The organism is Phycicoccus flavus, from assembly GCF_004025965.2.
GTDB lineage: Bacteria > Actinomycetota > Actinomycetes > Actinomycetales > Dermatophilaceae > Phycicoccus > Phycicoccus flavus.
In genome coordinates this window covers 1-54861 of record NZ_SAYU02000024.1, presented here as the reverse complement: position 1 = coordinate 54861, position 54861 = coordinate 1, and the positions used below count along the sequence as shown (strand labels likewise).

At 74.6% G+C, this 54861-nt stretch carries 54 protein-coding genes, 2 tRNA genes and 2 pseudogenes; 43 read left to right on the top strand and 15 right to left on the bottom strand.

Annotated features, from left to right (window positions below):
- From EPD83_RS09120 to EPD83_RS09100, 5 genes are all read left to right on the top strand, one after another.
- On the top strand, positions 1-275 hold a 275-nt coding region (locus EPD83_RS09120; RefSeq protein ID WP_268951198.1), incomplete at its 5' end, for an amidase family protein.
- Positions 272-1801 (top strand): Asp-tRNA(Asn)/Glu-tRNA(Gln) amidotransferase subunit GatB, encoded by a 1530-nt coding sequence (gene gatB / locus EPD83_RS09115; RefSeq protein ID WP_165566497.1) that lies wholly within the window; start codon positions 272-274, stop codon positions 1799-1801. The genes EPD83_RS09120 and gatB, both read left to right, overlap by 4 nt.
- Before the next feature lie 89 nt (positions 1802-1890).
- A complete protein-coding gene (locus EPD83_RS09110) occupies positions 1891-2415 on the top strand; it encodes a SixA phosphatase family protein (RefSeq protein WP_165566496.1) in 525 nt (174 codons plus the stop codon).
- A 52-nt stretch (positions 2416-2467) separates the two neighbouring features.
- Entirely contained in the window at positions 2468-3334 is an 867-nt protein-coding gene (locus EPD83_RS09105; protein WP_165566495.1) for a methyltransferase domain-containing protein, read from the top strand.
- Positions 3331-3885: an oxidoreductase gene (locus EPD83_RS09100; protein ID WP_164896805.1), complete on the top strand. Its 555-nt coding sequence runs from the start codon at positions 3331-3333 to the stop codon at positions 3883-3885. The genes EPD83_RS09105 and EPD83_RS09100 overlap by 4 nt, the downstream gene beginning before the upstream one ends.
- Here EPD83_RS09100 and EPD83_RS09095 read toward each other — a convergent pair.
- Positions 3843-4853: an SDR family NAD(P)-dependent oxidoreductase gene (locus tag EPD83_RS09095; RefSeq protein WP_165566494.1), complete on the bottom strand. Its 1011-nt coding sequence runs from the start codon at positions 4851-4853 to the stop codon at positions 3843-3845. The two genes, EPD83_RS09100 and EPD83_RS09095, sit on opposite strands and share 43 nt — an antisense overlap.
- A 195-nt stretch (positions 4854-5048) precedes the next feature.
- On the opposite strand from EPD83_RS09095, the pseudogene EPD83_RS20855 reads away from it, so the two are divergent.
- The 19 genes and pseudogenes from EPD83_RS20855 to EPD83_RS09000 all read left to right on the top strand — a co-directional run.
- Positions 5049-5153 (top strand): annotated as a pseudogene (locus tag EPD83_RS20855) (DUF2510 domain-containing protein); the annotation flags it as partial.
- Between the two features lie 128 nt (positions 5154-5281).
- Positions 5282-6361 carry a PASTA domain-containing protein gene (locus EPD83_RS09085; RefSeq protein WP_128368498.1) on the top strand — a complete coding sequence of 360 codons (1080 nt, stop codon included), beginning with the start codon at positions 5282-5284 and terminating at the stop codon, positions 6359-6361.
- A gap of 85 nt (positions 6362-6446) precedes the next feature.
- Complete coding sequence (ilvD, locus tag EPD83_RS09080) at positions 6447-8147, top strand: dihydroxy-acid dehydratase (RefSeq protein WP_128367828.1); 1701 nt, start codon at positions 6447-6449, stop codon at positions 8145-8147.
- Complete coding sequence (locus EPD83_RS09075) at positions 8140-8925, top strand: ABC transporter ATP-binding protein (RefSeq protein ID WP_235950434.1); 786 nt, start codon at positions 8140-8142, stop codon at positions 8923-8925. The genes ilvD and EPD83_RS09075 overlap by 8 nt, the downstream gene beginning before the upstream one ends.
- Positions 8922-10493 (top strand): hypothetical protein, encoded by a 1572-nt coding sequence (locus EPD83_RS09070; protein WP_165566493.1) that lies wholly within the window; start codon positions 8922-8924, stop codon positions 10491-10493. Before EPD83_RS09075 ends, EPD83_RS09070 begins: the two co-directional genes overlap by 4 nt.
- 307 nt (positions 10494-10800) lie before the next feature.
- Positions 10801-12639 carry an acetolactate synthase large subunit gene (locus EPD83_RS09065; RefSeq protein ID WP_128366097.1) on the top strand — a complete coding sequence of 613 codons (1839 nt, stop codon included), beginning with the start codon at positions 10801-10803 and terminating at the stop codon, positions 12637-12639.
- A gap of 2 nt (positions 12640-12641) precedes the next feature.
- Entirely contained in the window at positions 12642-13154 is a 513-nt protein-coding gene (ilvN, locus tag EPD83_RS09060; RefSeq protein WP_128366089.1) for an acetolactate synthase small subunit, read from the top strand.
- Between the two features lie 57 nt (positions 13155-13211).
- Complete coding sequence (gene ilvC / locus EPD83_RS09055) at positions 13212-14243, top strand: ketol-acid reductoisomerase (protein WP_128366090.1); 1032 nt, start codon at positions 13212-13214, stop codon at positions 14241-14243.
- A 105-nt stretch (positions 14244-14348) separates the two neighbouring features.
- A complete protein-coding gene (locus EPD83_RS09050; RefSeq protein ID WP_128366091.1) occupies positions 14349-14843 on the top strand; it encodes a DedA family protein in 495 nt (164 codons plus the stop codon).
- A gap of 151 nt (positions 14844-14994) precedes the next feature.
- The gene (serA, locus tag EPD83_RS09045; RefSeq protein ID WP_128366092.1) at positions 14995-16581 is read left to right on the top strand and encodes a phosphoglycerate dehydrogenase; all 1587 of its coding nucleotides are present in this window, start codon (positions 14995-14997) and stop codon (positions 16579-16581) included.
- Between the two features lie 423 nt (positions 16582-17004).
- Entirely contained in the window at positions 17005-17100 is a 96-nt protein-coding gene (locus EPD83_RS09040; protein ID WP_128366093.1) for a 3-isopropylmalate dehydrogenase, read from the top strand.
- Positions 17101-17184: 84 nt separating this feature from the next.
- A complete protein-coding gene (locus EPD83_RS09035; RefSeq protein ID WP_128366094.1) occupies positions 17185-18258 on the top strand; it encodes a 3-isopropylmalate dehydrogenase in 1074 nt (357 codons plus the stop codon).
- A gap of 298 nt (positions 18259-18556) precedes the next feature.
- A complete protein-coding gene (locus EPD83_RS09030) occupies positions 18557-19651 on the top strand; it encodes a branched-chain amino acid aminotransferase (RefSeq protein ID WP_128366095.1) in 1095 nt (364 codons plus the stop codon).
- 119 nt (positions 19652-19770) lie between these two features.
- Positions 19771-20568, top strand: coding sequence for a hypothetical protein (locus EPD83_RS09025; RefSeq protein ID WP_165566492.1), 798 nt, complete (start codon positions 19771-19773; stop codon positions 20566-20568).
- A gap of 74 nt (positions 20569-20642) precedes the next feature.
- On the top strand, positions 20643-21497 hold the full coding sequence (locus EPD83_RS09020; protein WP_128368459.1) for an HAD family hydrolase: 855 nt from the start codon (positions 20643-20645) through the stop codon (positions 21495-21497).
- 13 nt (positions 21498-21510) lie between these two features.
- On the top strand, positions 21511-22896 hold the full coding sequence (locus EPD83_RS09015; protein WP_165566491.1) for a glutamine synthetase family protein: 1386 nt from the start codon (positions 21511-21513) through the stop codon (positions 22894-22896).
- Positions 22897-22906: 10 nt separating this feature from the next.
- Complete coding sequence (locus EPD83_RS09010; protein ID WP_128368359.1) at positions 22907-24292, top strand: aldehyde dehydrogenase family protein; 1386 nt, start codon at positions 22907-22909, stop codon at positions 24290-24292.
- Positions 24293-24329: 37 nt separating this feature from the next.
- Positions 24330-25097 carry a 3-oxoacyl-ACP reductase gene (locus tag EPD83_RS09005; protein WP_128368110.1) on the top strand — a complete coding sequence of 256 codons (768 nt, stop codon included), beginning with the start codon at positions 24330-24332 and terminating at the stop codon, positions 25095-25097.
- Positions 25094-25846: a gamma-glutamyl-gamma-aminobutyrate hydrolase family protein gene (locus EPD83_RS09000; RefSeq protein WP_128368111.1), complete on the top strand. Its 753-nt coding sequence runs from the start codon at positions 25094-25096 to the stop codon at positions 25844-25846. Before EPD83_RS09005 ends, EPD83_RS09000 begins: the two co-directional genes overlap by 4 nt.
- Here EPD83_RS09000 and EPD83_RS08995 read toward each other — a convergent pair.
- Positions 25797-26693: a hypothetical protein gene (locus EPD83_RS08995; RefSeq protein WP_128368112.1), complete on the bottom strand. Its 897-nt coding sequence runs from the start codon at positions 26691-26693 to the stop codon at positions 25797-25799. The two genes, EPD83_RS09000 and EPD83_RS08995, sit on opposite strands and share 50 nt — an antisense overlap.
- Before the next feature lie 10 nt (positions 26694-26703).
- Positions 26704-27147, bottom strand: coding sequence for a MarR family winged helix-turn-helix transcriptional regulator (locus EPD83_RS08990; protein WP_128368113.1), 444 nt, complete (start codon positions 27145-27147; stop codon positions 26704-26706).
- A gap of 54 nt (positions 27148-27201) precedes the next feature.
- Between EPD83_RS08990 and EPD83_RS08985 the strand changes: the two genes are divergently transcribed.
- The 4 genes from EPD83_RS08985 to EPD83_RS08970 all read left to right on the top strand — a co-directional run bounded on the left by EPD83_RS08985 (position 27202) and on the right by EPD83_RS08970 (position 32280).
- Positions 27202-28371: a phosphotransferase gene (locus EPD83_RS08985; RefSeq protein ID WP_165566490.1), complete on the top strand. Its 1170-nt coding sequence runs from the start codon at positions 27202-27204 to the stop codon at positions 28369-28371.
- Positions 28368-29492 carry an MBL fold metallo-hydrolase gene (locus EPD83_RS08980; RefSeq protein ID WP_235950431.1) on the top strand — a complete coding sequence of 375 codons (1125 nt, stop codon included), beginning with the start codon at positions 28368-28370 and terminating at the stop codon, positions 29490-29492. The genes EPD83_RS08985 and EPD83_RS08980 overlap by 4 nt, the downstream gene beginning before the upstream one ends.
- Positions 29493-29852: 360 nt before the next feature.
- Positions 29853-31445, top strand: coding sequence for a citramalate synthase (cimA, locus tag EPD83_RS08975; protein ID WP_128368043.1), 1593 nt, complete (start codon positions 29853-29855; stop codon positions 31443-31445).
- A gap of 46 nt (positions 31446-31491) precedes the next feature.
- Positions 31492-32280 (top strand): DUF4253 domain-containing protein, encoded by a 789-nt coding sequence (locus EPD83_RS08970; protein WP_165566489.1) that lies wholly within the window; start codon positions 31492-31494, stop codon positions 32278-32280.
- A gap of 23 nt (positions 32281-32303) precedes the next feature.
- Here EPD83_RS08970 and EPD83_RS08965 read toward each other — a convergent pair whose 3' ends face one another.
- The 3 genes from EPD83_RS08965 to EPD83_RS08955 all read right to left on the bottom strand — a co-directional run bounded on the left by EPD83_RS08965 (position 32304) and on the right by EPD83_RS08955 (position 34972).
- The gene (locus tag EPD83_RS08965; protein ID WP_165566488.1) at positions 32304-33602 is read right to left on the bottom strand and encodes an MFS transporter; all 1299 of its coding nucleotides are present in this window, start codon (positions 33600-33602) and stop codon (positions 32304-32306) included.
- Between the two features lie 64 nt (positions 33603-33666).
- Complete coding sequence (locus tag EPD83_RS08960; protein ID WP_128366933.1) at positions 33667-34569, bottom strand: 3-methyladenine DNA glycosylase; 903 nt, start codon at positions 34567-34569, stop codon at positions 33667-33669.
- A gap of 22 nt (positions 34570-34591) precedes the next feature.
- Positions 34592-34972, bottom strand: a complete 381-nt coding sequence (locus tag EPD83_RS08955) for a DUF805 domain-containing protein (protein WP_128366932.1) — start codon at positions 34970-34972, stop codon at positions 34592-34594.
- Between the two features lie 154 nt (positions 34973-35126).
- Between EPD83_RS08955 and EPD83_RS08950 the strand changes: the two genes are divergently transcribed.
- From EPD83_RS08950 to EPD83_RS08940, 3 genes are all read left to right on the top strand, one after another.
- Positions 35127-36083, top strand: a complete 957-nt coding sequence (locus tag EPD83_RS08950; RefSeq protein ID WP_128366931.1) for an SGNH/GDSL hydrolase family protein — start codon at positions 35127-35129, stop codon at positions 36081-36083.
- A 193-nt stretch (positions 36084-36276) separates the two neighbouring features.
- On the top strand, positions 36277-37047 hold the full coding sequence (locus tag EPD83_RS08945; protein WP_128366930.1) for a fumarylacetoacetate hydrolase family protein: 771 nt from the start codon (positions 36277-36279) through the stop codon (positions 37045-37047).
- Positions 37048-37184: 137 nt separating this feature from the next.
- On the top strand, positions 37185-37469 hold the full coding sequence (locus EPD83_RS08940) for a hypothetical protein (protein ID WP_128366929.1): 285 nt from the start codon (positions 37185-37187) through the stop codon (positions 37467-37469).
- Positions 37470-37546: 77 nt separating this feature from the next.
- Here EPD83_RS08940 and EPD83_RS08935 read toward each other — a convergent pair whose 3' ends face one another.
- On the bottom strand, positions 37547-39142 hold the full coding sequence (locus EPD83_RS08935) for an HNH endonuclease signature motif containing protein (protein WP_165566487.1): 1596 nt from the start codon (positions 39140-39142) through the stop codon (positions 37547-37549).
- 220 nt (positions 39143-39362) lie between these two features.
- Between EPD83_RS08935 and gltX the strand changes: the two genes are divergently transcribed.
- From gltX to EPD83_RS08915, 4 genes are all read left to right on the top strand, one after another.
- Positions 39363-40919, top strand: coding sequence for a glutamate--tRNA ligase (gene gltX / locus EPD83_RS08930; RefSeq protein ID WP_165566486.1), 1557 nt, complete (start codon positions 39363-39365; stop codon positions 40917-40919).
- On the top strand, positions 40916-41695 hold the full coding sequence (locus EPD83_RS08925) for an HAD family hydrolase (protein ID WP_165566485.1): 780 nt from the start codon (positions 40916-40918) through the stop codon (positions 41693-41695). The genes gltX and EPD83_RS08925 overlap by 4 nt, the downstream gene beginning before the upstream one ends.
- Positions 41696-41754: 59 nt before the next feature.
- A tRNA-Gln gene (locus tag EPD83_RS08920) sits at positions 41755-41826 on the top strand.
- Between the two features lie 101 nt (positions 41827-41927).
- Positions 41928-42003, top strand: a tRNA-Glu gene (locus tag EPD83_RS08915).
- 54 nt (positions 42004-42057) lie between these two features.
- Here the strand turns inward: EPD83_RS08915 and EPD83_RS08910 are convergent.
- Positions 42058-42552 (bottom strand): MerR family transcriptional regulator, encoded by a 495-nt coding sequence (locus tag EPD83_RS08910; RefSeq protein WP_407676020.1) that lies wholly within the window; start codon positions 42550-42552, stop codon positions 42058-42060.
- Between the two features lie 13 nt (positions 42553-42565).
- Between EPD83_RS08910 and EPD83_RS08905 the strand changes: the two are divergent.
- A pseudogene (locus EPD83_RS08905) lies at positions 42566-42733 on the top strand (DUF4188 domain-containing protein); the annotation flags it as partial.
- Positions 42734-42757: 24 nt separating this feature from the next.
- Here EPD83_RS08905 and EPD83_RS08900 read toward each other — a convergent pair.
- From EPD83_RS08900 to EPD83_RS08890, 3 genes are all read right to left on the bottom strand, one after another.
- The gene (locus EPD83_RS08900) at positions 42758-43099 is read right to left on the bottom strand and encodes a precorrin-2 dehydrogenase/sirohydrochlorin ferrochelatase family protein (RefSeq protein ID WP_164896247.1); all 342 of its coding nucleotides are present in this window, start codon (positions 43097-43099) and stop codon (positions 42758-42760) included.
- Positions 43100-43362: 263 nt separating this feature from the next.
- The gene (locus tag EPD83_RS08895; protein ID WP_128366219.1) at positions 43363-44799 is read right to left on the bottom strand and encodes an alkaline phosphatase PhoX; all 1437 of its coding nucleotides are present in this window, start codon (positions 44797-44799) and stop codon (positions 43363-43365) included.
- Positions 44800-45017: 218 nt separating this feature from the next.
- Positions 45018-45761, bottom strand: coding sequence for an IclR family transcriptional regulator (locus EPD83_RS08890; protein ID WP_128366218.1), 744 nt, complete (start codon positions 45759-45761; stop codon positions 45018-45020).
- Between the two features lie 153 nt (positions 45762-45914).
- Here EPD83_RS08890 and leuC point away from each other — a divergent pair, with 153 nt between their 5' ends.
- The 3 genes from leuC to EPD83_RS08875 all read left to right on the top strand — a co-directional run bounded on the left by leuC (position 45915) and on the right by EPD83_RS08875 (position 48622).
- On the top strand, positions 45915-47327 hold the full coding sequence (gene leuC, locus EPD83_RS08885) for a 3-isopropylmalate dehydratase large subunit (protein ID WP_128366217.1): 1413 nt from the start codon (positions 45915-45917) through the stop codon (positions 47325-47327).
- Positions 47327-47917 carry a 3-isopropylmalate dehydratase small subunit gene (gene leuD, locus EPD83_RS08880; RefSeq protein ID WP_128366216.1) on the top strand — a complete coding sequence of 197 codons (591 nt, stop codon included), beginning with the start codon at positions 47327-47329 and terminating at the stop codon, positions 47915-47917. Before leuC ends, leuD begins: the two co-directional genes overlap by 1 nt.
- 195 nt (positions 47918-48112) lie before the next feature.
- A complete protein-coding gene (locus tag EPD83_RS08875) occupies positions 48113-48622 on the top strand; it encodes an HU family DNA-binding protein (RefSeq protein ID WP_128366215.1) in 510 nt (169 codons plus the stop codon).
- Positions 48623-48646: 24 nt separating this feature from the next.
- Here EPD83_RS08875 and cofC read toward each other — a convergent pair whose 3' ends face one another.
- Positions 48647-49510 carry a 2-phospho-L-lactate guanylyltransferase gene (gene cofC, locus EPD83_RS08870; protein ID WP_205859476.1) on the bottom strand — a complete coding sequence of 288 codons (864 nt, stop codon included), beginning with the start codon at positions 49508-49510 and terminating at the stop codon, positions 48647-48649.
- A 90-nt stretch (positions 49511-49600) separates the two neighbouring features.
- Here cofC and EPD83_RS08865 point away from each other — a divergent pair, with 90 nt between their 5' ends.
- Both EPD83_RS08865 and EPD83_RS08860 read left to right on the top strand, forming a co-directional pair.
- Entirely contained in the window at positions 49601-50377 is a 777-nt protein-coding gene (locus EPD83_RS08865) for a lysophospholipid acyltransferase family protein (RefSeq protein ID WP_235950429.1), read from the top strand.
- Positions 50374-51372, top strand: a complete 999-nt coding sequence (locus EPD83_RS08860) for an NAD(P)H-dependent glycerol-3-phosphate dehydrogenase (RefSeq protein WP_128367716.1) — start codon at positions 50374-50376, stop codon at positions 51370-51372. The genes EPD83_RS08865 and EPD83_RS08860 overlap by 4 nt, the downstream gene beginning before the upstream one ends.
- A gap of 25 nt (positions 51373-51397) precedes the next feature.
- On the opposite strand, the gene EPD83_RS08855 is transcribed toward EPD83_RS08860, so the two are convergent.
- Complete coding sequence (locus EPD83_RS08855) at positions 51398-52510, bottom strand: trans-sulfuration enzyme family protein (protein WP_128367715.1); 1113 nt, start codon at positions 52508-52510, stop codon at positions 51398-51400.
- Between the two features lie 36 nt (positions 52511-52546).
- On the opposite strand from EPD83_RS08855, the gene EPD83_RS08850 reads away from it, so the two are divergent.
- The gene (locus tag EPD83_RS08850) at positions 52547-53671 is read left to right on the top strand and encodes a D-alanine--D-alanine ligase family protein (protein WP_128367714.1); all 1125 of its coding nucleotides are present in this window, start codon (positions 52547-52549) and stop codon (positions 53669-53671) included.
- 30 nt (positions 53672-53701) lie between these two features.
- Here the strand turns inward: EPD83_RS08850 and EPD83_RS08845 are convergent, their stop codons facing one another.
- Both EPD83_RS08845 and EPD83_RS08840 read right to left on the bottom strand, forming a co-directional pair.
- Positions 53702-54151, bottom strand: coding sequence for a DUF3515 family protein (locus EPD83_RS08845; RefSeq protein ID WP_128368630.1), 450 nt, complete (start codon positions 54149-54151; stop codon positions 53702-53704).
- Between the two features lie 37 nt (positions 54152-54188).
- Positions 54189-54422, bottom strand: coding sequence for an Lrp/AsnC family transcriptional regulator (locus EPD83_RS08840; protein ID WP_128368629.1), 234 nt, complete (start codon positions 54420-54422; stop codon positions 54189-54191).
- Positions 54423-54547: 125 nt separating this feature from the next.
- Between EPD83_RS08840 and EPD83_RS08835 the strand changes: the two genes are divergently transcribed.
- Positions 54548-54861 (top strand): AIR synthase related protein (locus EPD83_RS08835; RefSeq protein ID WP_235950428.1); only part of this gene is annotated, 314 nt, incomplete at its 3' end.

The following is a 54861-nucleotide window of genomic DNA, read 5'->3' as shown; positions in this document are numbered from 1 at the left end:
CCTTCCGGCTCGGCGACAAGCTCGACGACCCGATGGCGATGTACCTCAACGACATCGCGACCATCCCGGCCAACCTCGCCGGCATCCCGGGCCTGTCGGTCCCGAGCGGTCTGGCCGACGAGGACGGACTGCCCACCGGGTTCCAGGTGCTCGCGCCGGCGATGGCCGACGACCGGATGTACGCCGTCGGCGCCGCGCTCGAGGCGCGGCTCACGGCGGCCTGGGGCGGCCCCCTCCTGGACCGCGCCCCCGACCTCGCGGAGGTGACGGCATGAGCAGCACGACCGGGACCGAGCCGGTCCTGTCCTTCGACGACGCCCTGGCCGCGTTCGACCCCGCCCTCGGCCTCGAGGTGCACGTCGAGCTCGGCACGAACACGAAGATGTTCTGCGGCTGCCCGACGACCTTCGGCGCCGAGCCGAACACGCAGGTCTGTCCGGTGTGCCTCGGGCTGCCGGGGGCGCTGCCGGTCGTCAACGAGGTGGGTGTGGAGTCGGCGATCCGGATCGGGCTGGCCCTCAACTGCGAGATCGCGACGTGGTGCCGGTTCGCGCGGAAGAACTACTTCTACCCGGACATGCCGAAGAACTTCCAGACCTCCCAGTACGACGAGCCCATCGCCTTCGACGGGTATCTCGACGTCGAGCTCGAGGACGGCTCGACCTTCCGGGTCGAGATCGAGCGCGCGCACATGGAGGAGGACACCGGCAAGTCGCTGCACGTCGGCGGCTCGACCGGCCGCATCCACGGCGCGACGCACAGCCTCGTCGACTACAACCGGGCCGGCATCCCGCTCATCGAGATCGTCACCAAGCCGATCACCGGCACCCGGCAGAAGGCCCCCGAGGTGGCGCGCGCGTACGTCTCGGCGCTGCGCGACCTGCTCAAGGCGCTCGAGGTGTCCGACGTCAAGATGGAGCAGGGCTCGATGCGCTGCGACGTCAACCTGTCGCTGGCGCCGGCCGGGTCCGGCACGCTCGGCACCCGGACCGAGACCAAGAACGTCAACTCGCTGCGCTCGGTGGAGCGGGCGGTGCGCTACGAGGTCGGCCGGCACGCCGCCGTGCTCTCGCGCGGAGACCTGGTGACGCAGGAGACGCGGCACTGGCACGAGGACACCGGCATCACGACCGCCGGGCGGATCAAGTCCGACGCCGAGGACTACCGCTACTTCCCCGAGCCCGACCTCGTGCCGGTCGCGCCCTCGCGCGAGACCGTCGAGGCGCTGCGGGCCACGCTGCCCGAGCCGCCGGCCGAGCGGCGTCGCCGCCTCCAGGCCGACTGGGGCTTCAGCGACCTCGAGATGCGCGACGTGCTCAACGCCGGGCTCGTCGACCTCGTCGGCGAGACCGTCGCCGCCGGGGCCTCGCCCGCCGCCGCCCGCAAGTGGTGGTCCGGCGAGGTCGCCCGCCGCGCGAACACCGAGGGCGAGGACGTGCCGACGTACGCCGCGCGCCTCGGGGTCACCCCGGCCCACGTCGTCGAGCTCGAGGGTCTCGTGACGAGCGGCCGGCTCAACGACCCGATGGCCCGGCAGACGTGGGAGGGCGTCCTCGACGGCGAGGGCAGCCCCACCGAGGTCGCCGACAACCGCAGGCTGGAGCTCGTCCAGGACACCGGGGCGCTCGAGGCCGCGGTCGACAAGGTCATCGCCGCCAACCCGGACGTCGCCGAGAAGATCCGCGGCGGCAAGGTCCAGGCCGTCGGCGCGCTCATCGGCCAGGTGATGCGGGAGATGCGCGGTCAGGCCGACGCCGGCGCCGCCCGCGGCATCATCCTCGACAGGCTCGGCCAGTCCTGACCCCGCCCCCCGCGAACCTCCGCCGGCAGAGGTTCGGGGGAGACCGCGGAGGGGCTGACGTCCTCGCGCCGAAGGGGCATCATCGGAGGATGACCCGCGCCGCCCGCGACCGCACCCTCGTCCTCCTGCGCCACGCGAAGACCGAGGAGTCCAACCCGGGCGGCGACCACGAGCGCGAGCTCACCGCGCGCGGGCGCCGGGACGCCACCGAGGCCGGCCGGTGGCTCTGCGGCCACGGCTACGGCGTCGACGAGGTCCTGTGCTCGACCTCCGAGCGCACCCGGCAGACCTGCGAGGCGGTGTGGGACGCGGGCTGCGCCGAGGGCGAGGTCCACCACGACCGCCGCATCTACAACGCCTCCCCGGAGTCGATCCTCGACGTCGTCCACGAGGCCGACGACGACGCCGACGTGCTCATGGTCGTCGGGCACGCCCCCGGCATCCCGGCCCTGGCCGGTCTGCTCGCCGAGGGCCAGGGCAGCGAGGAGGGGCACCGCGCCCTGGCCGAGGGCTTCCCGACCTGCGGCATCGCCGTCCTGCGCTACGCCGGCCGCTGGTCCGACATGGCACCCGGCGACGCCCGCCTCGAGCGCTTCCACGTCGCCCGCGGCTGACCCGCCGGCTCCACCACCCGACCCCGCACCCCGCCGCCGAACCCGCCCACCCGTGCGCGCCGACGCCGTCGAGATCACCGACCTGCTGTGGGACGTCGCCGCCGACGGCGTCCGCCGGCCGGTGCGGCGCTCGGCCGTCGTCGACCGGCTGCGGGCCACGGGCCAGCACGGCGCCGCGCGGATCGTCGCCCGGATGCCGGCCACCGACGACGTGCTCGACCCCGACGCGGTCGACGCCCTCGGCGTGCGGGTGCACTGCGAGCTCACCCGGCTCGTCGAGGAGCTGCAGTTCCCGCGCCGGGTCGCGGCGACACTCGCCCCGGTGCTCGACCGGCTGCGGGCGGCCGGTCCCGGCCCGGTGCGCGTCGTCGACCTCGGCTGCGGGCTCGGCTACGTCGTCCGCTCGCTCGCCCGCTCGGGGCTGCTCGGCCCGGACGTCGAGCTCGTCGGGGTCGACCTCAACCCCGTGCTCGTCGCCGAGGCCGAGCGGCTGCGCCGGGACGAGGACCTCGCCTGCCGGTTCGTCCACGGCGACGCCCTCGCCCCCGGGGTCGCGGTGGAGCGGCCCGGACGGACCGTCGTCGTCTCCAGCGGTGTCCTGCACCACCTCTCGACCGAGGAGCTGACCGCCCTGGTCCGCGCCCAGGCGGGGCTCGGTGTCGCCGGGTGGGCGCACTGGGACATCGCGCCGTGCCTCTGGTCGACGCTCGGCGCGTGGGTCTTCCACCGGGCGCGGATGCGTGAGCCGGTGTCGCGGCACGACGGGGTGCTCTCGGCCCGCCGGGCGCACCCGGCGCCGGTGCTGCTCGCCGCCGCCCGGGACGGCGCACCCGGCTACCGGCACGCCGTGCTCGAGGGGCCGCGCTGGCACCCCCGCGCCATCGACGTCGTCCGCCCGCTCGTGGGCACCCGGCCGTGACGGTGCTCGTCGTGGCCGGCGCCCTGCTGGCCCTCGGACTGCTCGACGGCGCGCTCGCCGGGTTCCGCTCCTCGCTCGGGCGCACCGGCGCCGTCGACCACCGCGCCCGTGACCGGGTGGCCGCCCGCCGGGGCCTCGGGCTCATGGCGGCGCTCCTGCTCCCGGTGGCCGTGCTCGCCGCCGGCCACGCCCTCGCCCCGGGCGACTGGCCCGCGGCCGCCTACGTCCGGGCGGGCACCGGTCTGCTCGCCGTGTACCTGCCGTACGCGGCGGTCGTCCTGGCCGCGCTCGCCGCGTACGTCGTGCTCGGGTGGCGCTGGGGCTACCTCGCGTCCGCGTTGATCCTCGGGCCGTTCACGCTCGTGCGCCCGCTCGTCGCGACCGCCGGCGTCCTGCTCGGTGCCGTCCGGGCCGGCGACGCCGTCGTCGTCGCCGGGTGCCTGCTGGCCCTGGCCGCCGTCCTCGCCGTCGAGCCGCTCTCGGGACGTCTCTGGTGGGACACCCGCCGTCAGGGCGTGAGGCCGACCGCGTCCGCCGCCCAGCGCCAGTAGCGCGCCCGGTCCGCCTCGGTCGGGTCGGTGCCCGGCACGACGGCCGTGGGTCGCGGCCGGCGGTCGTGCCAGAACCGGCCGGACCCCGGCGGGGGATCGGCGGCGAGGAGCCAGACGGTGGTGTCCGCGCCCTCGGCGTCCGTCCGCAGCACCGGTCGCAGCGCCCGCGAGAAGCCGGGCAGCGAGTCGTCGAGCCCGGGGGTGCGGGCCCAGCCGGGGTGCGTCGCGTGGACGGAGACGCCGTGCCCGCCCCACCGGCGGGCCAGCCGGGGCAGGAGCTCGACCTGGCCGCGCTTGCTGCGGGCGTAGGCCACCGACCCGCTGTAGGGCCCCTGCGAGTACTCGGGGTCCTCGACCGGCAGGCGCTGGGTGTACATGCCGCCGGAGCTGACGAGGACGACGCGGCCGGCGCCGGTGGACAGCGACGGCAGCAGCGACTCGGTCATGAGCACCGGCCCGAGGACGTGCAGCGCGGCGGTGAGCTCGTGGCCCTGCGGTGAGGCGGTGCGCCGGGGCGGCAACGCGCCGGCGTTGTGGACGAGGCCGCGCAGCGGCCCGCCGTCGTCGAGGAACGCCTCCGCGAAGGCGCGGACCGAGTCCAGGTCGGCGACGTCGCAGCGCCACACCCGGGCGGCGTCCTCGCGCCCGGCGGCCGCGCGGACCTCCTCGGCCACCCGGTCGCCCTTCGCGACGTCCCGCACGACGAGGTGGACGCGCGCCCCGAGCGCCGCGAGGTCCAGGACCGTGCGCCGGCCCAGCCCGGAGGACGCCCCGGTGACCGCGACGGCGTGGCCGTCCAGTGCGCCGGGGGAGGGGTCCGCCGGCCAGCCGGGCAGCCGCCGCCGGACGCCGAGACCGACCCGGGTGAAGCCGGGGAGGACCGCCCGGTCCAGCACCGCGTCGAGCGCCTGCGGCGCCGCGCCCACGGCCCGCCCGAGGAGCGGGCCGAGCCCAGGGAGGTCACCCATGACGATGACGGTAGACCCCACCGCGGGCTCGGCTCTGGTGGGAGCGGCGGTGGTGTGGTGTCCTGGCCGCGTGGACGTCGGCGGTTTGTCCCGTGACGCAGCAATGCCTCGACGTTGCTGCGACACTTCGCGGCGCGGCGATGGCGACGGCTCCGCCCGAGTGGAGCGGGCGCCGAGCCCCGACAAGGAGTCGATGTGACAACTCTGCCCCGCGCGGGCTGGTACCCCGACCCGCAGATGTCCTCCACCCTCCGTTACTGGGACGGCACGCGTTGGACGGATCACCGCGCCCCGGCCCCTACCGGCACGCCGCCGGGTGGTGCGGCCGTGGTGCCGCCACCGTTGACGTACTCCGAGGCTGCCGCGCCACCGCGGGTTCCCGCACCGGCCGTCGTGCGGCCCGGGACGACGTCTGCCGGGCGCCCCTGGTGGCAGACGTGGTGGGCGGTCATCCCTCCCTCGTCCTCTGCTTCCCCGTCGGCCTCGTCGGACTCTGGCTGCGCCGCGGCACCTCCCTCGGGCTCAAGGGTGTCGTCACAGCCGCGGTCGTGCTCATGCTCGTCCTCGGTTCGGTTCTCGACGACGGTTCGGTGCGCCCCGTGGAGACCGTGGCTGCCGCGTCCCCGAGTGCCTCCTCCACGACGGCCCCTCTCCCGGAGTCGATCGCGGAGCCCGCCGCGAAGGCGACCGTCGTCCCGAGCGCGACGCCCGGACCGACGGCGGTGGCCGTCGTCGTCCCGGCGGTCGAAGGACGGACACGGCGTGAGGCGCTCGAGGCGTTGGAGTCCGCGGGTCTGACCGTCCTGGTCACCTCCAGGCCGTCGGCGGAGGCGGCCGGAACGGTGTTGCGACAGAGCGTGTCGGACGGAACCCCGCTGCGACCGGGCGAACGGGTGCGGCTCGTTGTCGCCTCGCCCTATCCGAAGGTGCCGAAGGTCGTGGGTAAGACGAAGGTGAAGGGTGTCCTGGCCCTGCGGGCCGCGGGCTTCCGGACGAGGGTCACGACGCGGATGGTGCCGATGCAGAAGGTGGGGAGGGTCCTTCGGACCTCCGCCGCTGCGGACACCCGGAGGAGGCCCGGGACGCGACTGACCCTGGTGGTCGGTGTTCCCTTCCCCGAGATCCCGGCGGTTCTCACGGTGTCGAGAAGTGCTGCCGCGCAGCGCCTCTCCGCTGCCGGGTTCCGGGTTCGCACCAGGACGAGAGTGGTGGAGTCGGGGACGACCGGACGCGTCCTGTCCCAGTCACCTGCCGCAGGTGAACGCCGTCGTCCCGGCAGCGCTGTGACACTCACGGTCGCGAAGGTCGTCATCCCGGAGCCGCCCCCGCCACCACCCTCGAACTGCACGGACGGGTACTCGCCCTGCCTGGCGCCCGCGTCGGACTACGACTGCGCCGGGGGCAGCGGGAACGGCCCCGAGTATGCGACCGGGCCGATCCGGGTGACGGGCAGCGACCCCTACGACCTCGACGCGGACGGCGACGGCATCGCCTGCGAGAACGGGTAGGGATCCGGGAGGTCCCCCACGCACCGACGTGGCCGTGTCGCGGATGGCCGGGCGAGCGCCCGGACCCGAACCTAGGATGTGGCGCATGAGCTCGACCCCCGACATCAAGCCCCGCAGCCGTGACGTCACCGACGGTCTCGAGAAGGCCGCCGCCCGCGGCATGCTCCGGGCGGTGGGGCTTGGGGACGAGGACTTCGCCAAGCCGCAGGTCGGGGTCGCGAGCTCGTGGAACGAGATCACCCCGTGCAACCTGTCGCTGGACCGGCTGGCGCAGGCCGTCAAGGACGGCGTGCACGCCGGCGGCGGCTACCCGCTGGAGTTCGGGACCATCTCGGTCTCCGACGGCATCTCGATGGGCCACGACGGGATGCACTTCTCGCTCGTCAGCCGCGAGGTCATCGCCGACTCCGTCGAGACCGTGATGAACGCCGAGCGGCTCGACGGCTCGGTCCTGCTCGCCGGCTGCGACAAGTCCCTGCCGGGCATGCTCATGGCCGCCGCCCGCCTCGACCTGTCGTCGGTCTTCCTCTACGCCGGCTCGATCCTGCCGGGCATCGCCAAGCTCTCGGACGGCACCGAGAAGCAGGTGACGATCATCGACGCCTTCGAGGCCATCGGCGCCTGCGCCCGCGGGCTCATCCCGCGCGAGGACGTCGACGCCATCGAGCGCGCCATCTGCCCCGGCGAGGGCGCCTGCGGCGGCATGTACACCGCGAACACGATGGCGTCGGTCGCCGAGGCCATCGGCATGTCGCTGCCCGGGTCCGCCGCCCCGCCCGCCACCGACCGGCGTCGCGACGGGTTCGCGCGGCGCAGCGGCGAGGCCGTCGTCGAGCTGCTCCGCCGCGGCATCACCGCCCGGGACATCATGACCAAGGAGGCGTTCGAGAACGCCATCGCCGTCGTCATGGCCTTCGGCGGCTCGACGAACGCCGTCCTGCACCTGCTCGCCATCGCCCACGAGGCCGAGGTCGACCTCACCCTCGAGGACTTCCGCAGGGTCGGCGCGAAGGTGCCGCACCTGGCCGACGTCAAGCCGTTCGGGCAGTACGTGATGACCGACGTCGACCGCGTCGGCGGCGTGCCCGTCGTCATGCGCGCCCTGCTCGACGCCGGCCTGCTGCACGGCGACTGCCTCACCGTCACCGGCCGCACCATGGCCGAGAACCTCGCCGACATCGCCCCGCCGGACGTCGACGGCAAGGTCGTGCGGGCCATGCAGGAGCCGATCCACCGGACCGGCGGCATCACCATCCTCACCGGCTCGCTCGCCCCGGAGGGTGCGGTCGTCAAGTCCGCCGGCTTCGACGAGGACGTCTTCGAGGGCACGGCGCGCGTCTTCGACGGCGAGCGCCCGGCCATGGACGCCGTCGAGGACGGCACGCTGCAGGCGGGCGACGTCGTCGTCATCCGCTACGAGGGCCCCAAGGGGGGCCCGGGGATGCGCGAGATGCTCGCGGTCACCGGCGCCATCAAGGGCGCCGGGCTCGGCAAGGACGTCCTGCTGCTCACCGACGGCCGCTTCTCCGGCGGCACCACCGGCCTGTGCGTCGGGCACGTCGCGCCGGAGGCCGTCGACGAGGGGCCCATCGCCTTCGTCCGCGACGGCGACCGGGTCCGGCTCGACGTCGCCGGCGGCACCCTGGACCTGCTCGTCGACGACGAGGAGCTCGCGCGCCGCCGCGAGGAGGGCGTCACCCACCCGGAGCCGAAGTACACCCGCGGCGTCCTCGCGAAGTACCGCAAGCTCGTCCGCAGTGCCAGCACCGGCGCCGTGTGTGACTGAGAGCGCCCCGCCGGCGATCGAGCTCTCCGGCCTCGTCAAGGAGTTCCGCGGCCGCCGGGTCGTCCACGAGCTCTCGCTGGCGGTCCCGCGCGGCTCGCTCTTCGGGCTCGTCGGGCCGAACGGCGCCGGCAAGACGACGACCCTCTCGATGGCGACGGGTCTGCTGCGGCCCACGGCGGGCACGGCGCGGGTGCTCGGCATCGACGTCTGGGCCGACCCCGCGGCGGCCAAGGCGGTCATGGGCGTCTCGCCGGACGGCATGCGCCTCTTCGAGCAGCTGTCCGGCCGTGAGCTGCTGCGCTACGTCGGCGCCCTGCGCCGGATGCCGGCGGAGGACGTCGCCGCCCGGTCCGAGGAGCTGCTGGCCGTCCTGGACCTGGCCGGTGACGCCAACACCGTCGTCGCCGACTACAGCGCCGGCATGGTCAAGAAGATCAGCCTCGCCGCGGCGCTCATCCACGCCCCCCGCCTGCTCGTGCTCGACGAGCCGTTCGAGGCCGTCGACCCCGTGTCCGGCCAGGCCATCCGCACCATCCTGCGCCGCTACGTCGCGACCGGCGGGACCGTCGTCATGTCCAGCCACGTCATGGAGCTCGTCGAGGGCCTGTGCGACCGGGTGGCCGTCGTCGCCGGCGGCCGGGTGCTCGCCGTCGACACCGTCACCGCGCTCACCGCGGGCGGCTCGCTGCACGAACGCTTCCTCGAGCTCGTCGGCGCCGGGCAGCTCGTCGCCGACGACGGCCTCGGCTGGCTCGGCGCCGCGGAGCAGCCGAGGTGACCGCACTCGTCGTCCGGCTCCGGTTCCGGATGTGGTGGACGGCGATGACCCGCAGCTCGCTGCACCTCGTGTCCTCGGTCGTCGGCATCATCGCCGCGCTCGCCGTCGTCGGGCTCCTCGGTCCCGCGCTCGGCCTGCTCGGGCTCCGCCCGCCCCGGGTCGCCGCCCTCACCGTCCCGATCTTCACGACGGCGACCCTCATGTGGGTCGTCCTCGGGCTCGCCGCCGCGGGCGTCGACAACGTCCTGGACCCCGCCCGGTTCGCCGTGCTGCCGCTGCGCGCCCGGACGCTGGCCCGCGGGCTGCTCGCGGCCGCGCTCACCGGCGTGCCGGCCCTCCTGCTCACGCTGCTCGCGGTGGCGCAGTGCTTCTCCTGGGCGGGCACCCCGCGCGCGGTCCCGGCGGCGGTGCTCGGCGGGGTCATCGGCGTCCTCACCGCCGTCCTCGCCTCCCGGGCCGTGACGACCCTGCTCGCCGGGGTGATGACGAGTCACGCCGGACGCCTCGTCGGCGCGAGCATCGTCTCCCTCGCCACGCTGCTGCCGCTGGCGCTCAACCTCGTCGCCGCCCGCGGGCGCCGGGTCGACGCCCTCTTCGACCTCGACGCCCGGCCGGTGGCCCGGGCCGCCTCGTGGTTCCCGTCCGGCTGGGGCTGGGCCCTGCCGCTGGACGTCGCCGAGGGCCGATGGAGCACGGCGGTCGTCCACCTCGTGCTCGGCGTCGGGCTGCTCGTCGTGCTGTGGACGGTCTGGGTGCGCCAGCTCGAGCGGATGCTCACCTCGCCCCTGACCTCCAGCGGGGGCCAGCGCATCGGCCGGGGCCGGATCCTGCCCGTGCTGCTCGGGTCCACCCCGACCGGCATCGTCGCCGCCCGCCGGGTCCGCGCCTGGTACCGCGACAGCCGTCTCGTCGCCATCGCGCTGCGCACCGCCGTCCTCCCGGTGTTCTTCGTCCTCCAGGCGGTCATCACCGGCTCGCCCGGCCTCGCCGGGACCGGGGTGGTCACCCTCGCCGTCTTCGCCGGCCTGACCCTCATGAACGACCTCGCCTTCGACGGCGAGGCCTGGTGGCTGCACGTGACCACCGGCCTGCGCGGCTGGGAGGACCGGCTCGGCCGCGCCATCGCCTCGACCCTCGTCTTCGCGCCGTCGGTCGCGCTGACCTTCGCCGTGTCGGTGTGGATCGGGGTCATCGGGGAGCCGCTGCCCTGGCTCGCCGTCGTGCTCGCGTCCTTCCTCGGCGCCCTCGCCCTCGCGGTCGGCGTCGGCGCGTACCTGCCGGGCACGGCGCCGCGCACCGGCGGCAACCCGTTCGCGGCGACGTCCGGCGGGGCGGCCCAGGGGTGCCTCACGGCGCTCATCTCGTTCATCGGGCCGGTGCTGCTCATCGCGCCGGTCGTCGTCGCGGCGGTGCTCACCCGCGGGCACACCGCGTGGGGCTGGGCCGTCGTCGTGTTCGGCGGGCTCTACGGGCTCGGGCTGCTCGTCGCCGGGGTCGTCGTCGGGGGCAGGCGCCTCGACGCCCGCGCCCCCGAGCTGCTCGTCCAGCTCGGCCGGGCCCAGTTCTGACCGGCCGGGAACCGTCCGGATCGCCCACCCCGGGGGGTCTTGCATGATGGGACCGGGCGTCTCGCCGGTTGACACGGACGGGGCGCCGGGGGACAGTGATCGCGTGGCAGTCGTCCTCGTACTTCGTCCGCGCGCCTGAATCGCAGCACCAGGCGCGCGCCCTCCGTCGTCCCCGTCCGGGGCTGGAGGGTTTTTTTGTGCGCGGACCCGGCCACACCCCCAGCAACGAGAGAGCGGTGACCCCATCGTGAGCGAGACCAGGACGGCGACCCCGACCGGCCTGCACCCGGCCCCCAGCCCGGCGCAGATGGCCCAGCAGGCCCGAGCCAAGGCGCCGGTCGAGGTCACCGGCGCGCAGAGCCTCGTCCTGGCCCTCGAGGCCCTCGAGGTCGACACCGTCTTCGGCATCCCGGGCGGGACCATCCTCCCGGCCTACGACCCGCTGCTGGACTCGGTCTCGGTGCGGCACATCCTCGTCCGGCACGAGCAGGGCGCCGGCCACGCCGCCGAGGGCTACGCCGCCGCCACCGGCAGGGTCGGCGTGTGCATGGCGACCTCCGGCCCCGGCGCGACGAACCTCGTCACCCCGCTGGCCGACGCCTACATGGACTCGGTCCCGATCGTCGCCATCACCGGCCAGGTCGTCTCCTCCGCCATCGGCACGGACGCCTTCCAGGAGGCGGACATCCGCGGCATCACCATGCCGATCACCAAGCACAGCTACCTCGTCACCGACGCCGCCGACATCCCGCGGGTCGTCGCCGAGGCCTTCCACATCGCCGCCACCGGCCGGCCCGGCCCGGTGCTCGTCGACATCCCCAAGGACGTCCTCACCTCGCGGACGACGTTCTCCTGGCCGCCGAAGATCGCGCTGCCCGGCTACCACCCGGTGACCCGCCCGCACGGCAAGCAGATCCGCGAGGCCGCCCGGCTCATCGCCGCCGCCGAGCGCCCGGTGCTCTACGTCGGCGGCGGGGTCATCCGCGCCCGGGCCGCCGAGGAGCTGCGCCGGTTCGTCGACCTCACCCACATCCCCGTCGTCACGACCCTCATGGCCCGCGGCGCCCTGCCGGACAGCCACCCCCTGCACCTCGGCATGCCGGGGATGCACGGCTCGGTCGCCGCGGTCACCGGCCTCCAGAAGGCCGACCTCATCGTCGCCCTCGGCGCCCGCTTCGACGACCGCGTGACCGGCCAGTTGTCGACCTTCGCGCCCGAGGCCCGCGTCGTCCACGCCGACATCGACCCCGCCGAGATCAGCAAGAACCGCCGCGCCGACGTCCCGATCGTCGGCGACTGCAAGGCCGTGCTCACCGACCTGCTCGACGCGGTCGACGCCGACCTCGAGGCCGGCCAGGGCGGTGACTACACCGAGTGGCGCGAGCGGGTCGCCGGCTGGAAGGAGACCTTCCCCGTCGGGTACACCGCGCCGGACGACGGCACGCTCTCGCCGCAGCTGGTCATCGAGCGGCTCGGCGCCATCGCCGGCCCCGACGCCGTGTACTGCGCGGGCGTCGGCCAGCACCAGATGTGGGCGGCCCAGTTCGTCTCCTACGAGCGGCCGAACTCCTGGCTCAACTCCGGCGGCCTCGGGACCATGGGGTACTCGGTGCCCGCGGCGATGGGCGCCCAGGTCGGCGAGCCCGAGCGCACGGTGTGGGCCATCGACGGCGACGGCTGCTTCCAGATGACCAACCAGGAGCTCGCGACCTGCGTCATCAACAACATCCCGATCAAGGTCGCGATCATCAACAACTCCTCCCTCGGGATGGTCCGCCAGTGGCAGACCCTCTTCTACAACGAGCGGTACTCCAACACCGACCTGCACACCTCGGTCGGCTCGCGGGTGCCCGACTTCGTCAAGCTCGCCGACGCCTACGGCTGCGTCGGCCTGCGCTGCGAGCGGCCCGAGGACGTCGACGACACGATCCGTCAGGCGATGGCCGTCACCGACCGACCGGTCGTCGTCGACTTCGTCGTCCACCGCGACGCGATGGTGTGGCCGATGGTGCCCGCCGGCGTGAGCAACGACCTCATCCAGGTGGCGCGCGACACCGCGCCGCAGTGGGACCGCGAGGAGTCCGAGGCGGTCGAGCAGCCGCCGGTGGACACCGACGACGGCTACGACGACTCCGAAGGGGCCTGACGATGTCCAAGCACACCCTGTCCGTCCTCGTCGAGAACAAGCCCGGCGTCCTGGCCCGCATCGCGGCGCTGTTCTCGCGCCGCGGCTTCAACATCGACAGCCTCGCCGTCGGCGAGACCGAGCACGCCGAGGTCTCGCGGATGACGGTCGTCGTCGACGTCGAGGACCTGCCGCTGGAGCAGGTGACCAAGCAGCTGAACAAGCTCGTCGAGGTGCTCAAGGTCGTCGAGCTGGAGTCCGGCTCGGCCGTGCAGCGCCAGGTCATGCTCATCAAGGTCCGCGCCGACGCCGCCACCCGCAGCCAGGTGCTGGAGTTCGTCTCCATGTTCCGGGCCAAGGTCGTCGACGTCGCGTCCGACTCGCTGACCATCGAGGCCACCGGCACCGGCGAGAAGCTCCGCGCGCTGCTCGAGGTGCTCGAGCCGTTCGGCGTCCGCGAGCTCGTCCAGTCCGGGCTCGTCGCCATCGGCCGCGGCCCGCGCTCGATCACCGACCGCGCGCTGCGCAGCGCCTGAGCGGCGCCCTCCCAGACCCCCGCACGACCGACCACTTCGAAGGAGAGGCCTCTTCCCATGGCCGAGATGTACTACGACGACGACGCCGACCTGTCCGTGATCCAGGGCCGCAAGGTCGCGGTCATCGGCTACGGCAGCCAGGGCCACGCGCACGCCCTCAACCTGCGCGACTCGGGCGTCGACGTGCGCGTCGGGCTCGCCGAGGGGTCCCGCTCGCGGGCCAAGGCCGAGGCGGAGGGGCTCACGGTCACCACCGTCGCCGAGGCGGTCGCGCAGGCGGACCTCGTCGTCGTCCTCGTGCCCGACCAGGTGCAGCGCGGCCTCTACGCCGCCGAGATCGAGCCGAACCTCAAGGAGGGCGCGGCGCTGCTGTTCGGCCACGGCTTCAACATCCGCTTCGGCTACATCGAGCCGCCGGCCGGCTCCGACGTCCTCATGGTCGCCCCGAAGGGCCCGGGCCACATCGTCCGCCGCGAGTTCGTCGACGGGCGCGGCGTGCCGGTCCTCCTCGCCGTCGAGCAGGACCCCTCCGGGTCCGCCTGGGACCTCGCGAAGTCCTACGCCCGGGCCATCGGCGGGCTGCGCGCGGGCGGGATCCGCACGACCTTCACCGAGGAGACCGAGACCGACCTGTTTGGCGAGCAGGCCGTGCTCTGCGGCGGCGCCTCGCAGCTCGTCATGTACGGGTTCGAGACGCTCGTCGAGGCCGGCTACCAGCCCGAGGTCGCCTACTTCGAGTGCCTCCACGAGCTCAAGCTCATCGTCGACCTCATGATCGAGGGGGGCATCGCCAAGCAGCGCTGGTCGGTGTCCGACACCGCCGAGTACGGCGACTACGTCTCCGGGCCGCGGGTCATCGACCCGCACGTCAAGGAGAACATGGCCGCGGTGCTCGCCGACATCAAGAACGGCGCCTTCGCCAAGCGCTTCATCGAGGACCAGGACGCCGGCGCGCCGGAGTTCACGGCGATGCGCGAGAAGGGCGCCCAGCACCCGATCGAGCAGACCGGCAAGCAGCTGCGCGGCCTCATGGCCTGGATCGACACCGAGCAGGACAGCGACTACGTCGAGGGCTCCGCCGCCCGCTGACCCCCGCGTCACCCGGGATGCCCGGTCCCCCCGAGGGGCCGGGCATCCTGCTGCCGCCACCGCCGGCGGGCCCGCGGGCCCCGCACGCCGCCCTACCCTGGGCGGGTGCGCGACCTCCTCGACGAGTGGCCGGTGTGGGCCGTCTTCGGGACGTTGTGGGTCGCCGCGACCGGCCGGGGCCTGCTGCTGTACTCCCTCGGGCGGGGCGTGCGGGCCGGGGGAGCGCGCTCCCGCCTCGCCCACCACCTCGACCGGCCGCTCGTCGCCCGGGCCGAGCGGCTCGTCCGCCGGGTCGGCCCGCCGGCGGTGACCCTGGGCTACCTCACCGTCGGCCTCCAGAGCGCCATCAACGCCTCGGCCGGTCTGTTGCGCATGCCGCCGCGCCGCTTCCTCCCCGCCGTCGTCCTCGGGGGCGCGCTCTGGGCGGTGGTCTACACGACGGTCGGGTTCGCGGTGGTCGACGCCGTGCTCGGGCGCGTGCCCTGGTGGACCGTGGCCGCGGCGGTCGCGCTGCTCGCGGTCGTCGCCGTGCTCACCACGCGGCTGCGCGCGGGCGTCGCCGCCGACGTCGCCACCACCACCGAGGCCGACCCCGGCTGAGCGTCCTCTGAGGGCCGGTTACCACATCGTGGGCCGGACCGGGCCCCCGCGGGCCAGACCCTACGATGGAAACCCCGCCACATCGGCGTGCCGGGAGGACGCGCCCCAGGCCGTCCGGGACCCCACCCCCACCGTAGGAAGGCAGTCTGTCGTGACCAAGCCCGTCGTGCTCATCGCCGAGGAGCTGTCCCCAGCGACCATCGACGCCCTCGGACCCGACTTCGAGGTCCGCCACACCGACGGGTCCGACCGCGACCAGCTGCTGTCCGCGATCGCGGACGTCGACGCGATCCTCGTGCGCTCCGCGACGAAGGTCGACGCCGAGGCCCTCGCCGCCGCCCGGGAGCTCAAGGTCGTCGCCCGCGCCGGCGTCGGGCTCGACAACGTCGACATCGACGCCGCCACCAAGGCCGGCGTCATGGTCGTCAACGCGCCCACGTCCAACATCACCTCCGCCGCCGAGCTCGCCATCGGCCTGCTCCTCGCCTGCGCCCGCAACATCGCCCCGGCCAACGAGGCCCTCAAGGGCGGGGCCTGGAAGCGCAGCAAGTACGGGGGCGTCGAGCTGCTCGAGAAGAAGGTCGGCATCGTCGGCTTCGGCCGCATCGGCCAGCTCGTCGCCGAGCGCCTCAAGGGCTTCGGCGTCGAGATCCTCGCCTACGACCCCTACGTCTCGGTGCAGCGCGCCGGCCAGCTCGGGGCGCGGCTCGTCACCCTCGACGAGCTCCTCGCCGAGTCCGACTTCATCACCATCCACCTGCCGAAGACCTCCGAGACCCTCGGGCTCATCGGCAAGGAGGCGCTGGCCAAGGTCAAGCCGACCGTGCGGATCGTCAACGCCGCCCGCGGCGGCGTGCTCGACGAGGACGCGCTCGCCGAGGCCATCGCCGACGGCCGCGTCGCCGGCGCCGGGCTCGACGTCTACGCCAGCGAGCCGTGCACCGACAGCCCGCTGTTCGCGTTCGAGTCCGTCGTCGTCACCCCGCACCTCGGCGCGTCCACCGACGAGGCGCAGGAGAAGGCCGGCGTCGCCGTCGCCCGCTCGGTGCGGCTCGCGCTCGGCGGGGACCTCGTGCCCGACGCGGTCAACGTCTCCGGCGGCGCCGTCGACGAGGACGTCCGTCCGGGCATCGACCTCGTCGAGAAGCTCGGCCGGGTCTTCACCGCGCTCGCCGGGACGGTGCCGGTCCAGCTCGACGTCGAGGTCCGCGGCGAGATCACCGCGCACGACGTCTCCATCTGGGAGCTGTCGGCCCTCAAGGGCATCTTCACCGACCTCACCGAGGACTCGGTCACCTACGTCAACGCCCCGCTCCTGGCCAAGGAGCGCGGCATCGAGTCGCGGCTCGTCACCGACCCGCACAGCGAGGCCTACCGCAACGTCACGACGCTGCGCGGCACCCTCGGTGACGGGACGGTCCTGTCCGTGGCCGGCACGCTCACCGGGCCGAAGATGGTCCAGAAGGTCATCGGCGTCAACGGCTACGACCTCGAGGTGCCGCTGAGCCGGCACATGGCCTTCTTCTCCTACACCGACCGCCCCGGCGTCATCGGCACCATCGGCCGCCTCCTCGGCGACGCCGACGTCAACATCGCCGCGATGCAGGTCTCGCCGCACGACGAGAACGGCACGGCGATCGTCGCCCTCACCCTCGACAGCGCCATCCCGGACGACGTCGTCACCGCCATCGGCCGCGAGATCGGCGCCGACACGGTCAGGACGGTCGACCTGGGCTGAGCCCGGGCACGCGACCGGCGGCGGGTCACCCCTCGGGGCGGCCCGCCGCGGCCGTTCGGCGGCGGGGCGCGTGCGCCCCTGCTCGACGGCGGGGGATGCGTCGCGGCGGCCACGGATCCCGTCGTCGCGCCGGGTCCCGACGACGGATCGCGGCATCGTCCGCGGTCCGCGGACGCGGATGGCACCACCTCGCCGGTCCACATCGTGGAAACCGGGTGCTCGGTACGAGGACGTCCATCTACCGTCGAAGCCATGACGCGGCTCGTGGTACTCCTCATTCCCGGCCGCGGCGAGGCCCGGTAGTCAGCACCCTCGCCGCGGAGACCCCGCGACGTCGCTGACCGCTCGCCGGTGCACCCACCGGCTCGAGCACCCGGACCACCCCACCCGACGCGGCACGGCCGCGGAATGCGAGACGAGACGATGAACACCGAGCCCACCTACGACGAGGCGGCCATGGCCCGCCAGGCCCTGCAGGAGTCGATGGACCTGCGCGACCAGGGCCACAGCGAGGACTGAGCCGGACGTGCCGACGGCCGTCCCGCCCGCTCAGCGGCTGGGACGGCCGTCCGCATCCCGGACTCGGCTCCTACGCTGAGCACCATGAGCGACGCCCCGTCCCCGACGGCCCCGACCGCCCTCGACCTCGCCGTCATCGCCGGCGACGGCATCGGGCCCGAGGTCGTCGCCGAGGGTCTCAAGGTCCTCGAGGCCGCGGTCGGCACCGACGGGCCGAAGGTCACGACCACCGAGTACGACCTCGGCGCCCGCCGCTGGCACGCGACGGGGGAGACCCTGCCCGACTCGGTCCTCGCCGAGGTCCGCGAGCACGACGCCATCCTCCTCGGCGCCATCGGGGACCCCGGCGTCCCGAGCGGTGTGCTCGAGCGGGGCGTGCTGCTGCCGCTGCGCTTCGCCCTCGAGCACTACGTCAACCTCCGCCCGGCCAAGCTCTACCCGGGCGTGGAGTCGCCGCTCGCCGTCGAGCGGGTCGCCCCGGACGGCATCGACTTCGTCGTCGTCCGCGAGGGCACCGAGGGTCCGTACGTCGGCAACGGCGGGTCGCTGCGCACCGGCACCCCCGCCGAGATCGCCACCGAGGTCAGCGTGAACACCCGCTTCGGCGTCGAGCGCGTCGTCCGCGACGCGTTCGCCCGCGCCCAGGCGCGCCCGCGCCGGCACCTGACCCTCGTCCACAAGCACAACGTGCTCACCCACGCCGGGCACCTCTGGCGGCGCACCGTCGAGGAGGTCGGCGCCGAGTTCCCCGAGGTCACCACGGCCTACCAGCACGTCGACGCCGCGACGATCTTCCTCGCCACCGACCCCGGCCGCTTCGACGTCGTCGTCACCGACAACCTCTTCGGTGACATCATCACCGACATCGCCGCCGCCATCGCGGGCGGCATCGGGCTCGCGGCCAGCGGCAACATCAACCCCGAGGGCCGCTTCCCGAGCATGTTCGAGCCGGTCCACGGCTCCGCGCCGGACATCGCCGGGCAGGGGGCCGCCGACCCCACCGCCACCGTGCTCTCGGTGGCGATGCTCCTCGCGCACGTCGGGCTGCCCGACGCCGCCGGGCGAGTAGAGCGGGCGGTGGCCGCCGACCTCGCCGAGCGGGGCACCACCCCGCGCTCGACGAGCGCCGTCGGCGACGCCATCGCCGCCCGGCTCTGACCCCACGCGCCACCACGGGACCGCCGCGTCCCGTCACCGCGGCCCCTCCGCCTCCCGCCACCACGGGACCGCTGCGAACCGTCACCACCGGACCGTGGCGTCCCGTCACCGCGGCCCCGCGTACCCCGGCCGCCCTCCATCCCCCGCCGAACTTTCTCGCCTGATCCTCCGACCTTCGGGTTCGCGCACCCTCCGAAGGGGCGCGAACCCGAGGGTTGCGGGATCAGGCGAGAAAGTTCGACGAGTAGCCTCTCGGGCACGACCACCGTCGCTCCGAGGAAAGGACTGACCCGTCCCCATGAGCCTGACCTTCGACACCACCCGGCGCCCCGACCCCGCGAGCGACGAGCGTCGCGCCGAGATCCTCTCCGACCCCGGCTTCGGCCAGCACTTCACCGACCACATGGCCAGCGCCACGTGGACCCGCGAGGCCGGCTGGCACGACGCCCGCATCCACCCCTACGGCCCGATCACCCTCATGCCGAGCGCCGCGGTGCTGCACTACGCGCAGGAGGTCTTCGAGGGCCTCAAGGCCTACCGGCACGAGGACGGCTCGGTGTGGGGCTTCCGGCCGGAGGCCAACGCCGAGCGGATGCAGCGCAGCGCCCGCCGCCTGGCCCTGCCGGAGCTGCCGACCGACGACTTCCTCGCCTCCCTCCGCGCGCTCGTCGAGACCGACCGCGAGTGGGTGCCGCAGGCCGGCACGGGGGAGACGAGCCTCTACCTGCGGCCGTTCATGTACGCCTCCGAGCCCTTCCTCGGCGTCCGTCCCGCCGCCGAGGTGACGTACTCCGTCATCGCCTCGCCCGCCGGGGCCTACTTCCCCGGCGGCCTCAAGCCGGTGACGCTGTGGATCTCCGAGCACTACGCGCGGGCGGGAGCGGGCGGCACCGGCGCGGCCAAGACCGGAGGCAACTACGCGTCCTCGCTCGCCGGGCAGCTCGAGGGCATCGAGCGCGGCTGCGACCAGGCCGTCTTCCTCGACTCCGCCTCGCACACCTACATCGAGGAGCTCGGCGGGATGAACCTGTTCCTCGTCACCGACGACGGCCGGCTGCTCACCCCCGAGCTCACCGGCACGATCCTCGAGGGGGTCACCCGCAGCTCGATCATCGAGCTGGCGAAGGACCTCGGCCTCGAGCCCGAGGAGCGGCGCATCGGCATCGAGGAGTGGAAGGACGGGGTGCGCGACGGCACCGTCCGGGAGGTCTTCGCCTGCGGGACCGCGGCCGTCGTCACGCCGGTCGGCGAGCTGCGGTGGGACGGCGGCAGCGCCCCCTCGACCGCCGGCGACGAGGGCGGCGAGGTCACCCGCTCCATCCGACGGGCCCTGCTCGACATCCAGTACGGCCGGGCCGACGACACCCGCGGCTGGCTCACCCGGCTGGCCTGACGGGCCGCCGCCCGTCCGGCCCCGGACGGGCGGCGCACATTTTCGCTGGTCACGCGGGAGCCCACCGGCCCACGGCGTTCGCTACGTTCGAGGCCGATCCCGGATTTGAGGAGCACATCGTGACCACCGGAACCATCGTCCTGATCATCGTCGTCATCGTCGTCGTGATCGCCATCGCGGCGCTCGTGATGCGTCAGAGCGGCGCGCGCAAGGCCGAGCACGAGCGGGCCAAGGCGGAGGAGATCCGCGAGGAGGCCAAGCAGCACGACCGCGAGCTGCGCGAGCGCGAGGTCGAGGCCACCGAGGCCAGGGCCCAGTCCGACCTCGCCCGCGCCCAGGCGGAGCGCGAGTCGCTCGAGGCCGAGCGGCTCGAGCGCGAGGCCCACGAGCGGGCCAGCTCCGCCGGTGAGGTGCGCGAGGAGCGCGAGGCCCGGATGCGCGAGGCGGACCTGCACGACCCCGACGTGCGCACCGACAAGGAGGGCTACCGCCTCGACGACGACGGCAACCGGATGTCGACGCCGGGCGCGGGTGCCGCGGCGGGGACCGCGGCCGGCGTCGCCGCGTCGCAGCACGGGCACGGCGACCGCACCGACCACGACACCGTGGGCGACCACGACCGCCGGGACGACGAGCGCGTCGACGCCTCCGGGCTCGACGACTCCTCGTCGCGCCACGACCGCACCGACGACGGTGGCTACCGCACCGACGAGGGCGGCTACCGCACCGAGGGCGAGCACCGCACCGACGAGGGTGGCTACCGCACCGAGGGCGAGCACCGCACCGACGAGGGCGGTTACCGCACCGAGGGCGAGCACCGCACCGACGAGGGCGGCTACCGCACCGACGAGGGCGGGTACCGCACCGACGACGGCGACACCCGCACCGACGACCGCCGCGACGACCGGACGGTCTGACACCCCACCGGGAGACCGCCGTCGCCCCGGGCCCGCCGCCCGGGCGGACGGCGGTTCCCGGCATACTCGCCCCCATGGGTCCGGTGCTGCCGTCGGGACGTCCGCGCGTCGTCGCGAGCGACCTCGACGGCACGCTGCTGCGCGGTGACACCACGGTCTCCGACCGCACCCGCGCCGCACTGCGCCGCACCGAGGAGGCCGGTGTCGACGTCGTCTTCGTCACCGCCCGCCCGCCGCGCTGGATCCGTCCGGTCGCGGACGCGGTGGCGGGCCACGGGGTCGTCGTCGCCGGCAACGGGGCCTTCGTCGTCGACGCCCGGACCCTCGAGGTGGTCGAGACCCGCGGCTACACCCACGCGGCCGTCCTGGACCTCGTGGCACCGCTGCGAGCCGCCTTCCCGGACGCGCACCTGGCGCTGGAGCGCAGCACCGGCATGGTCGTGGAGTCCGGGTACACCAGTCCCTACCGGGGCCGGGACGACTGGCTCGTGCTGGACCGGCTCGAGGACGCCGACGACGTGCCCACGGGCAAGCTCCTCGTCCGGGCGCGGGAGGAGCACAGGGACGGGTTCCTCGAGGCCGTCGCCGAGGTCGTCGGGGAGCGCGGTCACGTCGCGCACTCCGGGGTCGACCACCTCGCCGAGATCTCCCCGCCCGGTGTCACGAAGGCGGCCGGGCTGGCGCGCTGGTGCCAGACTCGGGGCGTGGACGCCGAGCACGTGTGGGCCTTCGGGGACATGCCGAACGACCTGCCGATGCTCGCCTGGGCCGGGGCGTCGTTCGCCGTCGCCAACGCCCACGACGACGTCCGGGCCGCCGCCACCCACACCTGCCCGTCCAACGAGGACGACGGTGTCGCGGTCGTCCTCGAGGCCATGCTCGAGCGCGCGGACCCGTCCGGCCCGACCGCGTCCCATCCCACCGCCTGACCGGAGGATCCCCATGCCCCCTGCCGTCCACCCCGGAGGCCCGCCGCGCCTCACCGTCGAGCAGCTGCGCGCCGACATCGCCGACGGCACCGTCGACACCGTCGTCGTCGCCTTCACCGACATGCAGGGCCGGCTGCAGGGCAAGCGGCTGCACGGCGCCTACTTCCTCGACCACGTCCTCGAGGACGGCACCGAGGGCTGCAACTACCTGCTCGCCGTCGACGTCGACATGAACACCGTCGGCGGCTACGCCATCTCCTCGTGGGAGCGCGGCTACGGCGACATGTTCTTCGCGATGGACCCCGAGACCCTGCGCCGCACGCCCGGCCACCCGAGCACGGTGACGATCCAGTGCGACCTCACCTGGCTCGACGGCAGCGGTGAGGTCGTGCAGTCGCCGCGCAGCATCCTCAAGACCCAGGTCGACGCCGCCGCCGAGCAGGGCTGGGGCGCGCACGCCGGCACCGAGCTGGAGTTCATCCTCTTCGAGGAGTCCTACGAGCAGGCCTGGGACAGCCGCTACCACGGCCTCACCGGCGCCAACCGCTACAACGTCGACTACTCCATCCTCGGCGGCAGCAAGGTCGAGCCGGTGCTGCGCGAGATCCGCAACGAGATGTACCGGGCCGGGATGGTCGTGGAGTCCGCCAAGGGCGAGTGCAACCTCGGCCAGCACGAGATCGGGTTCCTCTTCGACGAGGTGCTGCGCACCTGCGACAACCACGTCGTCTACAAGACCGGCGCCAAGGAGATCGCCGCCCGGCACGGGCAGAGCCTCACCTTCATGGCGAAGTTCGACGAGCGCGAGGGCAACTCGTGCCACATCCACCTCTCGCTGCGCGGCACCGACGGCGAGGTCGTCTTCGCCGACGACGCGCAGGACCACGGCCGCTCGCCGCTCTTCGACCACTTCCTCGCCGGCCTGCTGGCGACGATGCGCGAGCTCACGTGCTTCTACGCGCCGAACATCAACTCCTACAAGCGCTTCGCCGCCGGCTCGTTCGCGCCGACGGCCGTCGCCTGGGGCACCGACAACCGGACCTGCGCGCTGCGGGTCGTCGGGCACGGAAAGGGGCTGCGGGTCGAGAACCGGGTCCCCGGCGGCGACGTCAACCCCTACCTCGCCGTGGCCGCGATGCTCGCCGGCGGCCTGCACGGCATCCGGGAGGGCCTCGAGCTGCCGCCCATCTGCGAGGGCAACGCCTACGAGGGCGACTACGAGCACGTGCCGGCGACCCTGGCCGAGGCCCGCGAGCTGCTCGTCGGCAGCGCCGTCGCCCGCGCGGCCTTCGGGGACGAGGTCGTCGACCACTACGTGAACGCCGCCGACGTCGAGATCACCGCGTTCAACGCCGCCGTCACGGACTGGGAGCGGGTCCGCGGCTTCGAGAGGATGTGAGCACCTCCCCATGAGCACGACCACCCACGACGTCGTCGACCCCGCCACCGAGCAGGTGCTCACCACCGTCGACCTCGCGGGCGTCGACGAGACCGACGCCGCGGTCGCCCGCGCGGTCGACGTCGGCCCCGCCTGGCGCGCGGTGTCCCCGGCCGACCGCGGGATGCTGCTGCGCCGGTTCGCCGACGTCGTCGAGGACCACCGCGAGGAGCTGGCCCGCCTCGAGGTGGCCAACGCCGGCCACACCATCGGCAACGCGCGCTGGGAGGCGGGCAACGTCGTCGACGTCCTGCGCTACTACGCCGCGGCCCCCGAGCGCCTCTTCGGGCGGCAGATCCCCGTCGCGGGCGGGGTCGACATCACCTTCAAGGAGCCCATCGGCGTCGTCGGCGTCATCGTCCCCTGGAACTTCCCCATGCCGATCATGGGCTGGGGCATGGCGCCCGCGCTCGCGGCCGGGAACACCGTCGTCCTCAAGCCCGCGGAGCTCACGCCGCTCACGGCGATGCGCATCGGCGAGCTCGCGCTGGAGGCCGGCATCCCCGAGGGCGTCCTCACCGTCCTGCCCGGCGCCGGCCCGGTCGTCGGGGAGCGGTTCGTCACCCACCCGGACGTCGGCAAGGTCTGCTTCACCGGCTCCTCCGCCGTCGGGCAGGGCATCATGCGCGGCGCGGCCGAGCACCTCAAGCGGGTGACCCTCGAGCTCGGCGGCAAGTCGGCGAACATCGTCTTCGCCGACGCCGACCTCGACGCGGCGGCCGCCTCGGCGCCGATGTCCTTCCTCGACAACGCCGGCCAGGACTGCTGCGCCCGTACCCGCATCCTCGTCGAGCGCTCGGTCCACGACGCCTTCCTCGAGCGGTTCGAGTCCGCGGTGCGGCGCGTCGTCGTCGGCGACCCCGGCGACGAGGCCACCCAGATGGGGCCGCTGGTCAGCAGCCGGCAGCGCGAGGTCGTCCGCGGGTACGTCGACGGCGGCGACGGCCACGACGCCGCCGACGTCGCCTTCCGCGGCAGCGCGCCCGACGGCGCCGGCTGGTGGTACCCGCCGACCGTCGTGCTGCCCGGGTCGACCGCGGACCGGATCTGGCGCGAGGAGGTGTTCGGGCCGGTCGTCGCCGTCCTGCCCTTCGAGGACGAGGCGCAGGCCGTCGCGATGGCCAACGACACCGCCTACGGGCTGGCCGGCTCGATCTGGACCCGGGACGTCGGGCGTGCCCTGCGGGTGGCCCGCGGGGTCCAGGCCGGCAACCTGTCGGTCAACAGCCACAGCGCCGTCCGCTACGCGACCCCGTTCGGCGGCTTCAAGCGCAGCGGCCTCGGTCGCGAGCTCGGCCCGGACGCCCTCGATGCGTTCACCGAGGAGAAGAACGTCTTCCTCGCCACTGAGGACTGACCCCACCCACCCGACACCCACCCCGAAGGAGATCCCGTTGGCAGGCAGGCTCGAGAGCAAGGTCGCGGTCGTCACCGGAGGCTGCTCCGGCATCGGCCTCGCGACCGTGCGCCGCTTCGCGCAGGAGGGCGCCACCGTCGTCGTCGCCGACCTCGCGGACGACGCGGGGGAGGCCCTCGCCGACGAGGTCGGCGGGCTCTTCGTCCACACCGACGTCGCCGACAAGACCGACGTCGACCGGCTCTTCGCGAGCGCCCGGGACACCTACGGCCGCGTCGACGTCGCCTTCAACAACGCCGGGATCAGCCCGCCGGAGGACGACTCGATCCTCGACACCGACCTCGAGGCCTGGAAGCGGGTGCAGGACGTCAACCTCACCTCGGTGTACCTGTGCTGCAAGGCGGTCATCCCGATCATGCTCGAGCAGGGCGGCGGCTCGATCGTCAACACCGCGAGCTTCGTCGCCGTCATGGGCGCCGCGACCTCGCAGATCAGCTACTCGGCGTCCAAGGGCGGCGTGCTGTCGATGACCCGCGAGCTCGGCGTGCAGTTCGCCCGGCAGGGCGTGCGGGTCAACGCCCTCTGCCCCGGCCCGGTGAACACCCCGCTGCTCCAGGAGCTCTTCGCCTCCGACCCCGACCGCGCCGCCCGCCGCCTCGTCCACGTGCCGATGGGCCGGTTCGGCGAGCCGGAGGAGATGGCCAACGCGGTGCTCTTCCTCGCCTCGGACGAGTCCAGCTTCATGACCGCCTCGACCTTCCTCGTCGACGGCGGCATCTCCGGCGCCTACGTCACGCCGCTGTGAGCCGTCCCGTGGTCGGCATCTCCTCCTATGTCGAGGAGGTCGACCGGGCCCCGTGGGTCGGGCAGCGCAGTGCCGTGCTGCCCTACCGGTACGTCCAGCAGGTGGAGGCCGCCGGCGGCATCGCACTGCTCCTGCCGCCGCGGGTCGACGTCGACGAGGAGATGGCGCGCGAGGTGGTCGGGCGCCTCGACGCGCTCGTCGTCTCGGGCGGCGCCGACGTCCAGGCCGGGCTCTACGGCGCGCCGGCCCACCCTTCCTCGCAGGCCGCCCGGCCGGACCGGGACGCCTGGGAGGCCGCCCTCGTGCGGGCGGCCGAGGAGGTGGACCTGCCGGTGCTCGGGATCTGCCGGGGCATGCAGCTCCTGGCCGTCGTGGCCGGCGGCCGGCTGGAACAGCACCTGCCGGACCGGGTGGGCCACGAGGCGCACAGCCCGCGGCTCGGCGTCTACGCCTCGCACCACGTGACGCCCGTCGCCGGGACCCGTGTCGCGGCGGCGGTCGGCGAGGAGCCGGTGGACGTGCCGACCTACCACCACCAGGCCGTCGTGCCGGAGTCGGTGGAGGGCAGCGGCTGGGTGCCCGCGGCGTGGCACGAGGACGGGACCCTGGAGGCGATGGAGTGCCCGGCCGCCGCGTTCCGGCTCGCCGTGCAGTGGCACGCCGAGGAGTCCGAGGGCGCCGCCCTCTTCGAGGCCCTGCTCAGCGCCGCCCGCGCGCGACGCGGCGGTGACGAGGGCGGGGCTGCCTGACGACGTCCGGCCACCGCAGCTCGCCCGCCGGGTACGCGACGAGCCCCGAGCCCCAGGCCATGCCCCGCTCGCCCAGGGCCGCCTTGACCTCCGCGCGGTGCTCGGCCGACCCGGCGAACCCGGCGGCCACGTCCGCGGGCTCGCCCGTGGTGTGCGGCAGGCCCTGGTCGTGCAGCGCGCCGAGCACCTCGTCCTGCGGGAGGAAGCGCCGGCCGGTGTGCGGCAGGCCGAGCACGCCGTCGCGTGCGGCGTACACGTGGAAGCGGGTGGGCCGGATCTGACCGGTGAGGACGAGCGGGTAGCGGCTGGCCCGCAGCTCGACCCGCTCGTAGCCGCCGCCCTCGGTGGCGTCGATGGCGGCCAGCTGCTCGTCGTCGACGAGCTGGAGGACGACGGGGGTGCGGGCCCGCGAGCGGTGCACCGGGGCGGCCGGCACGTACCCGCCGCGGGAGACGTACGCGGTGTGTCCGATGGCGAGGTTGCGCACGACGCCGGTGAGGAGCGGGACGACGGGGCTCACCCCGGCCCGGGTCAGCTTGTGACGCACCACCGAGGCCGCCGCGTTCGACCCCACCGCCAGCAGCGGGGTGCGCCCGGACAGCGGGGTGGCGCCCAGGTGGCGCAGCGAGCGGTCGAGGGAGTCGGCGCCGCCGCCGACGGGGAGGTCGCAGCGCACGCACCCGCCGGAGCGCACGGACCCGGCGCCGCGGCTGCGGCGCGGGCGGATGGTGTGCGCGCAGTCGCCGACGACGAGCCGCGGGCCGGGCACCGCCTCGCCCGGGTAGGTGAGGGGGGCGCGGTGCAGGTCGCCGGCGTGGTCGTGCACGGTCCTCTCCGTCGGTCGCATCCGCTCCACCCTACGACCCGCCCCCCTCGCCGGCCCGGGGATCAACGGACGACCCCAGCTCCTCGAGCACGGCGCGGAACGTCGCGTACCGGGACCCGCCGGCCTCCGCGGCCAGCCGTCCCTCCACGCGCGCCACGGCCCGCTGGACCTCGGCGAGCACCCGCTCGCCGGACGGGGTGAGCTCGACGAGCCGGACGCGCCGGTCGCCGCCGTCGGGCACGGTGCGCACGTGGCCGGTGTCCGCGAGCTGGCCGACGAACTGGCCGCAGCCCTGCTTGGTCATCCCCACCCGGTCCGCGAGCACCGTGACGCTGGCGCCGCCGGACGGCACGGCGGCGAGGACCCGGACGTGCGAGAAGCGCAGCCCGTCCATCGGGGTGTCCGCGAGCTCGCCCCGAATGCGGGTGAAGAGCCTCGCCATCAGCTCGGGGAGCGCATCCTTGACGTCAGTCATAAAGTAACTTTACCATCCTGCTCGTCAGGCGACTTCCACGAACGGAGCGGCGTCATGGGTGGACTCGAGATGCTGGGCACGGCCGCCGTCGGTGAGGACGAGCTCGCGGAGATGCTCGCCGCCCACCACGACTGGTCCGGTCCGGTGACCGTCGAGCAGGTCGAGGTGGCCGAGGTGCCGTACGGCCTCGACGCCCTCACGACGGCGCAGCGCCACGTGGTCCGGGGCCGGGCGAGGACCCCGGACGGACCGCGGCCGTTCCGGCTGTTCGTCAAGGTCGTCCAAGCCTTCACACGCTCGCCGCTGTACCGCACCGTGCCGGTGGACCTCCGCGAGATGGCCGCCGACTCGGTCCCGTGGCGCAGCGAGCCGCTGGCCTACGCCTCCGACCTCGCCGACCGGTTGCCCCCGGGACTCACGATGCCGCGGGCGGTCGCGGTCCGTGAGCTGGACGAGGAGTCCAGCGCGATCTGGCTCGAGGAGCTCGAGATCCGCGAGGTCCGGTGGGACCGTGCGTGCGACGAGGCGGCGGCGCTGGCCCTCGGCCGTCTCGCCGGCAGCCCACGGGTCGCGGAGCGGTCGCGCTTCGACGGGGAGGGCTGGAGCCTGCGCACCTACCTCGAGGGCCGGATGACCCACCAGATCCTCCCGATCCTGCGCGACGAGGCGCTCTGGTCGCACCCGCTCGTCGCGGGGTCCTTCGACGACCCGCTGCGGACGCGGCTGCTCGCCGTCGCCGACCGCGTCGCCGCCCTCACCGAGGAGGCGCTGGCCCTGCCGCACACCCCGGCTCACGGGGACGCCTGCCCGAACAACCTGCTGACCGTCGACGGGGTCGACGGCTTCGTCCTCATCGACTACGGCTTCTGGATGCCGATGCCGGTCGGTGCCGACCTGGGGCAGCTGCTCGTGGGAGAGGTGCAGATCGGCCGGGCGTCCGCGGAGGACCTGGCGGAACGCGACGAGGTACTCCTGTCCGCGTACGCGCGGGGGCTGCGGGCCGAGGGCCACGAGGTCGACGACGCGGTGCTGCGCCGGTCGCACGCCGTGCACATGGTGCTCATGACGGGGCTGTCGTCGGTGCCGTGGGAGCACCTGGCGGCACCGCCGTCGACCGCCCTGGAGCGCATCGCCCGGGACCGGGCGGCCGTCGCCCGCTTCTGTCTCGACCGGCTGGACGCGACGGGTGCGCACCCGGCCGCCGGGGTGACAATGGGGGCGTGAGCAGGATCAACAGACTGGCCGTCGCCGCGGGGGCCGCGAGCGCCCTCGGTGTCCTCGCCGCCGCCGGCCGCGGGGTCGGCGCGGCGATGGGCGCCCGCCCGGACGGGGTGCGCCTGGAACGGATGCGGCGCTCGCCGCAGTACCGGGCCGGGGCCTTCCACAACCGGCGCCGCAGCACCTCGAGCGTGCCGTCCAGCCAGCGCGACGTCCTCGAGCGCTACCGGGCCTCGGCCGAGACGCGCAAGCCCGCCGGGCCCATCCCCGTGGTCAGCGCCCATCGCGAGCCCGCCACCGAGGGCCTGCACGTCACGTGGTTCGGCCACTCCAGCTGCCTCGTCGAGATCGACGGCGCCCGGCTGCTGCTCGACCCCGTCTGGAGCGAGCGCTGCTCGCCGAGCCTCCACGTCGGGCCCCGGCGCCTGCACGCCACACCGGTGCCGCTGGACCGGCTCGGGCGCGTCGACGCCGTCGTCATCTCGCACGACCACTACGACCACCTCGACATGGCGACGGTCCAGGCCCTGGCCGACACGACCGACGCGGTCTTCCTCGTGCCGCTCGGCGTCGGGGCCCACCTCGACGTCTGGGGGGTGCCGGGCCGTCGGATCGTCGAGTGCGACTGGGGCGAGTCCCACGAGGTCGCCGGGGTGCGGGTCACGGCCGTCGAGTCGCAGCACTTCTCCGGGCGCGGGCTGCGCCGCGACGGCACGCTCTGGTCGTCGTGGGTCCTCGCGAGCCCCGCGCACCGGGTGTTCTTCAGCGGCGACACCGGCTACTTCGACGGCTATGCCGGCCTCGGGGCCGAGCACGGCCCGTTCGACGCCTCGCTCATGGCCGTCGGCGCGTACGACCCGACGTGGCGCGACATCCACCTCGACCCCGAGGAGGCCGTCCGCGCCACGGCCGAGCTGCGGGGTGGGCTGCTGCTGCCGATCCACTGGTGCACCTTCGTCCTCGCCCCGCACCCGTGGGCCGAGCCGGTGGAGCGGCTGCTCGTCGCCGCCGCCACCGAGGGCGTCCAGGTCGCCGTCCCGCGCGTCGGTGACCGGGTCGACGTCGCGGACCCGCCGGGGCTCGACCCCTGGTGGGAGGCGGCGGTCGCGGCCGTCCCGCACGCCTGAGGCCCCTCGTCACCGGTGGCCACGATGTGGACGGAGGCTCGGCGCGGGCCCGTCCCGTGTGTCACAGTGCTCCCGTGACGTTCCGTGACGCGGCCACCGCCGCGGTCATTATCGGCTAGCGCGACGAGACCTCCTCGTCGCGCAGACCTCCCGCACCCGGGGGGTCTTTTTGCTGGACGGGGCGTCCCACCCATCGGAGCGGCCCGCACCGGCGAGAGCGGGTCGCCCGCCCACCACGTGGGCGGCCCGGGCAGCGCGACACCGATACTGGACACGACCACGCCACGCGTCGACGCCCCGGCCCGCACCGGGCCGGGGCCCGGACGCCGGCTGACGCCCGGCCCGACCAGGTGAGTGACGATGACCGACCTGCACGTGTACGACACGACGCTGCGCGACGGGGCCCAGCAGGAGGGTCTCAACCTCTCCGTGGCCGACAAGATGGCCATCGCCTCCCACCTCGACGACCTCGGCGTCGGGTACATCGAGGGCGGGTGGCCCGGCGCCAACCCCAAGGACACCGAGTTCTTCGCCCGGGCCGCCCGTGACCTGCGGCTGCGCACCGCGACCCTCACCGCCTTCGGGGCGACCCGGCGGGCCGGGGTCAGGGCCGGCGACGACCCGCTCGTGCGCGCGCTGCTGGACAGCCAGGCGTCGGTCGTCACCCTCGTCGCGAAGTCGCACACCGGGCACGTCGAGCGGGCGCTGCGCACGACCCTGGCCGAGAACCTCGCGATGATCCGCGACACCGTCGCCCTCCTGCGCGGCGAGGGCCGCCGGGTGTTCCTCGACGCCGAGCACTTCTTCGACGGCTACCGGCTCGACCGCGACTACGCCCTGGAGGCCGTGCGCGCCGCCGTCGAGTCCGGCGCCGAGGTCGTCGCCCTGTGCGACACCAACGGCGGGCTCCTGCCGAACCAGGTGGCCGAGGTCGTCGACGACGTCGTGCGCACGACCGGGGCGCGGGTCGGCATCCACTGCCACAACGACACCGGCTGCGCGGTCGCGAACTCGATGGCGGCGGTCGACGCCGGGGCCACGCACGTGCAGGGCACCGTCAACGGCTACGGCGAGCGGACCGGCAACGCCGACCTCCTCACGGTCGTCGCCAACCTCCAGCTCAAGGCCGGCCGTGCGCTCATCGAGCCCCACCGCCTGCAGGACGCGACCCGCATCGCCCACGCCATCGCCGAGGTCACGAACGTGCCGGCGTACTCGCGCCAGCCCTACGTCGGCTCCAGCGCTTTCGCGCACAAGGCCGGGCTGCACGCCAGCGCCATCAAGGTCGACCCCGACCTCTACCAGCACCTGGACCCCAAGCACGTCGGCAACGACATGCGGATGCTCGTGTCGGACATGGCCGGCCGGGCCTCCATCGAGCTGAAGTCGCGCGAGCTGGGCTTCGACCTCGACGCCGCGGACGAGACCGACGCCGCGACCCTGCGCCGGGTGCTCGCCACCGTCAAGCAGAAGGAGCTGCGCGGGTACACCTTCGACGCCGCCGACGCGAGCTTCGAGCTGCTGCTGCGCCGCGAGGTCCAGGGCGGGCTTCCGGACTTCTTCTCCGTCGAGTCCTGGCGGGTCATCACCGACGCCCGCGGCGACGCCGACGCGCTGTCCGAGGCGACGGTCAAGGTCCGGGCGGCGGGGGAGCGGCACGTCGAGACCGGCGAGGGCAACGGCCCGGTCAACGCCCTCGACCACGCCCTGCGCGCGGCCCTGTCCAGCGCGTACCCGGAGATCCGCCACCTGGAGCTCATCGACTACCGGGTGCGCATCCTCGACGCCGCGCACGGCACCGACGCCGTGACCCGGGTGCTCATCGAGACCTCCGACGGCACGACGTCGTGGACGACGATCGGCGTCGCGGCGAACATCCTCGAGGCCAGCTGGGACGCGCTCGTGGAGTCGGTGACGTACGGCCTCGTCCGTGCCGGGGTCCCGCCCCGCTGAGCCCGGACCGGTCACCGGCGGCCCCCGGCTCCGCTAGCCTCCGGCGATGGGGATCCTCGGGTGGCTGCGACGGGACGAGCACGGACGGGGGGCGCCCCGCCCGCCGGCGCGGGACTCCGGTGGCGCACCCGGGCCCCGTCCCCCGGGCACCCCGCGGGCGGAGCGCCCCGGGGACCTGTCGGTGCTCCCGGACGGGCTGCCGCCCGGACGGCTGCTCCTCGGGTCCGACCCCACGCGCGAGGACGACGACGGCGTGCCGGTGCTGTGGTGCAGCGACGACGCCGGTGACCTGCGGCAGACCTTCGGCCGGCTCGTCGTGCAGTTCCCCGCGACCGGGCTGTGGCCCCTGCTCCTGCCGGAGGAGGGCCACGAGGTCCCGGGCGACGACGTGCTCGGCCGGCCGCAGGACGTCGCCGACCCCGCCGACGTCTTTGAGCGGCTGGGGGTGGAGCCGGGACGGCCCACCGGGCCGGCGCCCACGGGCGTCCTGACCCTGCCCGAGGGCCCGTGCCGGCTCCTGCTGGTCCCGGTGACCCGGCCGGCGGACGGGCCGGCCGCCGTCGGGTGGATGGGACCGGCGAACCACGACCTCGAGGGCGCCGAGGTCTCGGCCGTCCTGCGGTCCTGGGAGGACCGCTTCGGGGCCGTGCTCGTCGGGCTGGGGTGGGACACCCTCCTCGTCGCCCTGCCCCGGGCCCTCGACGAGCAGGACGTTCCCGGCGTCGCCGCCGAGCACCACGCCGTCTGCCCCGACGTCGTCGAGCAGGGGGTCGGCACGCTCGAGGCGTACCTGCCGGAGGTCCGCCGGCCGCTGTGGGCCTTCTGGTGGGACTGACGCCGTCCCACCCCTGAGCCGGGTCAGCGGACGCCGAAGCGGCGACGGGCCAGGACGACGGTGACGAGCGAGAGCAACGCGATGACGACGAAGTAGATGCTCGGCGAGGTCTTGCTGCCGGTGGCCTGGATGAGCGCGGTGAAGATCGCCCCGGTGAAGCCGCCGAAGACGAGCACCCCGAGGTTGTAGCCGACCGCCATCCCCGTCGAGCGCACGTTGGTCGGGAAGAGGTCGGCGTACAGCCCGGGCAGCGGGCCGAAGTAGGCGGCCATGACGAGGCCGAAGGCGACCTGGACGACGGTGAGCACCGCGACCGTCGGCACGGCGACGAGGAGCTGGAAGAGCGGCCACGCGAGGATCGCGGCGGCCGCGGCGGCGACCGTCATGACCCGCGCGGGTCCGACGCGGTCCGCCAGCCGCCCGACGAAGGGGGTACCGGCGAGGGTCACGAGCCCGGCGATCATGCCGCCGAGGAAGCCCGCGTACCCGGGCAGGCCGAGGCTCTTCACGGCGAAGGTCGGCATGTAGAGGATGAGGTAGACCGACAGCGACGCCAGGGCCACGGCCCCGGCCGCGGTGAGCAGCCGGGTGACGTGGGTGGTGAGGGCGGCGCCGAGGGGGTTGTGCTCCTTGTCGGCGGCGACGAACTCGGCGGTCTCGTCCATCCGGCGGCGGATGTAGAACCCGACCGGGCCGATGAGCATGCCGACGATGAAGGGCACCCGCCAGCCCCACGTGTAGAGCTGGTCCCGGCTGAGGAAGGTCGTGAGGCCGAAGCCGAACGCGGAGGCCAACAGCAGGGCGGCGCCCTGGGTCGCGACCTGCCAGCTGCCGTAGAACGCCTTGCGGTCCGGGGCGGTCTCGACGAGGAAGGTCGTGGCCGAACCGAACTCGCCACCGGCCGAGAAGCCCTGCACGAGCCGTGAGACGAGCAGCCACAGTCCCGCGGCGACCGGCCCGATGACGGCGGCCGTCGGGGCCACGGCCATGAGGCCGGTGCCGACCATCATGAGGAGGATCGTGAAGGACAGCGCCGAGCGGCGGCCCCGGCGGTCGGCCCAGCTGCCGATGACGGCGGCGCCCACCGGACGGATGAGGTAGCTGACCGCGAAGGTGAGGAAGGTGAACATCAGCGCCGCGAAGCCCGACACCTCGGGGAAGAACAGCTCGCTGATGACGACCGCGAAGCTGGAGTAGACGATGATGTCGAACCACTCCAGCGCGTTGCCGACCGAGGAGGCGATGACCGCCTTGCGGGCGCGGACGACCGCGTCGTGCGACGGGGCGGCGGGGGAGTCGAGGGTGGTGGGGTCGCTCGTCATTTCTCCGACGATCGCACCACCGGGCCCCGATGTGGGGACAACGGTCGCGGCGATCGGAGGGTGGTCAGCGCCGGGGACCGGTGGAGGACACGTCGGACGTCGCCGTCTCGAGCAGCGCGAGCAGCCGCCGCCTCAGGACGTTCGAGCGTCGGGCGAAGTCGCGCTGGCGGGACAGGTACTCGGCCTTACCCTCCGGGGACTCCACGCGCACCGGCTCGTACCCGAGGGCGCGCAGGTCGTAGGGCGAGGCCTGCATGTCCAGGACCCGGATCTCGCGGGCCAGGTCGAAGGCGTCGAGGGTGAGGTCTCCGGGGACCAGCGGCTCGAGGGTGAAGCACCACTTGTAGACGTCCATGCCCGCGTGGAGGCACCCCGGCTGCTCCAGGGCCTGCTGGTCGGCGCGGGTGGGCCGCAGCACGTTGAGCGGCACGGCGGTGTCGGTGAAGAAGCGGAAGGCGTCGTGGTGGGAGCAGCGGACGGTGTGCCGCTCCAGCACCGCGTCGGTGCCCTCGGGACCGAGGCGCAGCGGCCAGCCGGGATGGCGCACGTCGTCCTCGGAGAGGCGGTGCACCATGGCCCACTCGTGCAGCCCGAAGCAGCCGAGGTGCGGCGGGCGCTCCAGGGTCGCGGTGAGCAGGCCGGTGACGAAGCGGACGGCCTCGCCGCGGGCGGCGAGGACGGAGCCGACGTCGACGACGACCGCGTCGCCGTCGACCCGGTGGTGCCGCCACCCGGCGCGCTCGGTGCCCGCGGCGTCCCGCAGCACGACCCCGGCGCCGGGGTGCCAGCGCCGCAGCCGGCCCGGGGAGAGGCGGTAGTACCGGAAGAGGAAGTCCTCGACCGGGTGCTCCCGACCCTCCGCCCGGCGCTCGCGGTGGCCGGCCGTCGCGACGTCGACCCGGGCGGCGTGGTCCGCGGCGCGCGCGGTCCACTCCTCCCGGGTCAGGACGGTCGGCTCGTTCGGCACCGCGGCACGGTACCGAGCGGGCTCAGACGCGGGCGACCTCGTGCTTGGGGTTCGGGCCGTACTGGTTGTCACCGTGGCTGTCCTGCACGTAGAACACGATGAGGATGACGGCGCCGATGAGGGGGATGAACCCGAGGAGGATCCACCAGCCGGAACGGCTCGTGTCGTGCAGTCGCCGGATCGACACCGCCAGGTTGGGCAGCAGCAGGGCCAGACCCAGGATGCTCTGGACGATGCCGACCCCGCTGTCGGTCCGGGTGCCGATGCTGACGTCGATGATGAGGGCCACGATGCCGACGATGCTGGTGAAGAGGACCCACCACCAGTACTCACTGCGCCGGGCGCGGCCGGAGAAGCCGACGTACTTCGCGAAACAGGTCTTGACGGCGTCGACGAACGACATGGGTTCTCTCCCCTCGGACGCGGACCCGCCCTGACTGCGGACCTCGCGATCGGAACTCTAGGGGTCACGGGCCTCACGCGCACGGAAACGCACCGGTGCTCTCGCGCGTTGCTCCCAGAGCGACACCCGCCGTCCACCCCGGAGGTCCCCGCCCGTGCCCCGCCCGTCCGCCCTGCTCGCGGTCGCCGCCGTCCTCGCCCTCGCCGCCTGCAGCGGCGGGTCGGGCGAGGCCGCGTCCTCCGCCCCGGCACCGCCCCCCTCCAGCGCCGCGTCTCCGTCGTCGTCCGCGGCGAGCCCGTCCGACGCGCCGACGACCTCCTCCTCGACCTCGCCGACGGACCCCGCGGCCGCCGCGGGCGGGACCTACCTGGCGCTCGGGGACTCCCTCGCCGCGGGGTACCAGCCCGGCGGGACCGAGCTGCGGGACAGCGCCTACCCGGCGCTTGCGGCCGGACGGCTCGCGCGCGACGGCGCCGACCTCACCGTGGAGAACCTCGCGTGCAGCGGGGAGACCACGACGACGTTCCTCGAGGGCGGCAAGTGCCCCGGGCGCAGCCAGATGGCCAAGGCCGAGCGGCTGCTCGAGCAGAACCGGGGCGAGGTGCGGCTCGTCACCATCGACATCGGCGGCAACGACCTGCTGCGCTGCGTCGACGCCGCCTCCCGCAGCGTGGACCGGTCGTGCGTCGACCGCAGCCTGCGGACGGTGCGCACCAACCTGCCGACGATCGTCGACCGGCTCCGCGCCGCCGCCGGCGAGGACGTCCCCGTGCTCGTCCTCGGTTACTACAACCCCTGGCTGGCCGCGTCCTACCTCGGGGAGGGGCAGCAGGAGCTGACCGTGGCGACGAAGGCGTACACCGACCTCGACACGGCGCTGCGCCAGGGCGCGAAGAAGGCCGGGGCGACGCCGGTGGCCCTCACCAGGGCCTTCCGGCTGGACGACGAGTCGCCGACGCAGTTCCAGGGCCGGCAGGTCCCGACGAACGTCGCGCAGGTCTGCACCCTCACCTACATCTGCACCGCGGGTGACATCCACCTCACCGGCGAGGGTGCGGCGGTCGTCGGCCGCGTCGTCGCCCAGGCCGCGACGAAGGCCGGCGTCGGCTGACCCCCACCGCATCCGCATCCCGCGTCACACGGCGTCGCACGTCGCACGTCGCGTCCGTTGTCCGCGCGCGAGCCGGGTGACCCCACCGGGCCGTGTGCCGGCGGGGGGACCGGTTCCCCGCCCCGCCTGGCGGACCGGGCGGGGACGCGGCCCGGACGGTCGACGCAGTCCGGGCCCGCCGTAGGCTCGGCCCATGCGCATCGCGAGGTTCACCACGGGTGAGGACCCCGTCTACGGGCTGGTCGACGGGGCCGGCGAGAAGATCGCCGAGGTCACCGGCGACCCGCTCTACCAGCGGATCGAGCTCACGGGGGCGACGCACCTCGTCGAGGACGTCCGGCTGCTGGCGCCGGTCATCCCGCGCAGCAAGGTCGTCGGCATCGGCAAGAACTACGCCGACCACGCCGCCGAGATGGGCAGCGACGTCCCGGAGGAGCCGCTGATGTTCCTCGTGCCCAATACTGCGGTGTCCGGCCCGGGCGACCCCATCGTCTACCCCCGGCAGACGCAGGAGGTCCACTACGAGGGCGAGCTCGCCGTCGTCATCGGCCGGATGTGCAAGGACGTCGAGCCCGAGGACGCGCTGCGCGCGGTGTTCGGCTACACCTGCGCCAACGACGTGACGGCCCGCGACCTGCAGCGCTCGGACGGCCAGTGGGCCCGGGCCAAGGGCTTCGACACCTTCTGCCCGCTCGGACCGTGGATCGAGACCGACCTCGACGTCGCCTCTCTCGCGGTGACGACGCGCCTGGACGACGAGGTCGTCCAGGACGGCTCGACCGCCGACATGGTGCACGGGGTCGCGGCACTGGTGGCGCACGTCTCCGCCGCGTTCACGCTGCTCCCGGGCGACGTCATCCTCACCGGCACCCCGGCCGGCGTCGGGCCGATGACGCCCGGACAGCGGGTGGAGGTCGAGATCGAGGGCATCGGCGTCCTCGCCAACCCGGTCGTCCGCCGCTGACGTGTGCCGCGCGCCACGACCCCGGACCGGCGCGCGGCAGCGAGGTGCACCGGGCGGAGGTCCGCGTGTCCCTGACGGCTCCTGCGGCCGGACCCGTCCGTAGCGTGGGGTCGAAGTTCCCGACGCGAGGAGACACGATGAGCACCGAGACCCCCGGACCCGACGACGCGAGCCGCGCCGAGGTCGACGAGGCCGCGACCGACGCCGCGCAGAACGTCGTCGACGAGGTCACCAGCTGGGAGTACAGCGGCGAGCGCGAGACGATCGAGAGCGAGCTCGACGAGGGCCTCGAGGCCGCCGACGTGCGGATGGACGACGCGGAGCGCGAGCGCGTCGTCGACGAGATCGACGACGTCAAGCAGCACGAGGACGAGGGCTCGCCCCGGGTCCACCCAGACCGGGTGTCGCCCGCCGACGACTGACCCGGCCGTCCCGGGTGCGTCGGGCTGCCGACCGGAGTCGGCCCGGTGGGCCCAGCAGGCGCGCAGGGGCGGCCCCGTCACGCGGCGGGAGTGGTCCAGTCCTCCTCGGTGAGGTCGTTCCACCAGTCGTCGTGTCGCGGGTCGGGGGGCTCGGGTCCGCGCGGCCCGAGGAGTGCCTCGAGCATCGCCGCGAGTCGTCGGTCGGGCCTCGGGCCAGGTCGAGGCACCACGTCGTCGCAGCCGTCCGCGGGTGCGTCCGCGGTCCGGGGGCGGTCGGCGGCGGATCGCTCGCCTGGTCCGCAGACCCGACCTCGTGCACGTACGGCGCTGGCGACCCGGTCCGGATGCGGGTCCGGGGCGGTGACGCGACGGCGGTCGTAGGAACCGGGGGAGAGGTCCCACTCCACGGACCGGCCGTGGCGGTCGGGTCTGGCTCGCACGGTCGCCCACAGCCGCCGCCGGTGGACGAGCGTGTGGTGGCGCTGGCAGAGGAGCGCGGCGTTGGTGATGTCGGTGGGGCCGCCGTCGGCCCAGTGCCGGACGTGGTGCGCGCGGGTCCAGTCGGCGGGCGCGGTGCATCCGGGGTAGGTGCAGCCGCGGTCCCGGGTGCGCAGGAGGCGTCGCTGGGCTCGGGTGAAGAGGCGAGCGACGTGCCCGACGTCGAGGACCTCGCCGGCGGTCCCGAGCACGTAGGGGACCAGGGCGGCGTCGCAGGCCAGACGGCGCAGGGTCTCGGGCGGAAGGAGGGTGGAGTCGGCGACGGACCCGAGCACCTCACCCGCCCCGCTGCGGGACTCGAGATCCGCGAGGTCGACCGTGACGTGCAGCACCGCCGGCGAGCCCGAGGGGTCACCCGCGGCATCAGCGGCCACGGCGGACGAGGCGCGGCACACCTCGGTGAGGGCCTCGACGCGGCGACGGCCGGCAGGTCGCAGGTCGGGCTCCCCGGTCTCGTCGTTCGGTGCGGGCGCGGACAGCGGGCCGACGGCGGCCTCGAGGACGGCGGCCTGCTCGGGGGTCATCCACAGCTGGTACTCGGTGAGGTCCCCGGACTCGATGCGGGGCATCGAGAGGCGGGCGGCAGCCGCGAGGCGGTCGTGCAGGTCGTCGAGGGCGCCGTGATGGCCGTGCTCGGCCAGCAGACGGGGGCGCAGGGACCGCATCGTCGACGGACCCCAGTCGGCCGCGAGGTCGACGAGCGCCGCTGCCACCGTGGGGACGGCGTCCGGCCGGAGCAGCGGGTCGAGGCGGGCGGCCTCGCGCAGGACAGCGCACCCGGTGCCGGGGTCGAGCCGCCCGGAGACCACCGCCTCGGCCACGATGGCGAGCGGGGAGCCGGGCGCGAGTCCGGTGCCGTGCCGTCCGGTGGCCCCCGCGACGTCGACCGCGATGCGGGCGACCGACGCGGCGCCGCCCTGTCGGAGGGAGGGGGCGTGCTGGCGGACCCACGCGAGGACATCGGACCCCGTCACCTCGCCCCGACGCGTGGCCTCCACCACGACGCCGAGGCGGGCGGCCGACGCGGCCGCAGCCAGGGCGTCGACCTCGCTCGTGATCTCGGCCAGCTCGTCACCGGAGGCGCAGGCCAGCGCATTGCCGAGCCCCTCCAGGGCACGGCGCGCAGCCTCGACCTTCGAGCGACGCTCCGCGAGATCCATGGTTCCCCCTGCCATGTGTCGACTCTGCCAGGGACCACCGACAGGCCCTCCCACCTCCGGTGAGGATGCAGGACGACCACGACGACCTCCAGGTCAGACCCGCACGGGGTGAGGGGGGCGGCATGCACGGGGCGAGGGAGCGGCGCGCCCGGTCGCGACCGGACCACGCGGAGCCCCACCGCCCGCCGGGCCGCCGCCGCCCCGCCGCCCGCGTCCGCTCTACGCTGGGCGCATCATGAGCGACCACACCTCCGAGCCCGCGGCCGCCCCGGACACGAGCGGCCTCCCCGGCCCGGTCCGCCTGCGCGTCGCGCCCTCGCCCACCGGCGACCCGCACGTCGGCACCGCGTACATGTCCCTGTTCAACCTCGCGTTCGCGCGCCAGCAGGGCGGCCGGTTCCTCCTGCGCATCGAGGACACCGACCGCGCCCGGTTCCGTGAGGACTCCGAGCAGCAGGTCTTCGACACGCTGCGCTGGCTGGGGCTCGGCTGGGACGAGGGCCCGGACGTCGGCGGCCCGTGCGCGCCGTACCGGCAGAGCGAGCGCCTCACGACCTACCGCCCCTACGTCGAGCGCCTGCTCGCCGACGGCCACGCCTACCGCTGCTGGTGCTCCACCGAGCGGCTGGCCGAGATGCGGGCCGACCAGCAGGCGTGCAAGCAGCCGACCGGCTACGACCGGCTCTGTCTCGGCAAGAGCGAGGAGGAGCGGCGCGCGCTGCCCGGGTTCTCCGAGACCCCGGTGGTGCGGATGCGCGTCCCCGACGACGTCGACCTCGCCTTCGAGGACCTCATCCGCGGCCGGCTCACCGCGCCCCGGCCCGACGACCAGGTGATCCTCAAGGCCGACGGCTTCCCGACCTACCACCTCGCCGTCGTCGTCGACGACCACGAGATGGGCATCACCCATGTCGTGCGCGGCGAGGAGTGGATCTCCTCGACCCCCAAGCACGTCCTCCTCTACCGCTGGCTCGGGCTCACGCCACCGGCCTTCGCGCACATGCCGCTGCTGCGCAACGAGAACAAGAGCAAGATCAGCAAGCGCAAGAACCCCGAGGCCCGCCTCACGTGGTTCGAGGAGCAGGGCTACCTGCCGGAGGCGCTCGTCAACTTCCTCGGCCTGCTCGCCTACCCGCCGGCCCAGGACGCCGACGGCAACGACGTCGAGGTGTTCGGGTTCGAGGACTTCGTCGCCCGCTTCGACTGGCGCGAGGTGAACCCGGTCGGCCCCATCTTCGACCTCAAGAAGCTCGACTGGCTGAACGGCGTGCACCTGCGCGCCCTCGAGCCGCAGGACTTCACCTCGCGGCTGCTGCCGTTCCTCCAGCGCGACGGGGTCCTGGGCGCAGCCCCGAGCCTCGGGGAGCTGGGGCGGCTCGAGCAGGTCGCCGCGCTCATCCAGACCCGGATCGCGCACCTCACCGAGGCGACCGAGCTCGTGGCTCCGTTCTACGTCGCCGACGACGCGGTGGAGGTCGCGGCCGACGCCCGGGCGCAGCTGAAGGACGACGCCCCCGCCGTGCTCGACGCGGCCGCCGACGCCCTGGCGGCCCTCCCCGACGAGCACGAGGGCCTGCTCGGCAGCGAGCCGACGTTCCGCGCGGAGGCCATCGAGGCGGCGCTGCGCGGCGCGGTCGTCGACGGGCTCGGCATCAAGCCGAAGTTTGCCTTCGGCCCGCTGCGCACCGCGGTGTCGGGGCGCCGGGTCAGCCCGCCGCTGTTCGAGTCCATGGAGATCCTCGGCAAGACCTCCACCCTCGCCCGCCTCGCCGCGCTCCGCGCGACCCTGTGACGGTCGCCGACCCGGTGCGGACGATCCAGGCCGTCCTCGTCGACGCCGACGACACCCTGTACGACACCCGCTCGGCGATGCACGCCGCGGGCGCCGTCGCCGCGGCCGCCCTGTGGCCCGACGCCGACCCCGACCGGACGGCGAGCGCCGGGGTGCGCTTCCGCGACGACCCCGAGGGCCACTTCTCGGCGTACACCCGCGGGGAGATCGAGTTCGACGAGATGCGCCGCGCGCGGCTGGCCGAGCTCGCCGGCTGGCTCGGTCAGGACGCCGGGTCGGACCTGTGGGCACGCTTCGAGGCCGTCTACGAGCCGGCCTTCCTCGGCGGGATGCGGGCCTTCCCCGACGTCCGGCCCGCGGTGGACGCCCTGCACGCGGCGGGCGTCGTCGTCGGCATCCTCACCAACTCCTCGGCGCGGTACACCGAGCGCAAGATGGCGGCGGCCGGGCTCACCGGGCTCGTCGACGTCGTGTGCACCCGGGACACCCTCGGGTTCGGCAAGCCGGACGCGCGCGCCTTCCACGAGGCCTGCGGCCGGCTCGAGGCCGACCCGGCCGCGACGCTCTACGTCGGCGACGAGCTGGGCCCGGACCCGGTGGGCGCGACCGACGCCGGTCTGCGCGCGGCCTGGCTCGTCCGGGACGGAGCGCCGGATCCGCGCGGTCTGCGTCTCCTCGCGGGGCGCGACGCAGTCGTCGTCCGCTCCCTCGCGGAGGTCCCCGCGCTCGTCACGCCGACCTCGGCGCGATTTGGGACGGGGGAGGGCGCCCGGTAGTATCGCCACTCGGTTCGCCGCTCGTCGCGCCCTCCGGGAACGTCGGTCGGCATACCCCATGGGGTATGGTGTAATTGGCAACACAGGTGATTCTGGTTCATCCGTTCTAGGTTCGAGTCCTGGTACCCCAGCTCTCGCCCCCGGCCTGCCGGAGGCGATTCGGAGAAAGCCCCGCCGTTCGGTAGAGTTCTCTCCCGTTGCGCGGCCCGCCCCGGCGGTCCGCCAGCACCCTGGCCCCGTTGTGTAGCGGCCTAGCACGCCGCCCTCTCAAGGCGGTAGCGCGGGTTCGAATCCCGTCGGGGCTACCAGGTGGCAAGGCCCGGTCCACAGCGGACCGGGCCTTCGTCGTGTGCGCGGGCCGCTCACCCGCGGTCCGCGCTCTCGGCCTCCTGCGCGAGCCGGCGCAGGACCAGCAGCAGCGGGTCGACGAGGGTCGTCCCGACGACCACGGTGCGCACGGCCTCCGCGGGCGAGGTCGCCCCGTCGACGAGGTCGAGGTCGACCCGGGCGACCTCGCGCATGGCCGCGGCGTACCGGCGCAGTCGCGGCTCGTCGACCGGGACCCCGGCCGAGCGGCGGGCCTCGACGGCCCGGCCGAGCGCCGCGACCTGCGGCCCGTCCGCGTGGACCCGCCAGCCGAGCCGGTCGACCAGGTCGCGACCGGACCCCCCGCCGTCCGCGGCGGCCGTGGGGGGCGCGAGCGTGGCGGCGGCGCCCAGCAGCTCGTGTCGCGTGGGCGGAGGCGCGTCGAGGGTGTCGACGACGCGGCGGACGGCGTCCAGGGAGAGCCCGGCGTGCTCGACGAGCGCCCGCACGAGCCGCACGCGGGCCACGTGCCCGTCGTCGTAGTCGGCCAGGGCCGACCCCGGCGCCGTGACGATCTGGCACGAGACCTACGCCGTCGAGCCGGGTGGCGTCGAGAGCGTGTACGCGGGTCCGGCGACGCTCGGGCTCGGGCGGGTGGCGGGGACGGTCCCGGTGCGCCGTCGCGGCGAGACCGCGCGGCAGCGGCTGCGCAGCGTCGTCACCCGGGCCTGACGCCGCCGTGCCGCCCGGCCGCCGTCAGGCGGTGCGGGAGCGCAGGGTCGCGGCCAGGGAGCAGATGCGGGCGTCGACCGCCGCGTCGCCGGTGGCGGCGTGCACGAGCCACGCGTCGTGCAGGTCCTCGAGGGTCGGCCAGCGGTCCTCCCACGTGACGAGGTGCTCGGCGAGGAGGTCGAAGACGTCGTCGCACAGCCGGGGGGCGAAGACGGCCACGGGCGTGCGGGCCTGGGTCAGGGCGGCTGCCCGGCGGGCCGCGACGGGGCCGCCGCCGACGACGACGGCGCGGCGTCCCTCGCGCGGGAAGGCGAGCAGCCGGGTGCGGTCGCGGGCGATGCGCCGGCCTGCGGTGGTCGGTGGCACGAGAGGCCTCCTTCGGCGTCCTCGGGTGTGGGCCGACGATGCCGCACCCATGTTGCCGGAACGCGCGCCGCATGTGTCCTGCCCGTTTCGGGGGGACCGGCCATCGGTCCAACCCCCGGACGGACCCGACGGTCGACGCCGCGGGGAGGCGCCCGGGACGACGGCCGTCTCGCCCGCCGACGGCCTCGCCCGCCGACGGCCTGGCACGCCGACGGCCACCCGGCGCGCGGGGCGCCGGGTGGCCGTCGGAGGGACGTCGGGGGTCAGCCCGCGTTGTAGCGCCTGGCCTTCCAGGGGCCGGTGATCGCGAAGACGACGCCCGGGTCCTGGGAGTTGGCGAAGAGGACCTGCCCGTTGGCGGAGAAGTTCGCCCCCGCCATCTCGCTGTCCTGCCGGTTGCGGGCGAGGAAGGCCCAGCCGCCCATGAGGTCGTCGAGGACGAGGTGGTTGACGCCGTCACCGTCCTCGCAGAGCACGAGGCCGCCGTGCGGGTTCACCGTGAGGTTGTCCGGGCCGTCGGGGTCGGTGTCCTGGTCGTCCGGGGTGTAGGCGAAGTACGTCGTGAGCGTCAGCGTGCCGGCGGCGGGGTCATGGAACCACACCTGGCCGTCGTGCTGGCCCGCCGAGCCGTCCGAGGTCCGCGCGAAGGAGGAGTCGAAGAAGAACCCGCCGTCGCCCCACCACATGCCCTCGAGCTTGCGGGCACGGGTGATCGCGCCGCCGGCGGTGCCGGAGGTGCTCGCCGTGTCGAACTGCTTGCGGGTCGAGGTCGTGCGGGCGTCGCGGTCCGGCACGGCCTTCCACGCGACGTCCAGCGTCGTCCCGAGCTCGGCGTACACCGACAGGTCCGGGACGAAGGCGCCGTCCTGCGTCACGTACATCGCCTCGAGGACGCCGGCGTCGTCGGCGAGGTCGCCGTAGCCGGTCGGCGCCGCGCCGTCGGGGGTCCAGCGGTAGAGCAGGCCGTTGGGGTTGCTCGCGTCCTCCGTGGAGTACACGTGGCCGCTGTCCGGGTCGACGGCGACGGCCTCGTGCGGGAAGCGCCCGAAGGCCTTGACCGGGCGGGCGTTGAGCGGGTTCTTCGGGTCGAACGGCCGCACCTCGAAGACGTAGCCGTGGTCCTTCATGATCCCCGCGGCCGGGTTGGCCCGGGTCTCGTTCTCCTCGCAGGACAGCCAGGTGCCCCAGGGGCTGAGGCCGCCGGCGCAGTTGGACCAGGTGCCGGCGAGCGAGACGACCTCGGAGACGCGGCGGCCCTGCTTGTCGACCGTGATCGAGGTGGTCCCGCCGCGCAGGCCCTCGTCGTAGGTGATGCCCGCGCGGTGCGGGACCGGCTGTGAGGCCGAGGTGCCGCACTCGTGGTTCGAGACGAGCACCCAGCCGCCACCGGGGCGGGCGAAGGAGCCGGTGCCGTCGTAGCGCGACGGGCTGGGCTCACCGCCGTCGGTGAGCGTCGTCGCCGGCACCGGGTTGCCGCTGTTGCCGGAGACCGCGAGGACGGAGTAGGAGAAGCCGGCCGGAAGGTCGAGCAGGCCGGCCGGGTCCGGGACGAGCGGGCCGTAGCCGACGGCTCCGCGCGCGCGGGCCGCGTCCGGGGTGGCCGCGCGCGGGGCGGCCGACGCGGCGGTCGCGGGGGCGACGCCGAGGGCCGCGGCGCCGGCACCGGTGGCCGCGATGCCGAGGACGGTGCGGCGGTTCATGCCTGTGCTCTGAGTCACGTGGGGTGTCCCTCCATGGGAGAAAGTCCGACGGCGCCGCACGGACCGGCGGTCGCCGTGGACCACCCTGGGCCGCCCGGGTGACACCTCGGGCGGACGCGACGTGACCGCAACGTGAACTTCAGCGGACGGGAGGGCGACCTCGCCGCCGGGTCCCCGCCGGCGGGCCGGAGGACCCCGTCGGAAGCGGCCGGGCCGGCTCAGCCGTGGTTCTGGACGTCCTGCTGGGCGGCGTGCCGCGCGAGCACCTCGGTGAGCTTGTTCGCCCCCGCCATGACGGTGGCGGCGTGCAGCCGGCCGGGCTGGCGGGAGAGCCGCTCGATGGGCCCGGAGATGGAGACGGCGGCGATGATCCGGCCGCTGGGAGAGCGGACCGGGGCCGAGACGGACGCGACGCCTGGCTCGCGCTCGCCGACGCTCTGGGCCCAGCCGCGACGGCGGACGCCGGAGAGCGAGGTGGCGGAGAAGGCCGCGCCCTGCAGGCCGCGGTGCAGGCGGTCCGGCTCCTCCCAGGCGAGGAGGACCTGGGCCGCCGAGCCGGCGCGCATCGACAGCGTCGCCCCGATGGGGATGGAGTCGCGCAGGCCGACGGGACGCTCGGCGGCCGAGACGCACACCCGGTACTCACCCTGACGGCGGAACAGCTGCGCGGACTCGTTCGTGTGGTCGCGCAGGGCGCCAAGCACGGGTCCGGCCGCGGCGAGCAGCCGGTCCTCGCCGGCGGCGGCCGCGAGCTCGGCCAGCCTCGGGCCGAGCACGAAGCGACCCTGGAGGTCGCGGGTCACGAGCCGGTGGTGCTCGAGGGCGACCGCCAGACGGTGCGCCGTCGGGCGCGCCAGGCCGGTCGCGGTGACGAGCTGGGCCAGGGTCGAGGGCCCCGCTTCGAGGGCGGAGAGCACGACCGCCGCCTTGTCGAGCACCCCGACCCCACTCGTGTTGTCCATGACTTGATATTGACGTCTCAGTGCCTGAGACGCAAGTCCAGGGGTGCCGACCGCGTGCGAATCTCGGAGGAGCGCGAGGGGGCCACCGTTGCCGCGCGCGCCCGCCCGACCCGGCCGCCACCGTGCGGCCCGTCCCCGCAAGGAGTGCAGCGCATGGCCGGAACCCTGGCCGAGAAGGTGTGGGAGTCGCACGTCGTCCACCGCGGCGAGGGCGAGCCGGACCTGCTCTACATCGACCTCCACCTCCTCCACGAGGTGACGAGCCCGCAGGCCTTCGACGGGCTGCGCGAGGCCGGCCGGCCCGTGCGCCGCCCCGAGCTGACCCTCGCCACCGAGGACCACAACGTGCCGACGACGCCGGGGCCGATCACCGACCCCGTGTCGCGCACGCAGGTCGAGACGCTGCGCCGCAATTGCGAGGAGTTCGGCGTGACGATCTACCCGATGGGCGACGCCGAGCAGGGCATCGTCCACGTCGTCGGCCCGCAGATCGGCCTCACCCAGCCGGGCATGACCATCGTCTGCGGCGACAGCCACACCTCCACCCACGGCGCGTTCGGTGCGCTCGCCTTCGGCATCGGCACCTCCGAGGTCGAGCACGTGCTCGCCACCCAGACCCTCCCGCTCAAGCCCTTCCGGACGATGTCCGTGACGGTCGACGGCGAGCTGGCCGACGGCGTGACAGCCAAGGACGTCGTCCTCGCCGTCATCGCGAAGATCGGCACCGGCGGGGGCCAGGGGTACGTCATCGAGTACCGCGGCAGCGCCATCCGCGCCCTGTCCATGGAGGCGCGGATGACGGTGTGCAACATGTCGATCGAGGCCGGCGCCCGGGCGGGGATGATCGCGCCGGACGAGACGACCTTCGCCTACGTGCAGGGCCGTCCGCACGCCCCGACCGGCGCCGACTGGGACGCCGCCGTCGCCGCCTGGAGCGAGCTGCGCAGCGACGACGACGCCGAGTTCGACACCGAGGTCGTCCTCGACGCCGCCGAGCTCACCCCGTTCGTCACGTGGGGCACCAACCCGGGCCAGGGCAGCCCGCTCGGCGAGGCCGTCCCCGACCCCGAGCTCATGGGCGACGACAACGACAAGGTCGCGGCCCGCCGGGCGCTGGAGTACATGGGCCTGGAGGCCGGCACGCCGCTGCGTGAGATCCACGTCGACACCGTCTTCGTCGGCTCCTGCACCAACGGCCGGATCGAGGACCTGCGCGCCGCCGCCGCCGTCATCGAGGGCCGGCGCGTGGCCGAGGGCGTGCGGATGCTCGTCGTCCCCGGCTCCGCGCGGGTCCGGCTCCAGGCCGAGCAGGAGGGGCTGGACGCCGTGTTCACCGCCGCGGGAGCCGAGTGGCGCCTGCCCGGCTGCTCGATGTGCCTCGGCATGAACCCCGACCAGCTGGCGCCGGGGGAGCGCAGCGCCTCGACCTCCAACCGCAACTTCGAGGGCCGGCAGGGCAAGGGAGGGCGCACCCACCTCGTGTCGCCGCTCGTCGCCGCCGCCACCGCGGTGCGCGGCACGCTGTCCAGTCCCGCCGACCTCGAGCCGAAGGAGGCGCTGGTCTGATGGAGAGCTTCACGACCCACACCGGCGTCGGGGTCCCGCTGCGCCGCAGCAACGTCGACACCGACCAGATCATCCCCGCCGTCTACCTCAAGCGGGTGACACGCTCCGGCTTCGAGGACGGCCTCTTCGCCGCCTGGCGCACCGACGAGACCTTCGTCCTCAACGACCCGAGCTACAGCGCCGGCTCCGTGCTCGTCGCCGGCCCCGACTTCGGCACCGGCTCCTCGCGCGAGCACGCCGTCTGGGCGCTGATGAACTACGGCTTCCGCGTCGTCATCTCGTCGCGGTTCGCCGACATCTTCCGCGGCAACAGCGGCAAGCAGGGCCTGCTCACCGCCCAGTGCACGCAGGACGACGTCGAGCTGCTCTGGAAGCTCCTCGAGAACGAGCCCGGCACGTCGGTCACCGTCGACCTGGAGTCGCGCACCGTCACGGCCGGGGACCTCGTCGCGTCGTTCGAGGTCGACGACTACACCCGGTGGCGGCTGCTCGAGGGCCTCGACGACATCAGCCTCTCGCTGCGGCACGAGGCCGACATCGACGCCTTCGAGGGCTCGCGCCCGGCCTGGAAGCCCCGCGTCACGGCCTGACCCGCCCTCGTCCGCGGGGGCCCGCGGAGCGCCCCCGCACCTCCTCCCGGGGCGGGCGCCGTCGTCAACAGGCTGCCCTGAGGGGTGGACTCGCCTCTCCTGCACCCAATAGCGTCGGGGTGAACGGGCCGGTCGTCCGGTCCGGGCAGCCATCGCCGTCGGCTCCGACCGGCGCCCGATCGACGGAGGACGCACGTGAACAAGGCAGACCTCATCCGGGAGCTCGAGAAGACCCTCGGCAGTCGCAAGGCCGCCACCGAGGCGCTCGACACCGTCTTCGACACGATCGTCCGGGAGGTGGTGCGCGGCGGCAAGGTGGCGATCACCGGGTTCGGCACCTTCGACCGGGTCGACCGCGCCGCCCGCACCGGCCGCAACCCGCACACCGGCACCTCGGTGCGGATCCCGGAGAGCAAGTCCCCGCGCTTCCGTCCCGGCACGGCGTTCAAGGACTACGTCCACGCCCCGAGCAGCCTGCCCACGTCCGCCCCCGCCACCGGACGCGCCGCGGCGGGCACCGCGGCGACGTCCGGCACGTCCGCCACCCGCAAGGCGGCCGCGAAGAAGGCCGCGTCCGCGAGCACGGGCGGCAGCGCGAAGAAGACGACGGCGAAGAAGACCGCGAAGAAGAGCGCGACGAAGAAGACGGCGACCACGGCCTCCACGAAGAAGGCGTCCGCGAAGAAGGCGACGAAGAAGTCCTGACGCCCGCGGCCGGCGCGGCCGCCGTCAGCGGATGGTCTCGCCCGGCCCGATCCCGACGACCCACACCCGCGTCGCCGTCCGGCCGGTGGCGTCGAGTTCGATGCTCACGCGCTGACCGGGGCGCAGGTGCAGCAGTCCGCTGTCGACGACCGAGTCCAGGGGCACCCGCACCTCGAGGCCGTCGTCGAGCAGGGCGCTGCCGGTGCCGTCGTCCGACGTGGCCGGGGGGTGGTGGATCGTCGCCTGCACGCCCGGCAGGGTAGCGCGGGCCAGGGCGCCCCGGCTGTGCCGGCCGAGGCCCAGCTCGACGGCGTCGGCGAGGGACGCGGCGTCGTCGACGTCGGTGCGCAGGCCCGGGGCGTCGGGGGACTGCTCCCGGTAGCCGAGCGCGCGGTGGGCGGCGGCGCTGCCCGCGCCGAAGCGGGTGGGGACCTCCTGGCCGGTCTGCAGGGGGGCGACGAGCAGGGCCGTGCCGGTGCCGTCGGCGTCCGGGACGACGGCGGGCGCCGCGGCCAGCAGCCCGGGGAGGACGGCGGCGAGTCCGGGTCCGGTGAGGGCGGGGTGGTCGCCCAGGAGGACGGCCACGTGCGTCGCCCCGCCCTGCGACCCCGCGACCTCGACGCCGGCGGCGACGGCGGCGTCGAGCCCGCCGCCGGGGTCCATGACGGCCCGGCAGCCGGCCTCCTGCGCCCACAGGGCGACGAGCGGGTCGGCCGTGACGACGAGGACCGGCGCGTATGGCAGCCCCTCCCGGACGGCGGCGACGGTGTCCCGGGCGAAGGCGTCGGCCAGCGCCGTCCGGTGCTCGTGCGGCAGCGCGAGCCGGGACTTGGCCAGCGGGCCGCCCTTGACCGGGACGACGACCGCGACCCTCGGTGGTAACGCCACGTGCACGATCCTGCCAAGCCGCCGTGGCACGCTCGACATCGACCCCGGGCCCGGCGACAATGCCGGGACCCCCCGCACGGAAGGCAGCAGGTGAGCACCGCCCAGGACAACTCGCGGCCCTTCGGCTACCGGTTCGCCATCCGCGTGCTCCGGCCGCTCCTCGTGGCCCTCACCCGCCGCGAGTGGTCCGGCGCCGAGCACCTGCCCACCGAGGGCGGTTGGGTGGTCTGCACGAACCACACCTCGCACGTCGACCCGCTGGTCTTCGCCCACTTCATGGTCGACCACGGCTACGCGCCCCGGTTCCTCGGCAAGAACAGCGTCTTCGAGGTGCCCGTGGTCGGCGCGGTGCTGCGCTCGGCCGACCAGATCCCGGTCTACCGCGAGACCGGACGGGCCGTCGGGGCCTACCGCGCCGCGGTCGAGGCGGTGCACGCCGGCAAGTGCGTCGCCATCTACCCCGACGGCACGCTGACCCGCGACCCCGACCTGTGGCCGATGCGTGGCAAGACCGGGGCGGCCCGCGTCGCCCTGGCCACCCGCTGCCCGGTCGTCCCGGTCGCCACCTGGGGCCCGCACGAGATCCTCGCGCCCTACGCGAGGCGTCCGCGGCTGTTCGGCCGGCCGACGATGCACGTGCGGGCGGGGGCGCCCGTCGACCTCGCCGACCTCTACGACCGCCCGGTGACGACGGAGGTGCTCACGGAGGCGACGGCGCGCGTCGTCGCCGCCGTCACCGCCCTCCTCGAGGAGGTCCGCGGCGAGCAGGCCCCCGCCCGGCGCTTCGACCCGCGCCACGCCGGCGTCACGAGCACCGGCCGGCCCCGGTCCCTGCCGCCCGACGCCGGTCGGGAGCGCGCGTCGTGAGCCGGGCCGCCGTCTACGGCACCGGCAGCTGGGGCACGGCCTTCGCCGCCGTGCTCGCCGACGCCGGAACCCCGGTGACGATGTGGGGCCGCCGGGCCGAGGTCGTCGAGCAGGTCAACGCCGGCGTCAACGAGGAGTACCTGCCCGAGCTCCGGCTGCCGGGCACCGTCCGCGCCACCACCGACCCGGCCGAGGCCGCCGACGGCGCCGACGTCGTGGTCCTCGCGGTGCCCAGCCAGACGCTGCGCGACAACCTCGCGGCCTGGGGCGGGGTGCTGCCGCGCGAGGCCGCCGTCGTGTCGCTGATGAAGGGCGTCGAGCTCGGGACGACCAAGCGGATGTCCGAGGTCGTCGCGGAGGCCGGCGGGGTCGACCCCGAGCGCGTCGTCGTCGTGTCCGGCCCGAACCTCGCCCGCGAGATCGCCGCCAAGCAGCCCGCCGCCTCGGTCGTCGCCTCCCGCGACGAGCGCATGGCCGAGCGGGTGGCCGCGGCCTGCGCGGCGCCGTACTTCCGGCCGTACACGACCGACGACGTCGTCGGCATCGAGATCGCCGGCGCCGTGAAGAACGTCATCGCCCTCGCCGTCGGCGTCGCCGAGGGCCTGGGCATGGGCGACAACTCCAAGGCCTCGATCATCACCCGCGGCCTGGCCGAGACCACCCGGCTGGGCACGGCGGTCGGCGGCCGGGCGGTGACCTTCGCCGGACTCGCCGGGGTCGGTGACCTCATCGCGACGTGCATGTCGCCGCTGTCGCGCAACCACTCCTTCGGGGTCCGGCTGGGGCAGGGCATGTCCGTCGACGAGGTCGTGGCCCTCACCCGGCAGACCGCCGAGGGCGTGAAGTCGTGCACGTCGGTCGTCGCGCTGGCGCAGGCGCACGGCGTCGACGTGCCGATCATCGAGCAGGTCGACGCGATGATCCGGCACGGGCGCACCCCGCAGGACGTCGTCACCGCCCTGCTGTCCCGGCCGCGCAAGGCCGAGACCGGCTGACCCGGCCGGGTGGCGCCGGCCGGGGTCAGTGCCCCGGGGCCGTGTCCAGGGCGCCGGACAGGTCGCGCCACAAGTCTTCGACGTCCTCGACGCCCACCGACAGCCGCAGCAGGCTCTCCGGGACGGCCTCGGGCTCACCGGGCTGGCGGCGGCGGCGCTCGAGGAGGGACTCGACCCCGCCGAGGCTCGTCGCGTGCGTCCACACCCGCACCGCGGCGGCCACCCGCTCGGCGCCCTCGGCCCCGCCCTCGACCTCGATGCTCACGATCGCGCCCCAGCCGGGGTAGCGGACCCGGGTGACGGCCCCGTGGCCGGCCAACCGGCCGGCGAGGTCGGCGGCGCTGGCGCAGGAGCGCTCGACCCGCAGGTGCAGCGTGCGCAGGCCCCGGAGGGCGAGCCAGGTCTCCACCGGGCCCGGGACGCCGCCACCGAGCTGGCGGTGCCGGCGCAGCCGGGCGTGCAGCACGCGTCCGGCGTCGGTGGGGGCGGTGACGACCGCCCCGAGGAGGACGTCGCTGTGGCCGGAGAGGTACTTCGTCGCGGAGTGGACGACGACGTCGACGCCGTCGGCCAGCGGGGTCTGCAGCAGCGGCGTCGCGAAGGTGTTGTCCAGGACGCTGAGCACGCCGTGCTCGCGGGCAGCCGCGGCGAGGGCGGGGACGTCGGCGACCTCGAGCAGCGGGTTGGTCGGGGACTCCAGCCACAGCAGGTCCGCGCCGGGCAGGGCGGCCGTGACCGCGGCGGTGTCGGTGGGGTCGACCCGGCGGACGACGACGGCGCCCGCGTCCTCCCGGTCGGCGAGCGTCGCGAGCACGCCGTTGTACGCGGCGTCCGGCACGACGACCGTCCCGCCGTGGGGGAGCAGGGACAAGGCCGCGGTGACGGCGGCCATGCCCGAGGCGAGGACGAGCGCGTCGCCGCCCTCCAGCGCGCCGAGCGCCTCCTCGAACGCGCGCCAGGTGGGGTTGTCCACCCGGCCGTAGTTGACCGGACCGTCGGCGTGGTAGGTCGAGGTGAGGACGAGCGGGGAGCCGACCTGGGCCCCCGGGACGGCGGGCTCACGGCCGAGGGCGACGAGCCGGGTGGCCGGCGCGAGGTCGTCGGCGGGCGGGAGGGCGGCGCTCGGCTCGTCGGTCACGGGTCCCCAGCGTACGGACGACTAGGCTCACCTGCGATGTCCGAGCCCACCAGCGACAAGATCCGCATCGCCCTCGTCTTCGGGGGTCGCTCCAGCGAGCACGCCGTCTCGTGCTCGACGGCTGCCAGCGTCCTCGAGGCGCTCGACCGCGACCGCTACGAGGTGGTGCCGGTCGGCATCGCCAAGGACGGACACTGGGTGCTCGCCGACGACGACCCGGAGCGGCTGCGGCTGGCCCGCGGCCACGAGCCCGAGGTCGACGGCAGCGGCGCCAGTGTCGTCGTGCCGACGAGCACGGCGGACCGCAGCCTCGTCGTCCACGAGGCCGGGCAGCCGCCACGCACCCTCGGCGAGGTCGACGTCGTCTTCCCGCTGCTGCACGGGCCGTTCGGGGAGGACGGCACGATCCAGGGCCTGCTCGACCTCGCCGACGTCCGGTACGTCGGGTCCGGGGTCACGGCGTCCGCGGTGATGATGGACAAGGCGGTGATGAAGACCGTCCTCCTCGCGGCCGGGCTGCCGGTGGGGCCCTACGTCGTCATCACCGACCGCGAGTGGCGGCGGGACCGGGCGGCGGCGATGGAGGCCGTCGGCGCGCTGGACCTGCCGGTGTTCGTCAAGCCGGCGCGGGCCGGGTCGAGCATGGGGATCTCCAAGGTCACGACGCTGGAGGACCTCGAGGCCGCCGTCGAGGCCGCGCGCGAGCACGACCCCAAGGTCGTCGTCGAGCAGGGCGTCAGCGGCCGCGAGATCGAGTGCGGCGTCCTCGAGGGGCACGGCACCGAGCCTCCGCGCACGAGCGAGCTGGGGGAGTGCGTCGTCCTCTCCGGCCACGACTTCTACGACTTCGAGGCCAAGTACATCTCCGGCGACGACGAGGTGCGCCTGACGACGCCTGCCGACGTGCCCGACGAGGTCGCGGCGGAGATCCGCGAGATGGCCGCCCGCGCCTTCGAGGTCGCGGGGTGCGAGGGGCTGGCGCGGGTCGACTTCTTCCTGCGCGAGGACGGCCGCGTCGTCCTCAACGAGGTGAACACGATGCCCGGCTTCACACCGAGCTCGATGTTCCCGCGGATGTGGGCGGCGTCCGGCGTCGACTACCCCTCGCTCATCGACGAGCTCGTCTCGCTCGCCCTGGAGCGGCGCGTCGGGCTGCGCTGACGAGCGCGCTGACGAGCGCGCTCACGCGGGTCAGCGGCAGCGCAGGTCGTTGCGCGGCAGGGCCTTCGCCGCCGCGGTGAAGGCGGGCAGCAGGAGGGGAGCGGGGTCGTAGGCCGACGGGACGAGCACCTCCAGCGCGGGCTGGGTGCCGAAGGAGGTGAACCGGGTGCCGTCGGACAGGGGCTCGGGGATCCAGCCGGCGCCGTCGACCTCGAGGCACTCGGTGGACGTCGGGCCGGGAGCGGCGACGCCGCAGCGGGCGACGACGGCCGGGTCGCCCCAGGCGGCGACGGCCGGGTCGGTGGGGTCGGTGGCGCGGCGGTCCAGGCCGCTCACGGTGCTCGGCCAGGGGACCTCGCCGCACGCGGCGCCCGCGCCGGGGACGGCGACCTCGACCGCCGAGGAGCACCCGGACAGCAGCACGGCGGCGGCCGTGGCCGCCGCTCGCAGGGCCGGGCCGGTCAGGCGCGGACCGGGCATGCCGGGGTCCTGGCCGTGGCCGGGAGCAGGAGCACGCTCAGACGTGGACGACCGTGCAGGTGAGGGTGCGGGTGATGCCGTCGGTGTCCTGGATCTTGGAGATGACGAGCTTGCCGAGGTCGTCGACCGTGCCGGCCTCGACGCGGGCGATGACGTCGTACGGGCCGGTGACGTCCTCGGCGAGGACGACGCCGTCGATCCGGGCGATCGCTTCCGCCACGGACGCGGCCTTGCCGACGTCGGTCTGCACGAGGATGTACGCCTGAACCACTGAGTCCACCTTTGTCGTCGACGGCCGGGTCCTGGGCGACACCGGCGGCTGGGCCCCGCCGCGACGGGGACGCGGCAGACGCTACCGTGCCGGTGGTCCGCACGTCACCGCAGGGAGGAGGGCCCGTGCAGCGCCTCCGCGACCTCACCGAGGCCGAGCTCCTGGCCCGCGTCCTGCCCGTCTACGGGGGCTTGCCGGCCGACCCGCGGGCCGTCCCCGTGGGCCCCGGGGACGACGCCGCCGTCCTCGCCGCGCCGTCCGGCTCGGTGGTGGCGACGACCGACGGCATGGTCGCCGTCCGCGACTGGCGTGACGAGTGGTCCACCGGGTACGACGTGGGCGTCAAGCTCGCCGCGCAGAACCTCGCGGACGTCGCCGCCATGGGCGCCCGGCCCACCGGGCTGCTCGTCTCGCTCGTCGCCGACCCCGCGACACCGGT

Excerpts from the sequence above, each read along its gene's own strand:
- gatB (WP_165566497.1), top strand. The coding sequence starts at position 272 with ATGAGCAGCACGACCGGGACCGAGCCGGTCCTGTCCTTCGACGACGCC.
- EPD83_RS09110 (WP_165566496.1), top strand. The coding sequence starts at position 1,891 with ATGACCCGCGCCGCCCGCGACCGCACCCTCGTCCTCCTGCGCCACGCG.
- EPD83_RS09095 (WP_165566494.1), bottom strand. The coding sequence starts at position 4,853 with ATGGGTGACCTCCCTGGGCTCGGCCCGCTCCTCGGGCGGGCCGTGGGC.
- ilvD (WP_128367828.1), top strand. The coding sequence starts at position 6,447 with ATGAGCTCGACCCCCGACATCAAGCCCCGCAGCCGTGACGTCACCGAC.
- EPD83_RS09065 (WP_128366097.1), top strand. The coding sequence starts at position 10,801 with ATGGCCCAGCAGGCCCGAGCCAAGGCGCCGGTCGAGGTCACCGGCGCG.
- ilvN (WP_128366089.1), top strand. The coding sequence starts at position 12,642 with ATGTCCAAGCACACCCTGTCCGTCCTCGTCGAGAACAAGCCCGGCGTC.
- ilvC (WP_128366090.1), top strand. The coding sequence starts at position 13,212 with ATGGCCGAGATGTACTACGACGACGACGCCGACCTGTCCGTGATCCAG.
- EPD83_RS09040 (WP_128366093.1), top strand. The coding sequence starts at position 17,005 with ATGAACACCGAGCCCACCTACGACGAGGCGGCCATGGCCCGCCAGGCC.
- EPD83_RS09035 (WP_128366094.1), top strand. The coding sequence starts at position 17,185 with ATGAGCGACGCCCCGTCCCCGACGGCCCCGACCGCCCTCGACCTCGCC.
- EPD83_RS09030 (WP_128366095.1), top strand. The coding sequence starts at position 18,557 with ATGAGCCTGACCTTCGACACCACCCGGCGCCCCGACCCCGCGAGCGAC.
- EPD83_RS09020 (WP_128368459.1), top strand. The coding sequence starts at position 20,643 with ATGGGTCCGGTGCTGCCGTCGGGACGTCCGCGCGTCGTCGCGAGCGAC.
- EPD83_RS09015 (WP_165566491.1), top strand. The coding sequence starts at position 21,511 with ATGCCCCCTGCCGTCCACCCCGGAGGCCCGCCGCGCCTCACCGTCGAG.
- EPD83_RS09010 (WP_128368359.1), top strand. The coding sequence starts at position 22,907 with ATGAGCACGACCACCCACGACGTCGTCGACCCCGCCACCGAGCAGGTG.
- EPD83_RS08995 (WP_128368112.1), bottom strand. The coding sequence starts at position 26,693 with ATGCGACCGACGGAGAGGACCGTGCACGACCACGCCGGCGACCTGCAC.
- EPD83_RS08990 (WP_128368113.1), bottom strand. The coding sequence starts at position 27,147 with ATGACTGACGTCAAGGATGCGCTCCCCGAGCTGATGGCGAGGCTCTTC.
- EPD83_RS08985 (WP_165566490.1), top strand. The coding sequence starts at position 27,202 with ATGGGTGGACTCGAGATGCTGGGCACGGCCGCCGTCGGTGAGGACGAG.
- cimA (WP_128368043.1), top strand. The coding sequence starts at position 29,853 with ATGACCGACCTGCACGTGTACGACACGACGCTGCGCGACGGGGCCCAG.
- EPD83_RS08970 (WP_165566489.1), top strand. The coding sequence starts at position 31,492 with ATGGGGATCCTCGGGTGGCTGCGACGGGACGAGCACGGACGGGGGGCG.
- EPD83_RS08965 (WP_165566488.1), bottom strand. The coding sequence starts at position 33,602 with ATGACGAGCGACCCCACCACCCTCGACTCCCCCGCCGCCCCGTCGCAC.
- EPD83_RS08955 (WP_128366932.1), bottom strand. The coding sequence starts at position 34,972 with ATGTCGTTCGTCGACGCCGTCAAGACCTGTTTCGCGAAGTACGTCGGC.
- EPD83_RS08945 (WP_128366930.1), top strand. The coding sequence starts at position 36,277 with ATGCGCATCGCGAGGTTCACCACGGGTGAGGACCCCGTCTACGGGCTG.
- EPD83_RS08940 (WP_128366929.1), top strand. The coding sequence starts at position 37,185 with ATGAGCACCGAGACCCCCGGACCCGACGACGCGAGCCGCGCCGAGGTC.
- EPD83_RS08935 (WP_165566487.1), bottom strand. The coding sequence starts at position 39,142 with ATGGCAGGGGGAACCATGGATCTCGCGGAGCGTCGCTCGAAGGTCGAG.
- gltX (WP_165566486.1), top strand. The coding sequence starts at position 39,363 with ATGAGCGACCACACCTCCGAGCCCGCGGCCGCCCCGGACACGAGCGGC.
- EPD83_RS08895 (WP_128366219.1), bottom strand. The coding sequence starts at position 44,799 with ATGAACCGCCGCACCGTCCTCGGCATCGCGGCCACCGGTGCCGGCGCC.
- EPD83_RS08890 (WP_128366218.1), bottom strand. The coding sequence starts at position 45,761 with ATGGACAACACGAGTGGGGTCGGGGTGCTCGACAAGGCGGCGGTCGTG.
- leuC (WP_128366217.1), top strand. The coding sequence starts at position 45,915 with ATGGCCGGAACCCTGGCCGAGAAGGTGTGGGAGTCGCACGTCGTCCAC.
- leuD (WP_128366216.1), top strand. The coding sequence starts at position 47,327 with ATGGAGAGCTTCACGACCCACACCGGCGTCGGGGTCCCGCTGCGCCGC.
- EPD83_RS08850 (WP_128367714.1), top strand. The coding sequence starts at position 52,547 with ATGTCCGAGCCCACCAGCGACAAGATCCGCATCGCCCTCGTCTTCGGG.
- EPD83_RS08845 (WP_128368630.1), bottom strand. The coding sequence starts at position 54,151 with ATGCCCGGTCCGCGCCTGACCGGCCCGGCCCTGCGAGCGGCGGCCACG.